The 57671-nt window shown below is 42.9% G+C and carries 62 protein-coding genes and 2 riboswitches (1 of these 64 running past the window's edge); of the genes, 13 read left to right on the plus strand and 49 right to left on the minus strand.

What is annotated here, in order from left to right; translation table 11 throughout:
• Positions 1-95 precede the first annotated feature (95 nt).
• From DNHGIG_RS20375 to DNHGIG_RS20470, 20 genes are all read right to left on the minus strand, one after another.
• On the minus strand, positions 96-497 hold the full coding sequence (locus DNHGIG_RS20375; RefSeq protein WP_282201495.1) for a hypothetical protein: 402 nt from the start codon (positions 495-497) through the stop codon (positions 96-98).
• Positions 498-507: 10 nt separating this feature from the next.
• On the minus strand, positions 508-747 hold the full coding sequence (locus tag DNHGIG_RS20380) for a hypothetical protein (RefSeq protein ID WP_282201496.1): 240 nt from the start codon (positions 745-747) through the stop codon (positions 508-510).
• Between the two features lie 23 nt (positions 748-770).
• Complete coding sequence (locus DNHGIG_RS20385; RefSeq protein ID WP_282201497.1) at positions 771-1643, minus strand: type II secretion system F family protein; 873 nt, start codon at positions 1641-1643, stop codon at positions 771-773.
• A gap of 4 nt (positions 1644-1647) precedes the next feature.
• Entirely contained in the window at positions 1648-2067 is a 420-nt protein-coding gene (locus DNHGIG_RS20390; protein WP_282201498.1) for a hypothetical protein, read from the minus strand.
• Positions 2060-2941: a type II secretion system F family protein gene (locus DNHGIG_RS20395; RefSeq protein ID WP_282201499.1), complete on the minus strand. Its 882-nt coding sequence runs from the start codon at positions 2939-2941 to the stop codon at positions 2060-2062. The genes DNHGIG_RS20390 and DNHGIG_RS20395 overlap by 8 nt, the downstream gene beginning before the upstream one ends.
• A complete protein-coding gene (locus DNHGIG_RS20400; protein ID WP_282201500.1) occupies positions 2938-4305 on the minus strand; it encodes a TadA family conjugal transfer-associated ATPase in 1368 nt (455 codons plus the stop codon). The genes DNHGIG_RS20395 and DNHGIG_RS20400 overlap by 4 nt, the downstream gene beginning before the upstream one ends.
• Entirely contained in the window at positions 4302-4928 is a 627-nt protein-coding gene (gene cpaB / locus DNHGIG_RS20405) for a Flp pilus assembly protein CpaB (RefSeq protein ID WP_282201501.1), read from the minus strand. The genes DNHGIG_RS20400 and cpaB overlap by 4 nt, the downstream gene beginning before the upstream one ends.
• Positions 4929-4940: 12 nt before the next feature.
• A complete protein-coding gene (locus DNHGIG_RS20410) occupies positions 4941-6563 on the minus strand; it encodes a nucleotide-binding protein (protein ID WP_282201502.1) in 1623 nt (540 codons plus the stop codon).
• Positions 6564-6576: 13 nt separating this feature from the next.
• Positions 6577-7827, minus strand: coding sequence for a P-loop NTPase family protein (locus DNHGIG_RS20415; RefSeq protein WP_282201503.1), 1251 nt, complete (start codon positions 7825-7827; stop codon positions 6577-6579).
• Between the two features lie 19 nt (positions 7828-7846).
• A complete protein-coding gene (locus DNHGIG_RS20420; protein ID WP_282201504.1) occupies positions 7847-8176 on the minus strand; it encodes a hypothetical protein in 330 nt (109 codons plus the stop codon).
• Between the two features lie 10 nt (positions 8177-8186).
• The gene (locus DNHGIG_RS20425; RefSeq protein WP_282201505.1) at positions 8187-9782 is read right to left on the minus strand and encodes a peptidoglycan DD-metalloendopeptidase family protein; all 1596 of its coding nucleotides are present in this window, start codon (positions 9780-9782) and stop codon (positions 8187-8189) included.
• 6 nt (positions 9783-9788) lie between these two features.
• Positions 9789-11885 (minus strand): hypothetical protein, encoded by a 2097-nt coding sequence (locus tag DNHGIG_RS20430; protein ID WP_282201506.1) that lies wholly within the window; start codon positions 11883-11885, stop codon positions 9789-9791.
• Positions 11866-13827: a VirB4 family type IV secretion system protein gene (locus DNHGIG_RS20435; protein WP_282201507.1), complete on the minus strand. Its 1962-nt coding sequence runs from the start codon at positions 13825-13827 to the stop codon at positions 11866-11868. Before DNHGIG_RS20435 ends, DNHGIG_RS20430 begins: the two co-directional genes overlap by 20 nt.
• Positions 13814-14545 carry a TraC-like domain-containing protein gene (locus tag DNHGIG_RS20440; protein WP_282201508.1) on the minus strand — a complete coding sequence of 244 codons (732 nt, stop codon included), beginning with the start codon at positions 14543-14545 and terminating at the stop codon, positions 13814-13816. Before DNHGIG_RS20440 ends, DNHGIG_RS20435 begins: the two co-directional genes overlap by 14 nt.
• A complete protein-coding gene (locus DNHGIG_RS20445) occupies positions 14542-14862 on the minus strand; it encodes a PrgI family mobile element protein (protein WP_282201509.1) in 321 nt (106 codons plus the stop codon). Before DNHGIG_RS20445 ends, DNHGIG_RS20440 begins: the two co-directional genes overlap by 4 nt.
• A gap of 6 nt (positions 14863-14868) precedes the next feature.
• Positions 14869-15294, minus strand: coding sequence for a hypothetical protein (locus tag DNHGIG_RS20450; protein ID WP_282201510.1), 426 nt, complete (start codon positions 15292-15294; stop codon positions 14869-14871).
• The gene (locus DNHGIG_RS20455; protein WP_282201511.1) at positions 15254-15457 is read right to left on the minus strand and encodes a hypothetical protein; all 204 of its coding nucleotides are present in this window, start codon (positions 15455-15457) and stop codon (positions 15254-15256) included. Before DNHGIG_RS20455 ends, DNHGIG_RS20450 begins: the two co-directional genes overlap by 41 nt.
• Before the next feature lie 339 nt (positions 15458-15796).
• On the minus strand, positions 15797-16357 hold the full coding sequence (locus DNHGIG_RS20460) for a hypothetical protein (protein ID WP_282201512.1): 561 nt from the start codon (positions 16355-16357) through the stop codon (positions 15797-15799).
• Positions 16358-16505: 148 nt separating this feature from the next.
• Complete coding sequence (locus DNHGIG_RS20465) at positions 16506-16877, minus strand: hypothetical protein (protein ID WP_282201513.1); 372 nt, start codon at positions 16875-16877, stop codon at positions 16506-16508.
• Positions 16878-16889: 12 nt separating this feature from the next.
• Positions 16890-17084, minus strand: a complete 195-nt coding sequence (locus DNHGIG_RS20470) for a helix-turn-helix transcriptional regulator (RefSeq protein ID WP_282201514.1) — start codon at positions 17082-17084, stop codon at positions 16890-16892.
• Positions 17085-17221: 137 nt separating this feature from the next.
• Here DNHGIG_RS20470 and DNHGIG_RS20475 point away from each other — a divergent pair, with 137 nt between their 5' ends.
• From DNHGIG_RS20475 to DNHGIG_RS20485, 3 genes are all read left to right on the plus strand, one after another.
• Positions 17222-17533, plus strand: a complete 312-nt coding sequence (locus tag DNHGIG_RS20475) for a helix-turn-helix domain-containing protein (protein WP_282201515.1) — start codon at positions 17222-17224, stop codon at positions 17531-17533.
• A gap of 175 nt (positions 17534-17708) precedes the next feature.
• The gene (locus DNHGIG_RS20480) at positions 17709-18938 is read left to right on the plus strand and encodes a DNA polymerase IV (protein ID WP_282201516.1); all 1230 of its coding nucleotides are present in this window, start codon (positions 17709-17711) and stop codon (positions 18936-18938) included.
• Between the two features lie 105 nt (positions 18939-19043).
• The gene (locus tag DNHGIG_RS20485) at positions 19044-19403 is read left to right on the plus strand and encodes a YolD-like family protein (protein ID WP_282201517.1); all 360 of its coding nucleotides are present in this window, start codon (positions 19044-19046) and stop codon (positions 19401-19403) included.
• Between the two features lie 23 nt (positions 19404-19426).
• Here DNHGIG_RS20485 and DNHGIG_RS20490 read toward each other — a convergent pair whose 3' ends face one another.
• Positions 19427-19579, minus strand: a complete 153-nt coding sequence (locus DNHGIG_RS20490; RefSeq protein ID WP_282201518.1) for a hypothetical protein — start codon at positions 19577-19579, stop codon at positions 19427-19429.
• 959 nt (positions 19580-20538) lie between these two features.
• Between DNHGIG_RS20490 and DNHGIG_RS20495 the strand changes: the two genes are divergently transcribed.
• The 5 genes from DNHGIG_RS20495 (at position 20539) to DNHGIG_RS20515 (ending at position 24983) form a co-directional block, all read left to right on the plus strand.
• Complete coding sequence (locus DNHGIG_RS20495; protein ID WP_282201519.1) at positions 20539-21003, plus strand: hypothetical protein; 465 nt, start codon at positions 20539-20541, stop codon at positions 21001-21003.
• A 726-nt stretch (positions 21004-21729) separates the two neighbouring features.
• Complete coding sequence (locus DNHGIG_RS20500) at positions 21730-22548, plus strand: tyrosine-type recombinase/integrase (protein WP_282201520.1); 819 nt, start codon at positions 21730-21732, stop codon at positions 22546-22548.
• Positions 22549-23196: 648 nt separating this feature from the next.
• On the plus strand, positions 23197-23988 hold the full coding sequence (locus DNHGIG_RS20505; RefSeq protein WP_282201521.1) for a DNA-3-methyladenine glycosylase family protein: 792 nt from the start codon (positions 23197-23199) through the stop codon (positions 23986-23988).
• 56 nt (positions 23989-24044) lie between these two features.
• Complete coding sequence (gene hfq / locus DNHGIG_RS20510) at positions 24045-24293, plus strand: RNA chaperone Hfq (RefSeq protein WP_282201522.1); 249 nt, start codon at positions 24045-24047, stop codon at positions 24291-24293.
• A gap of 420 nt (positions 24294-24713) precedes the next feature.
• On the plus strand, positions 24714-24983 hold the full coding sequence (locus tag DNHGIG_RS20515; RefSeq protein ID WP_282201523.1) for a DUF2538 family protein: 270 nt from the start codon (positions 24714-24716) through the stop codon (positions 24981-24983).
• 191 nt (positions 24984-25174) lie between these two features.
• Here the strand turns inward: DNHGIG_RS20515 and ku are convergent, their stop codons facing one another.
• Positions 25175-26071 (minus strand): non-homologous end joining protein Ku, encoded by an 897-nt coding sequence (ku, locus tag DNHGIG_RS20520; RefSeq protein WP_282201524.1) that lies wholly within the window; start codon positions 26069-26071, stop codon positions 25175-25177.
• A 150-nt stretch (positions 26072-26221) separates the two neighbouring features.
• Here ku and DNHGIG_RS20525 point away from each other — a divergent pair, with 150 nt between their 5' ends.
• From DNHGIG_RS20525 to DNHGIG_RS20535, 3 genes are all read left to right on the plus strand, one after another.
• Positions 26222-27139, plus strand: coding sequence for an ATP-dependent DNA ligase (locus DNHGIG_RS20525; protein ID WP_282201525.1), 918 nt, complete (start codon positions 26222-26224; stop codon positions 27137-27139).
• A gap of 1163 nt (positions 27140-28302) precedes the next feature.
• Entirely contained in the window at positions 28303-28926 is a 624-nt protein-coding gene (locus DNHGIG_RS20530; protein ID WP_282201526.1) for a hypothetical protein, read from the plus strand.
• A gap of 1545 nt (positions 28927-30471) precedes the next feature.
• Positions 30472-30559: riboswitch (cyclic di-GMP riboswitch) on the plus strand.
• A 222-nt stretch (positions 30560-30781) separates the two neighbouring features.
• Complete coding sequence (locus DNHGIG_RS20535) at positions 30782-32743, plus strand: methyl-accepting chemotaxis protein (RefSeq protein WP_282201527.1); 1962 nt, start codon at positions 30782-30784, stop codon at positions 32741-32743.
• 156 nt (positions 32744-32899) lie between these two features.
• Here DNHGIG_RS20535 and DNHGIG_RS20540 read toward each other — a convergent pair whose 3' ends face one another.
• The 7 genes from DNHGIG_RS20540 to DNHGIG_RS20570 all read right to left on the minus strand — a co-directional run bounded on the left by DNHGIG_RS20540 (position 32900) and on the right by DNHGIG_RS20570 (position 40782).
• Positions 32900-34000, minus strand: coding sequence for an AbrB family transcriptional regulator (locus DNHGIG_RS20540; protein WP_282201528.1), 1101 nt, complete (start codon positions 33998-34000; stop codon positions 32900-32902).
• An 85-nt stretch (positions 34001-34085) separates the two neighbouring features.
• Positions 34086-35255 carry a D-alanine--D-alanine ligase family protein gene (locus DNHGIG_RS20545; RefSeq protein ID WP_282201529.1) on the minus strand — a complete coding sequence of 390 codons (1170 nt, stop codon included), beginning with the start codon at positions 35253-35255 and terminating at the stop codon, positions 34086-34088.
• 476 nt (positions 35256-35731) lie between these two features.
• Positions 35732-36148, minus strand: a complete 417-nt coding sequence (locus tag DNHGIG_RS20550) for a hypothetical protein (protein ID WP_282201530.1) — start codon at positions 36146-36148, stop codon at positions 35732-35734.
• A 98-nt stretch (positions 36149-36246) separates the two neighbouring features.
• Positions 36247-36330, minus strand: a riboswitch (cyclic di-GMP riboswitch).
• A gap of 635 nt (positions 36331-36965) precedes the next feature.
• Positions 36966-37817 carry a hypothetical protein gene (locus DNHGIG_RS20555; RefSeq protein ID WP_282201531.1) on the minus strand — a complete coding sequence of 284 codons (852 nt, stop codon included), beginning with the start codon at positions 37815-37817 and terminating at the stop codon, positions 36966-36968.
• Positions 37774-38553, minus strand: coding sequence for a replication-relaxation family protein (locus DNHGIG_RS20560; protein WP_282201532.1), 780 nt, complete (start codon positions 38551-38553; stop codon positions 37774-37776). Before DNHGIG_RS20560 ends, DNHGIG_RS20555 begins: the two co-directional genes overlap by 44 nt.
• On the minus strand, positions 38474-40042 hold the full coding sequence (locus tag DNHGIG_RS20565; protein ID WP_282201533.1) for a type IV secretory system conjugative DNA transfer family protein: 1569 nt from the start codon (positions 40040-40042) through the stop codon (positions 38474-38476). The genes DNHGIG_RS20560 and DNHGIG_RS20565 overlap by 80 nt, the downstream gene beginning before the upstream one ends.
• A gap of 527 nt (positions 40043-40569) precedes the next feature.
• Positions 40570-40782 (minus strand): helix-turn-helix domain-containing protein, encoded by a 213-nt coding sequence (locus DNHGIG_RS20570; RefSeq protein WP_282201534.1) that lies wholly within the window; start codon positions 40780-40782, stop codon positions 40570-40572.
• A 99-nt stretch (positions 40783-40881) separates the two neighbouring features.
• Between DNHGIG_RS20570 and DNHGIG_RS20575 the strand changes: the two genes are divergently transcribed.
• The gene (locus DNHGIG_RS20575; protein WP_282201535.1) at positions 40882-41550 is read left to right on the plus strand and encodes an SOS response-associated peptidase; all 669 of its coding nucleotides are present in this window, start codon (positions 40882-40884) and stop codon (positions 41548-41550) included.
• Positions 41551-42015: 465 nt separating this feature from the next.
• On the opposite strand, the gene DNHGIG_RS20580 is transcribed toward DNHGIG_RS20575, so the two are convergent.
• The 8 genes from DNHGIG_RS20580 to hbs all read right to left on the minus strand — a co-directional run bounded on the left by DNHGIG_RS20580 (position 42016) and on the right by hbs (position 49557).
• On the minus strand, positions 42016-43869 hold the full coding sequence (locus DNHGIG_RS20580; protein ID WP_282201536.1) for a P-loop NTPase fold protein: 1854 nt from the start codon (positions 43867-43869) through the stop codon (positions 42016-42018).
• Between the two features lie 170 nt (positions 43870-44039).
• Positions 44040-44930, minus strand: a complete 891-nt coding sequence (locus DNHGIG_RS20585) for a barstar family protein (protein ID WP_282201537.1) — start codon at positions 44928-44930, stop codon at positions 44040-44042.
• Between the two features lie 848 nt (positions 44931-45778).
• Positions 45779-45940, minus strand: coding sequence for a hypothetical protein (locus DNHGIG_RS20590; RefSeq protein ID WP_282201538.1), 162 nt, complete (start codon positions 45938-45940; stop codon positions 45779-45781).
• A 37-nt stretch (positions 45941-45977) separates the two neighbouring features.
• Positions 45978-46178: a hypothetical protein gene (locus DNHGIG_RS20595; RefSeq protein ID WP_282201539.1), complete on the minus strand. Its 201-nt coding sequence runs from the start codon at positions 46176-46178 to the stop codon at positions 45978-45980.
• Positions 46179-46596: 418 nt separating this feature from the next.
• Positions 46597-47976 (minus strand): S-layer homology domain-containing protein, encoded by a 1380-nt coding sequence (locus DNHGIG_RS20600; protein ID WP_282201540.1) that lies wholly within the window; start codon positions 47974-47976, stop codon positions 46597-46599.
• A 215-nt stretch (positions 47977-48191) separates the two neighbouring features.
• On the minus strand, positions 48192-48416 hold the full coding sequence (locus tag DNHGIG_RS20605) for a hypothetical protein (protein ID WP_282201541.1): 225 nt from the start codon (positions 48414-48416) through the stop codon (positions 48192-48194).
• Between the two features lie 16 nt (positions 48417-48432).
• Positions 48433-49008 carry a hypothetical protein gene (locus DNHGIG_RS20610; protein WP_282201542.1) on the minus strand — a complete coding sequence of 192 codons (576 nt, stop codon included), beginning with the start codon at positions 49006-49008 and terminating at the stop codon, positions 48433-48435.
• A gap of 270 nt (positions 49009-49278) precedes the next feature.
• Positions 49279-49557, minus strand: a complete 279-nt coding sequence (gene hbs / locus DNHGIG_RS20615) for a non-specific DNA-binding protein Hbs (protein ID WP_282201543.1) — start codon at positions 49555-49557, stop codon at positions 49279-49281.
• A 224-nt stretch (positions 49558-49781) separates the two neighbouring features.
• Between hbs and DNHGIG_RS20620 the strand changes: the two genes are divergently transcribed.
• Positions 49782-50597: a hypothetical protein gene (locus tag DNHGIG_RS20620; RefSeq protein ID WP_282201544.1), complete on the plus strand. Its 816-nt coding sequence runs from the start codon at positions 49782-49784 to the stop codon at positions 50595-50597.
• A gap of 100 nt (positions 50598-50697) precedes the next feature.
• Here the strand turns inward: DNHGIG_RS20620 and DNHGIG_RS20625 are convergent, their stop codons facing one another.
• The 12 genes from DNHGIG_RS20625 to DNHGIG_RS20680 form a co-directional block, all read right to left on the minus strand.
• Positions 50698-50907 (minus strand): hypothetical protein, encoded by a 210-nt coding sequence (locus tag DNHGIG_RS20625; RefSeq protein ID WP_282201545.1) that lies wholly within the window; start codon positions 50905-50907, stop codon positions 50698-50700.
• Positions 50908-50989: 82 nt separating this feature from the next.
• The gene (locus DNHGIG_RS20630) at positions 50990-51493 is read right to left on the minus strand and encodes a hypothetical protein (protein ID WP_282201546.1); all 504 of its coding nucleotides are present in this window, start codon (positions 51491-51493) and stop codon (positions 50990-50992) included.
• A gap of 91 nt (positions 51494-51584) precedes the next feature.
• On the minus strand, positions 51585-51953 hold the full coding sequence (locus DNHGIG_RS20635) for a DUF6573 family protein (RefSeq protein WP_282201547.1): 369 nt from the start codon (positions 51951-51953) through the stop codon (positions 51585-51587).
• A gap of 323 nt (positions 51954-52276) precedes the next feature.
• Positions 52277-52516 carry a hypothetical protein gene (locus tag DNHGIG_RS20640; RefSeq protein ID WP_282201548.1) on the minus strand — a complete coding sequence of 80 codons (240 nt, stop codon included), beginning with the start codon at positions 52514-52516 and terminating at the stop codon, positions 52277-52279.
• A 75-nt stretch (positions 52517-52591) separates the two neighbouring features.
• Positions 52592-53338 carry a BRO family protein gene (locus DNHGIG_RS20645; RefSeq protein ID WP_282201549.1) on the minus strand — a complete coding sequence of 249 codons (747 nt, stop codon included), beginning with the start codon at positions 53336-53338 and terminating at the stop codon, positions 52592-52594.
• Positions 53339-53436: 98 nt separating this feature from the next.
• Positions 53437-54393, minus strand: coding sequence for a hypothetical protein (locus DNHGIG_RS20650; protein ID WP_282201550.1), 957 nt, complete (start codon positions 54391-54393; stop codon positions 53437-53439).
• A gap of 82 nt (positions 54394-54475) precedes the next feature.
• Entirely contained in the window at positions 54476-54859 is a 384-nt protein-coding gene (locus DNHGIG_RS20655) for a hypothetical protein (RefSeq protein WP_282201551.1), read from the minus strand.
• A gap of 51 nt (positions 54860-54910) precedes the next feature.
• Positions 54911-55312, minus strand: a complete 402-nt coding sequence (locus DNHGIG_RS20660; protein WP_282201552.1) for a DUF4258 domain-containing protein — start codon at positions 55310-55312, stop codon at positions 54911-54913.
• A 96-nt stretch (positions 55313-55408) separates the two neighbouring features.
• Positions 55409-56557 (minus strand): DNA polymerase III subunit beta, encoded by a 1149-nt coding sequence (gene dnaN, locus DNHGIG_RS20665; RefSeq protein WP_282201553.1) that lies wholly within the window; start codon positions 56555-56557, stop codon positions 55409-55411.
• Positions 56558-56640: 83 nt separating this feature from the next.
• The gene (locus tag DNHGIG_RS20670) at positions 56641-56805 is read right to left on the minus strand and encodes a hypothetical protein (RefSeq protein WP_282201554.1); all 165 of its coding nucleotides are present in this window, start codon (positions 56803-56805) and stop codon (positions 56641-56643) included.
• A gap of 91 nt (positions 56806-56896) precedes the next feature.
• The gene (locus DNHGIG_RS20675) at positions 56897-57178 is read right to left on the minus strand and encodes a hypothetical protein (RefSeq protein ID WP_282201555.1); all 282 of its coding nucleotides are present in this window, start codon (positions 57176-57178) and stop codon (positions 56897-56899) included.
• On the minus strand, positions 57132-57671 hold the final stretch of the coding sequence (locus tag DNHGIG_RS20680) for a PD-(D/E)XK nuclease family protein (protein ID WP_282201556.1). Its footprint extends 576 nt past the window's final position; 540 of the gene's 1116 nt are visible here — the last part of the coding sequence; the start codon falls outside the window, past its right edge; its stop codon occupies positions 57132-57134. Before DNHGIG_RS20680 ends, DNHGIG_RS20675 begins: the two co-directional genes overlap by 47 nt.

Below are 57671 nucleotides of genomic sequence, written 5' to 3' on the forward strand. Positions count from 1 at the left end.
GAAACAAAAGAAACGGGATTGAGAGAATGAGAAAGAAGACTCCGAGCGGAAGCGACCAAAACCCCCGCTCGTCTCTCCATAACCGTTTCAAACGCCTACCACTCTCTTTCAAAATACGCGGTCGATTGCAAGTCGATTGTCGGGCCAAGCGGCTTCCCTCCAATCAGCGTAAGCATGAGCGGGGAAAATAAATAGTGACGGTAATGAACCGTAACCGCCACTTCATCCCCTGCATAGAAATTGATCGTCACGTCCGTGCTGGGATCAAACAGAGTGACTCCAGCGTATTCGATGGGTTTCCCGCTCCCCTGAATCACGTTAAGTGCTCTTTGTTCGACTGCCTGATAATCATTGGTAACAGCTGCCTTCCTTGCTGCTTCTCGTGCTGCTAATTGAACCACATCTCGTGCATCGGTAGCCGATGAGATCACCGGGATGGCAAGGAAGAGCACTAAAAAGAATGGAATGAGAAATCGAAAAACAATTAAATCTTGCATGGCCGATCCCTTAACTCTCCAATTGTCCAACCTTATCCACGATGCTTTGGAAAAAGCCTACGAATGCTGAACGAAACGTTGGAGATATCGTTAACAGGATTCCTAAAATAATAAAGCATAAACCAACAACGAGGACTAGAGGGGACACGGCACCCTGTTCGTTTAGAACCACTGTATAGATCTTTTGTTGGACCTTTTCTATGACTTTTTGTTTCATCTCTTGACCTTTTTTCCATATTTTTTTGAACATAGTTTCCATCTCCTCTCATGTTTTTAAATAGCTTTGAATGAATTCATAAAGTTAATCCCAGAGATCACAAATTCAAAGAATATCGACGGGCCAAGAATGAGAAAAATAACCGTGAATAGGATTTTTAAATTCACTTTTTGGATCAACTTTTCAATCTTGTTTTGTAGTTCTTCGTCTAATTCTTCGAGCATGGCTTGCAAAGCAAATTCAATCTTAGATCCATTTTTTAAGGTTTGATGAACGACGACATACAGTTTTTCGATTTCCTTAATTCCCGTTTCATCCGCAAGCCACTCAAAGGATTCATCTAATGTCGAGCGAAAATCATAACGTCGTTCAAACTGCTCCAGGATTTTGCGAAACTCTCCCGTAGTAATCTTGATGGATTCGTGAATCGCTTGGTCAAATCGGATATCCGTTTTGACTAACAAACTTAGTGTCAATAACCAACTGCGAAATTGTCTTCGGATACCCGCTTGTCTTTGAGTTTTATATGTCCAAATCAATAGATAAGGGAACATGGTACCTATTCCCCCTAAAAGCAATCCAGCTAGAATGTGGCCTGCCAAAGACGTGTCCGAGAACAAGGACAAGGAAAATATCCCTACTCCCGCAATCATGCGGATTACTGTCACGTCGTGTGCATCCCATCCGAACGGACGTCCTGCTTGCCGAAGGTTTTTCTCCAGATTCTCTAACCCGAGTTGAGAGGGAAATACTTTTGCAAGCAGTTCCTCCAGTTTCTGTCCCCATACAGGACTCTTTGATGAATTAGCCATCTCAACCCCTTCCACCAGAGACAATAATGCTTGCTGCCTTTCTTCCCTCTTCATAGCGACCCCCAGGAAAGCGGAGAAAACAGCCACGGCAAACAGGAATCCAATCATGTATTCCATCGCCTCACCCCCTTCCGTAAATCTGAACAAAGGTTTTTCGGTCGACATCGATCTGCAAAACATCCTTGGCTCGTAAAACCTTCATCAGCTTCCGTAATCGATTCGGGCGCCAGTTATAGAGATTGAAGAACCACAGCATGACAAGACCGGGCTTGTCATACCACTTCAGCGGCACCCGTTTCACATGAACGGTTTCCAAGGAGTAGTCAATCGTGAGACTCCTCGCTCTCACTCGCGTCTCCTTTCGCCAAAAGTCCTGATCCTGTAATAAACTAACAAGTTTCTCATATGCCTCCTTTCGTTTTTGAAAGAACTTCTTTTTGTCAGCAAAATAAAACAGCCATCGTGGTTGATGGCTGATAAACATCTGCTTTTCTACTCTTGCCAGCACGTAGTAACCGTTGAGTCGTTTTCGCTTATACACGTACTTTCACTACTTTCATGAGGTAGTAAACACCAAAAATGATCACTGCACAGGTAAAGTAAAAGTAAATACGAATCCCTCCGTGTAAAACCGGCTCAATGCTCGGCCAGAAAAACCAGAAGATGGGAATGGGTAGAACGGATAGTCCGTACCCAATCCATCGAATACCTGCGGTTTTGGCTAAAATGGTTTTTTCTGTACCAAAATACCTTCGAATGATTGTGTTCATATCTTGATAAATCTGTACCAAACTCGAATTAGTTTCGATGGCAATGCGTGTATTTTCGGCAAGTGTTCTGTACTCAGGGATACCGGATTGCTCCGCACGGTTCCTCATGATCTCTAAGGAGGTTTTTCCTAGTGTCTCTGCTTGCATGATGATCTGCTCGCATTCGTTGGCGATGATCCGGTTTTTGCTGTTCATCCCCTGCCTAAACAGTAGTTCCACGTCCGATACGGATTGGAAGATAGAAGCTCCTAGCTCTGTCAAATCCAAGAGGCCATACCGAAACGCACTGTAGTAGCGTTGTTTTCTCCATTTTAGATAGAGAAAAGGAGTGAAAAAACCAATCAATGTGAGAAGAAGTCTCCCACCCCACCCCCATCCGTAAACAACCCCTACAAGGAATCCCAGAATCGGCGCTAGGGTCAGAACCATCATCATCTCGGTTCGGCTCGTTTTCATGCCAGCCTGATTGACCAGCTCCATAGCCACAGCCAGGGGAGACCGAATCCGAACTTCCCGTGTTTGAGAAACTTCCAATGTTTCGCCCGCTATTCGCTCCTGCAAGGCTTGCTGCTTTTCTTGCTTTTGCGTTCGGCGCGCGACCAATAACAAAAAGACGGACAGGAAGCATAGGAGAAAGAACGTCATGCCACATCCGCCTCTCGAAGTTCTTTCGGGATCACGATCCCCCATTTCGCGCACTCTTGTAGGAAGTTCTTTGTCAGCCCATGAAAGCGCAGGCGGCCATCCGGAAGCCCTTTCTCATCAACTCCTGTCCATTCGAATGTAAACACGGGTATGAGTCGTACCTCACCTTGATCTTTCTCGGGGTCAACTTCCGCGATCTCAGTAATCCTTCGTTTTCCTTTGAATCGTTGAATTTGAATCACCATATCGATGGTATTCCGAATGTTGGACCATATCGCATTTGATCCTAAGCGTTCTGGGGAACCACTTGCCAGATCATGAAGACGTTTTACGGCACCTAATGCTGATTTCGCGTGAAGCGTGGTTCCCACACGCCCCGATCCGGTATTCGCCGCTTGCAAGAATTGATACGACATGACTGCATCACGAACTTCTCCCACGTACAGGTCATCAATGAACATCCGAAGTACGTCCTTCAGGTTGATGTCTGTCCCGATTCGTCCCTTTCCTTCGGTATTCTCTTGCCGTTCCCAATACCGCATGACAAAGGGGTGAATCGGCTGAAGTTCCGGGGCTTCTTCCAGAATTCCAATCTGCTTGTCTTCCGGTGTTTTTGAGATAAGAGCGTTCATTAGAGTTGTTTTTCCCGAACCTGTACCACCCGACAAAACAAAACCGTATCGAATTAAAGAAGCTAGATAGAGATAAAGATACGCTCGTTCATCAAAGAGTTTCTTTTCTTGCCAGAGCTGCTCCAACGTAAAGAAGCCTAAGAATTTCCGGATGGTCACGATCGTACAAGGCTTGACCAATACCTTTCCCGTCTTTTCGTCCAAACGCTGGACACCGACCACCTCGCCTTTGACGTGTAAACGGGAACCATCAGCTAGGAATGCGTCCGTCCGAGCGTTGGAGCGGTCAAACCGGAACGGTGTCCCTTTGAGTTTCCGTTGCACCCATTGGTTTACGTCATCATCCGATTCAAAAGTGTAATCAAAGATCTTTCTTTCCCCGTCTTTTACATACCGGATATACTGGTTCCCGGCGATTTGGATGTCCGATACCTCGGGGTCATCCATTAACTTTTGAATAATGCCGTAGCCGTAGATATGATCCAGCACTCTTTGTACCACTTGAGAATGTTGGGACGGTGGGATCTCATTGATGTTCCGCAGTAAGTCATACAACCGCAAGGACATTTCCGTTCGCGCAAGTTTTTGGGCAAATAATTCAACGTTACGCTCTAATTCGAGTAAGAGACGGTTCGTATAGTTATTGATGTTGTCCGATTGGGCGTTTCGGGTTGATGTTTTAATGACATTATCCTGCTCCCGTTTGGCTAACTCCTGAAGCAGTTTGTTCATTTACTCCCATCTCCTTTCGAAAGCAGTTCCACACGAACCACGCCGTTCACAATGGCTTTTTGAAGGGAATTGGATTGTTCTTCGGGTACCAAAATCCAGAGATTCGGCCCTTGGTTACTGTTCTTATCACCTTCTTCCACTTTTACAACCGGACGGTCTTTCACTTCCGTGATCTCCACATCCTGCTGTTTCTTGATGAGCCCCACCAGGTTCACGTGATCCCCTGGCTGAATGCCGTTCCCCAGATCGTTTTTCTGAAGGGGTACGGCGATCATGACCAGACTCGGATCTTGACGGGATGCCAGGAGTCCGGCCGGGCGATCCACGCCGGTAACGATTTCTCCCTGTCTCATTTGCGTACCGGATTGCAGAGCCATCGATGTGTATTTCCCTACCACATCCTCCAATTTCGTAAAGGTATCCGATTGAACATCTTTCTTAGATATGGAAACCAGTTCTACATCATTTGCTGTGATCTTGGTGTATGCGGGAATATTGGTCTTGGTCATGACGACTTTCGTCTCTTGCTTAGCTGACGAGACAAAAGAAACACTCATAAAGGCCGCCGCTAACCCTGTACCGACCGCTGCGAGATAAAAGATCGTGGACTTTTTGATCTTCACTCAATTTCCCCCCTACGCTCGTTTGAACAGACGTTGGAAAAATCCCGTTTCCTTGCGGAAGAGGGAGAAATCCAGTTCAGTTTCCATGACGTTTCCCAACATCGCTTGCAGTTTCTTTGTAAACGACGATTTCTGGTTTAATGCAATGGGTTGCCCGCTTTTCAACCGTTTCTTAATCTCCGGTGTATACGGGAGTTTCGCGGATACCGGGTAACTCGTCTTTGCCACGAGGATATCCTCTTCTTCTTTTTTGAAGTCCTTGCCCACTTGGTTCATAACCAATTTGATTTTCCCAGGATGAATGCCGATTCCATCTTGATCTCTCAACTGATGAATGAGTTCGATGGTAGACGGAAACGTGGTGATGTCATCCGTTGTGACCACGACCACTTTGCTCGCATGCTGATAGGCTTCGACAGTTCCCGTTGAGAGGAACGGTTGGCAATCAATCAGGATGAGTTGGAAGTATCGTTTGAGAATCGATAGAATCTTTCGCATGGTTTCTCCAGAAATCCCGTGAATGCTCCGACCTGCCGGAACGATGTAGACCCCTTCTTTCGTTTGATTGAGCAAATTGAAAACGGTGGACTCCGCTACCTCCTCTTCATCGAGATCTTGCCAGTGATCGGCACTGTACTTGACCCGCGTGTTACTTACGGGCGAAAGATTCCCACGATGATCCGCATCGATCACGACGGTACGCAGCCCCAATTGTTGTTTCGCTAGGACAGCCAGATTGTATGTGATCGTAGTCTTTCCTACGCCCCCGCGCGCGCTGGTAATCGCCAGAATCTGTTGCATAGACGGCGCAAAATAGCTTTGTGTCATCCGGTTTTCGAACGCCGGATACGGAGTGTCCTCGTCCAAATAAGAAGGCACCGACGCTTTCTTTTTAAACGGCAAAAGCGATCGCTTTTTCTGCCGGTCCTCCTCAGCGCTTTCCTGACGCACAATCGGTTGCATCCTGGGGGCCGAATAGTCAGTTTTCCCCTCCGCATCCCACGGCATTTTGGTTTGCGGCCTGGATTGCGGTTGTGTGATTCTTGGATGGGAAGCTGATACTTGTGTTTCTACGACCTGTTGTAAAGGCTTTGTTTCTATCTGCGGCACCGGTTTTGTTTCCTTTTGTGGCTCCTGCTTTTGTATTGCCGATAAACTTCTGCGGATCTTCACTTTGCGTTCCGGTTGGGGTTCCGCAATTTCTTCCCTTTGGGGTTCTTCCAAGATCGGCTCCGTTAGTTGGGGTTCCTGTACCTGCGCTACGGCAGCCGGAGCGACTTCCTGTCTGAATGCGATGATCTCTGAAAGTCCGTATGCTTGAATGGCTCTTTCAAACGCATCCAAGGTCAGCGGAAATTTGAAACACTCCTTGACTCCTACCGCCATGAAATTTCGCACCAATTCGACTTTCTTTTTCATCATGACGATAAAAAAGAAAGTCGCGGGAAATCGACGAATTTTTTCCGCGACAAAATCGAGGTTGATTTCTTCTGGAAGGATCACGATTTGGTGATTCGGTATTTGTTCGAGCAGTTCTTGCTCGGTTTGAATGGCCGTAACCTCATATCGTTCCCCTAGCGCTTGATAGGTGGTCTGCAAGCGTGTGGTGTTAATGTCAAAGAGCAAAACCTTCACGTTTCATCCCCCTTTATACCCGCTGTAGGTCTTTCAACATGAAATAGGATTTTGTGGAAGGCAAAAGTGCCGCCAACGGAATCGCATAGGCAATAGAGCGATACACATCCGGAAGAAACGGCACATGATGAGAGGCCGGGATAGGGGCCAATTCCGATTCATCACACGGCAGATAATCAGGCATCCACTTATTCATGAATAGACGCATCGGAATTTGTCTCGTAGAGAGAAACGCCCACATCACGCGCGACTGAAGCATCCTCGCGTGATCCATATCGGCTACGATCAAGACCTCATCGCACCGTTCCAACATATTGGATAAAAGGTCTTTTCTCCAATTCGATGCAGTGGAAAAATCCAAGACAACCGCCTCGTAGGGCAGTTGTTCTACCGTATCCATCCATCCCACGTCCCCATACAGTCGAATTCGATCTTCTTCCGAATAAGGAGAGGTAAATGCTTCGAGACCTTGTACCGTTGTCTCGGAACCATTGATTTCTCCGTGCTCCATCAGGTCAAAAAACGATTGATTGCTCACTTCTCTTCCAAACCAAAGATGCAGGGCTCGGTTTTCACTCAGATCAATCAGTGCGGTATGATAATCCTCTAATGCAAGCGTTGCCGCTACATTTTGTGCAATGAACGTTGAACCGCAAGAGGTTGGCGATAAAACCGCCACGATATACGGCTTATGTGTGCGCGGCAATGAAGGTGTCCATATGGACGGTCCGTCTGGTTCATCGATTTCATCCTCTTCTGCCGCGGACTGGATAGGAGCAGGACTTTCAACCTCTTGGCTTTCTTGTGCCCGTTCCATGATCGTTTCGATCTTCGTGACAGGCACCTGTTTACGAGAATGAATACCGAGTTCCTCCAAAATTCGCTTCCGGTTCCGTGGATGTTCAATGCGATCCACGATTTCCCTAACCATATCCTCTAAAAGATCTTTTTCTTTCGGCGGGTTAAAGACAATATCAAAAATTTGACTGCTGATCGCTTCTTGAATGAGTGGATCGTTTTTGTCCAGATTACCCGCCAGAAGGATAATCTGGGGCGGTTCATCCAGGGTTGTGAGGTCAAAAATGACCTGCTCCGGTCCCAATTTGCCGGGCAAAAAAGGAGACAAAACCACAACTTGCGGCTTTGTCTCCAATACTACAGGCAGAATCCCGTCCGAATAAGGCACGACTTTGATCACGTTGCATACTTCTTGCAGCGCCTTATTCAGGGATTTTTCCTTATTGGCAACCAAAACAGTCTTCAAAGCATTCCCCCCTCATGATTTAGTGTGGCATTACGTGCCCTCGTATCCATTCCACGATAATGGGTACCATGACCGAAAATCCCGTCATGAGAAACGCACCGGCAATGTTTCCCCATCCCCATCGTTTGATTTTCGAATCGTTGGCAACGAGGCCAAACAATACGAGGATAATACCGAAAAAACACACAAAAACCGCGAGAACCACGATGATGGAGATCACTAATTCGTAACCGCTGATTCCCCCGTGAATCCAGTGATTCACGACGGTCGAAATCGAAGGGATGTTTCCGTGGTTTGCGGCTTTCAACACATCTTCCGGATTCACCGCAGGTAGATTTGTTGGATTCATGTCACCCTCCTCATTTTCCTAACAATACAGGCAACGGATCTCGTCGGTCATTGATGTTTCCGTTCGCCCAAAATTCCAAATGGAGATGCGGCCCTGTCGCATGTCCGGTTTGTCCGACAAGCCCGATGATCATCCCCTGCCCGACGATTTCGCCTACATGGACTTTGTGAGCACTTAGATGAGCAAAGTACCAGTCGTTCCCGTCCACCCCGTGCAGTACAATGGAGTTGCCTCCGTTTACGTCTTGCGCGGCCGTCCAGATCGTTTTAATCACACCCGAGACCGGAGCCAGTATAGGTGTTCCTTCCGGTGCCCCAATATCCAATCCCCGATGCCCGTTTTCTCCAAAATACTGCGTGATGTCATGCACCGATGTCCCTTGTACAGGCCAGAGATAACCGCTGGAACTTGCAGGAGCAGAAAGCAACTTTTTGAAGGTATCTGCCATCCCCAATACATTGTTCACGTAAGTTTCTGATCCACCGGAATACTGATACAGTACCTTATGAAGATCTCCGTGATATTCATCAATGAGATACCTTAAATAATGGGCTCCAGTAAAAGCGTTGTCGGCAGCATCAAAGATGTTTATTTGTCCATCTCCATCACCATCGACTTTGAATTTCGCCCATGTGTTTGGGTGAATTTGCATCAGCCCCAAGCAACGGATGATCTGGCCATTTTCTTGGAATGGAGGACCGACGGCTTCCGGGTTAAAGGTACTTTCTTGCTTGGCGATCGCCATAAGCAGTTCAAAAGGAACGTTGTATTTTTTCGCCGCCGATTGGAAGATCGGGATCAAGTAAGTCGGGACTTCTCCAATGTACCCGGTAAGATAAGGGGTAAATAGACGTTTTTCCAATAGCCAGTCCAGATTTTCTTGTTTTTCGTCTAATCCTTTGGCAAATTGCAGCACCCAGGAGCGGTCATCTTCCGTGACTTCTTTTCGGTTTGTATACTCCTTAATCGCTTTATCCAACCGTGTAAAGTCTTGCTTGTAATTCATTCCGGTCAACTTCGGTTGATCAATGGTCACGGTACATTCTCCAGACTTAAAGGTCACCTTTTCTCGTTCATCGTACCGAAACGTCGTAATTCCATCATAGGTATCTACTTTCATGAGCTTCTTAATCGGAATGACTTCCGTGCTCGTTCCATCGGGACATGAAATCGTAACGGTTTTTGTGTCATCCTCATAACTAAAGTGTGGTGCTAGATCCTCCGCAATGTTTTTTGCGTGGCTTTTACGGATTTTCAATTCAAGATTTCGGTTTACCCCCGTTGTATCTATTCCATAAACAAGCCCCCATTGAAGGAGATAGGAACGTTCCAACTCATTAAAGCTAATAATGGGGGGGTTTACCTTGTCCGTTTCCTCTTTATACGGTTTGGCGTAATTTTCATCCTGGGCGTTGTAGGAGCTGTCCGCATCATAATCTCCCGTGGAGATTCCCCCGAAGAAGGTTCCAAAGATGATGGAGACCATGATAAATAGAAGTAATATCGGACCAAAGGTAGCCAGTATCCATACGAGTATCTTACGGATCAGGCGTTGACCCGCTTTCTTGAGTGCTGATGCCTGATTGTACAACCATCTACCATCCATCGTTTATCATCTCATTTTCACGATACTCAACCGTTCCAGGCTTCTTCGCATCGTACGTTCCGCCATGTAGTTACCCAGTTTCGCGGAAACATTCGGGCTGAATGCGGAACCGGCCATCGTACCGATAAATTGATTTCTTGCGGCACGAGAACGAGCCATGTCCAATTGAACCGAACCGGAATGCGGTTGTTGGAAGCCCATCGCTTGGTGAAATGCCTGGCGATTCGTGAGTCGCATTCCTTGCTCTTGAGCCATTCGTTTTTGCTCACGAATACTTTGACGAATCCCGACTCCCGCTCCACCTATACCGCCAACGGTTGCTCCCACACGCTGACCCATGGCTGAACCGGCATTGGCAAGTGCCCCGCGAAAGTTCGTCGGACGTCCGGTGACTGCCGTTGCTGCCACATCCATCGCCAGTCCTGTCGCTCCGCCAAGCACTTTCCCGGTTGCGCCCAAAACTTTTGAGCCGATCCTGTGGCCTTGTGCGATCCGTTGATTCATCCGGTGAATACCAGGCGGTGTGTTTCTTGCCCCTTCTTGCCCGGTTGCTTGTCCGATAACGGTACCTTTCTCTTGTCCGTTCATGGCGCTAGGAGACGAATAATACGGGGTATTTCCTGCACCAGGACTACCATCCATCGAAGCACTTCCCACGACTCCTCCGCTCATGCCGGAAGAAGTGGGGTTGGTAGCGCTAAGCGTGGATAAAGCGGTTGGCGAAGGTTGCCCGAGTCCCGTATTTTGCGTGGCGGATGTCCCCATCGACGGCGCTCCTACGTTTGTCAAAACAGAAGAAGAACCTACTCCTCCACTTGTCTGCTTGGAAGTGGTTTGCGTTTTTGACCCCTGAGATTTCATAGCGAGACTCGTTCCTGCAAAGCTCCCCAAGGTCGATCCTACGAGATTCGCCATCCCTCTGATGCCTGTGATCCCCATCATGTCGGTTTTCGCGGCATACGATTCGTTTTGTCCCATCAGTCCGTAGATCAGCGCGGTGAAGAACTGCCGGAAATACGCGGATACGGGGATCAGGAAAAACATGACGACCGGGGCGACCCACCACTTGTTCATGAGGCCGGCATTGTGTTTATTCGACCAATCCAATAGCCGAAAGTACATGCTAAAGACCAAGGCATGCGAAAAAGGCAGAAAAGCATTCGTGATCGTTTCACTCAGCCAGATGCCAAACGGTCTTTTATTCCCGGACGCCCATCCGAGTCCCACAAAGGGACCAATCATGACAGAGCCGATCAACATAAATTTCCGACACACATAGAGGATGTTGATAAAGATCGACATCCCGATCAGCACCAATCGAACAAACGCACTGGTCGCGTAATTTCCCGTATAGACTTCAAGGGATGACAGTTCCGACTTCGACGAGAAATTGGGTGCCACAAAACGCATCAGAATCGAGTTCCAATCCGCCAAGTAATAGACGATGAACCATGAAAAACAGATGAGGAGAACGCCGACTCCAAGGTCGATCATATAATCCCCGATCCTTGCCCGAACACGAGGATTATTCTTTCCCCTAGCGATGTGAAGCCCGTTTTTGATCACCACGCCGATCAACAACACCCAGGAGAGGGCAAAAAAGCCGTAATAAATCGGGCTGATCGCATCGAATTCGTTGGCATTTCCTTGCTGAGCGAAAACAGCAATGGATGCCGGATCAAGGCCAAAAACGAGCTTATCAATCGTGGTAAATCCTGCTTTCGCCAGAGTTGTCCCCATCTCGTCAAAAAAATCACCGATCATGCGACCGGTGAAGCTCGAATCCTCACGCTCTTTGTTTTTTCGGTCGTCCGAACCCGTGTCTGATGATGAAGAAGTTGAAGAAGAATCGCTTGAATTTGAATTGCTCACAGCCGAGTTGTCTTGTTGCTCTTGCTGTTGCTTCACCATCTGACCGATTTCTGAGTTATCGACCGCATTTTTCAAAGCACTTCCCGCATCTTGCTGGGTGTAGGAATCATTTAATCCGCTGTTCGCCTTCGCGGAAAGAGCGGCCACACCATAATACAAAGACGTGGAGATCACAATGGATAGCGTCCATGCTCCAATCCGACGAAGCGTTTTAAACGGTCGTTTCTGCAAATTCATTCACCTCGTCGGCGGTAGCGGTTTGAGTTTTCGGCGCTACCCCCCATTCTCCGGCCGTGGTAAACACAAATTCTTCTTCATAGGGGGTCGGTTCTACGTGAATAGCAGTGGCTTGCTCGCCCATTCGCATCAATGCGTCCCCGACATTGAGGCGACGAATAAATTCCACCTGTCCGTCTGGCAGTTCCCACAGTTCTTGAATGGCCCGCAAATCGCTCCTTTGCTGTTGGAACAACAATGTTACCCCAGCCTGTGCTAAGACGACTTTTCCTTCGTCGCTTCGCGTAAATTCCCGAATGTTTTGGGTCGCCAGAGTCAACGTAGTGTTTCGCTTGGCGGCCCGCCGTGCCAGTTGTTCAAAGAAATTCAGGGACTGCGGAATTTTCGTAAACAGCCAGGCTTCATCAAAGACCACCCGTTTTTTGAGGTGCAAACGGCGTTTGACGAAGTTCTCCCAGGTGTAGTTTTGCAAAATGTGCATCGCCAACGGTCGGAGTTTTTGCAACGTATCGAGTGCCTTGAGGTTGAAACTGACCGCTGGAAATTGATCCAAGGAGACATCCGTTTGTCCATCGAAGATCCCCATGGCCGATCCACGAAGGTAAGGAATCAAGCGGGTGACCATCCGGTTTGCACCTTTCCCATACGATTGTAATCGCTGGTGAATGGATGAGATGGTCGGCATTTCTTTTTTCCGCAGCCCTACCGCGCCCACACGCGGGTCTTCTTCCCAAAGCGAATCGGGGTCATCCGTAATTTCCTTCTCTTCGTACTCCTCTTGAATGGCTTGATGCAATAGCGATTCTTCTTCCGGTGTCAGTGGAAAACGACCGTCCTGTTCCATCATATATAAGAGAACGCTTTTGACTTCTTCGATTTTGGACAGTAGATGATTGATTTGTTCGACCTCATCCGTTTCCACATCGCAGAAATTGAACCCGCAGAATTTTCCCGGCATGAGCTTGATCTCTTTGCCGCCGATCCGATCCATCACATCCCCGTATTCTCCATCCGGATCAAACACCCAGGTGATGATTCCCCGGCAGGCGTCGCGGGAAATCAAGAGTTTGACAAACGTGGATTTTCCGGAACGGGTGCGCCCGAATACGTTCATGTGAATCGCTGGAAGCTCATTTCCTCCAATAAAGTTATTGAAGAAAACAGGTGCGCCCGTATGCCAGTTACGCCCAAGGAATGTTCCGTTGGGATGGGTGAGTTCCGGACTATCGAATGGGAACAACGCGGTTCCCGCCGCCAGATTAAAGTTGGAATGATTCTCGACAATCGGATTGACTCCTGACGGGGAAGCGGCGATCAGTCCGAGGTCTTCTTCTAAGAAGGTCTCCCCGATCCTCATCATCTTTCGTCCGGCTAAGCGTTCCAATTCCTCAGATTTTCGATCCAATTCCTCCAAGGTTAGAGCGGAAACGGAAATAAAGGTGGAGACATAAAACATGCGGTCACGGTTCAGAGAGATGTTGTCCCGTAAATCCCGCGTATCCATCAGTGACTTTTCGATCAGCGCATCTTTGGAGGTTTGCCTTCCGTCCGCCGCGTACAACGTGGTTTCCAGCTTGATGAGCAAGTCCGTGAGCTCTTGCACATCCTCATCCGGATCGCCGGGAAACACATGGATGGAAACATCTACATCTCCAATCGAATACAGGTCGTTAAGGTATCCCATGTACACTTGCGACGGATGTTGCAGGATTTGATAGATCCGTGTGTATCGACGCCCGTTGGTTTGGATATACCCGCGTTTCTTCTCCAAGAGTTCTCTCCAATCGGGAAAGAACAATCCGTCCGGACTGATGACATCCACCGTATCCGAGATGCCTGACAAGAGGGACGGCCGATTGGTAACAGCAGGCTCATTTCCACGATCCGTTTTATTTCTCTTTCTCTTGAAAAGAGCATTTAAGTTAAGCCGTTTCAATGAGCAAATCACCCCCTACATGCGAGGTCGTATGTCCGGCTTCAACGATATTGCGAAACGGTTGTGTCAGTACGCGATCTTTATTTAAGAACGTGTACCATACCTGTGCAATTTCTTCCGTGTTCAAGCAACGGGCTTGAATCCCGCAGGCTTCAAGTTCTGAAAGAATGAGACGGGCTCGTCCATCCAAAACCTTGATAACTTCATCCATATTTGCGTCTGGGTCATCCAGTGTAATCACAATCAATTTGCGACGCACCCAGATCGGCTGGACTTCCGTGAGGTTTGCCAGATATTCTTTCAGGTACTCCGCATACTCACGAAGATTGTCTGGGGCATGGTCATACTGATCCGACAAGGACGCCATGACTTCTTCCATGTCTAGCGGACGGTTTTGGTTATAAATCTGAATCGGGAAATTGATTCGCGCTAGGAGAGAAGCAAAACGGCTCTCCAAAGCCATTTGCTCCTCTTCCGACATGAGCGGGATGTTCAAGGAATTTCCTTCGATAAATACCCGATACCTCCCGCCTTGAAGGATCATGATCCCCCGGTCAATTCCCTTGATGCCGAAGTAGGATTGTACCGTAGGCAGTTCATCGGATGGCTCAACCGCACCTTTCGTCGGATTTTGCTTTTTTAACCAACGGAAGAAATAAAAAATAGCTCCGAACGCAATACCAGCGATCAGGAGCATGATGAGAACAAACGCAATCAATCACTCACCCCCTTCATGGTCGGGCTACCCTTCCGAAAGATCCATTCACTTCTCCGCTTTTTACAACGGCGAAGTTTGATCCAGTAGATGTAATAATCCCAACCGAATTTCTTAAAGAAGGTGAACTTGAGCGTTTGATAGAGAAGTATGGAAATTACGGTGATGATAATCGTCCAGTGTATCCACTTTATTAAAAAGAGCAGGAAACAAGATACCAGGATTCCACTCGCCAAAAAACCAATTTGGCGTAAAGTCAGCCGCCCGCCGATAATCTTCTCATCTTCATTTAACTGTACCGGTACCGAATGGACTCTCATAGGACATCAAGATCCAGTCGAGAAGACATATACCATACCGGTAATTAAGGCGGCAGCAAAACAAACTCCTGCTCCTAGCGCCCACCACATGAGATCGTGGATCGCATCCGAACGATTTCTTGCATTCGAGCTTGAAAGTTTCATTCCTTTAATGACTCCAAGGATGATCACCACCACCGTAGCAAATCCAAAAATGATCGATAATAGGAGCATGGTTTTGTCTTTTAAATAATCACCGGCTTTCTTATCTTGCTGAAAACCTGCACTCCCGCTATTAAAGTCTGGAGAAGGCATTCCGGGAATATTCGCTGTTCCGCCTTCCGCCAGCTCCATAACCTGTGTGGCTGCTTGTACAGGAACCGGTTTAACAGCCACAGGGACAAAAGCGATGCTAGACACAGCCAATGCTGCTAACGCCTGTTTCCATTTCATCGTTTATTTGCCTCCCTTCTTTTGCTAGCTGCTCGTAAATGAGTACGCGCAAGTATTTCGAACGATTCATCCCTTTTTCTTTGGCAACAAAGTCTAAGATTTCTCGTAGATCCCTCGATACTACGAGACCGATACGAACTTTTTCTGGAATCGTAAATAACACGCAATCCCTCCTTTCATTTCAATTTTTTACTCTTATCCCCCCTTTCCGGCGATAAACAAAAAAGCGACCTGCATATGCAGATCGCTTTTATATCCTTATGTAACTCGCCTACTATTGCCACAATATCATATTAATAGATTTTCATCACCAAGTCAATCCCGATTTTTTCCCTATTAATTCCCCATAAAATTCCCTATTAATTCCCCATAAAATTCCCTTGTGTGAATCTATAATAAAAATAAGACATAAAAAAAGTTGTCTTTAACAGACAACTTTTTATACAAATTAAGGATATATGAGTAGTGTATTACGCTACATTGTTATATAATTTACTTGGGTTTAGTTTATTCCAAGCGCGATAGCTATGCTATCTAGCGCTTCTTTTTTTAGTCTTGTAACCTTGTTTTTCCCCATATTCTTGATCTTAGCTATTTCATCTAAAGTTTTTCTCTTGCCAGGTGGTTCTAGATAACGGTATTTTATGATGAAATATTTTTCTTCACTTAAATGTTCAAGAATCTTTTCTAAAGTACGAATCCACTCCACTCTCTCCTCAATTGTTCTCACGGTTTCCTCGTCTACATTTTGTAAGGCCGAGCTTTCAGTAGTGGATTGGTATTTTAAAATCTCCGGACGATAAATTTTCATCGCTTCATATATTTTATGGAGATATTCTTCACCTTTTCCTTCTTCAATTTTGCATTCTTCTAAGATGGCTGTAAGCTCACGCAAAATTGGCAAGTCTCTATTTCCCACTTCCCTGTCATAATACCGAGGAACAAGCGTTGGATATTTGTTGCCTAATACCTCTAGGCTTAGTTTAATATCACAGTAGCGATACAAAACTTTAACGGTTTTTCTCCGTGCCTCCTCGGATATTTCAACAAGATCTAAAATCATATAATTCGTAGTTCCTCCTCTCTTTTATAGGTAGTACAAAAGTCATTGTTAAAATTTATTATCTTGATTTTAGCATTTATCGGTAAATATGTGAACGTCCATGTCGAAATTCTTTATTTTTTACACAATTCTTCGGTTTTTCGATAGATTACGCCATTTTTCGACGTTCTTTTCTGATTTTCGACATTAAAAACTCCACATTTTTGGCTACTTCCTCCATTTTGAGACGATGAGTGCATGACCAACATTCTTCCGCTCGAACATCATTTTGTGTTTTACGGAAGGGGCAAAGGTCACACTGATTTAACATTTTAATTAAATTTTCACGTGCTTCTTGCAATAACTGTTTGTTGGTTTTAGGAACCGGATATATCACCACCCAGTCTAATTCATCGAACGTTAATTGATGATCCAGTCGTGCGGATTTTAGTTTCTTTCTACGGACTATTCGTCTGCTATCATTGCTTTTCAGGGTAAAAGGTGTTTGAACCATATCGTCAAGAATTGATAATTGAACCACGATTCATCACCCCTATTCCTCTCGTAATAGTTCCGCTAGGGGAACTTTTAAGACATTCGCAATTCTCTCCAAGAGATCCAACGAAGGTTGTAATGCTCTTTTCTCAATTCGATTGATCGTCGTACGATGAACTCCTACACGTTCTGCCAATTCACTTTGTGATAGATTCAATTTCTGCCTCAAGCGTCGAATGTTTTCCCAATACAAGGTATTTCCTCCATATTTCCATTTTAGTAGCGTATTACGCTACATGTCAACAAAAAATGTCTATATTAACACAATATATGATATTTTCAGTTGTTACAATGAGTGTAGTCCAGCAATTTTTAAATAGTGGGTGTCTTATGTTTGACATTGGAGCACGTTTAAAGGAACTACGTGAAAAAAAAGGATTGTCTCAATCCGAATTAGCGGATCTCAGTGGTGTCGAGCGTGGAACGATCTCTCGAATTGAGAATAATCATCTAACACCTTCTTTATCCACACTCATTACTTTATGTTCATCCCTTGAAGTCACCTTGAGTGGATTTTTTTGCTTCGATCTTGAGAATATTTCTGAAGAACTTGAGGACCTTTTGTTGGCCGTTAAAAAATTGTCACCGGAACAACTTTCTTTACTTGCACAATTCATTAAAAGTATGACTGATTCAAAATAAGGGGTTACCACCTTGGTAGCTCCTTTTGTTTTTTTAAGATAAAATACGAAAACCCCCGCGTGAAGCAAAATGTTTCCCTTTTGGAATTATAATAAGACAAATTTTACCCCTTGTACAGAACGTGTGTTCGCGTAATAATAAGAATACATGTTCGCTTTTTGAGAGGGGAATCATAATGAAGAACAGGCGCATTCTTCTTTGCGATATGAATTCCTTCTATGCCAGTGTCGAACAAGCCCGTGACCCAAGTCTGCGGGGAAAACCGGTGATCGTAGCCGGTAACCCTGAAACGAGAAATGGAATTGTGCTCGCGGTTTCAAAAGAAGCGAAGGCCTACGGGGTAAAGACAGCTATGGTTCTTGCAGAAGCGCTTGGACGATGCCCACAGGCTATTGTTGTGCGTCCGCATATGCAGCTCTACATCGATGTTTCGGTTCATATCATGTCTATCGCCCAACAGTTTACGGATCTCGTGGAGGTCTACTCAATCGACGAGCTCTTTATTGATCCCACGGGAACAGAACGACTTTGGGGTGACGCCTGGGAAGTGGCTCGGCAATTTCGTCAGGCGGTCATGGATACGGTAGGTATACGTTGTAGCATCGGGATCGGCCCGAATAAACTCGTCGCCAAAGTTTGCGCAGACGTAGAAGCGAAGAAAGCTCCGGAAGGGATTGCTGAATGGACGCCCGATGACATTCCGACGAAAATGTGGCCTTTGCCGATTCGCGATCTTTTTGGCGTCGGCAGCCGTATGGAACACAATTTTTCTCGTATGGGAATTTTGACGATTGGTGATCTCGCCAAGTATCCAAAGCGTCACCTGGTCAAGCGGTGGGGCCTCATGGGTGAAGTGTATCACTTGTCCGCAAACGGGATCGACTACTCTCCTGTGACGCCAACGACCTTTCAAAATGCGATGAAAGGCGTGGGACACTCCATTACCCTAGCGCGAGATTATGAGGATCAACGCGAAATCGAGATTGTACTCTTGGAGCTGACTGAGGAAGTCTGTAGACGAATGAGGGCGATGAAAAAAGCAGGAAAGACGGTGAACGTCTACGTGCGGGACGCGGATATGATCCACGGGTTCGCCCGTTCCTTTTCTTTGCCTACCCATACGAACATAACAATGGACATTTACAGAGGGGTTCTCCATGTGTTTCGGAAATTTTGGTATGGTTCGTCCGTTCGTGCCGTTGGAATGGGGGTAACCAACTTAGCGGATGATACTGAAATGCAGCTAGATCTCTTCAACGATAAGGTCAGAAAGCGGGCGCTAGGATACACAATGGATAGAATCCGTGCCAAGTACGGTTCTACTGCTCTGATGCGTTGCGCTTCTCTCACTAAAGCCGGCATTCTTCCTGAAAGAGCTTCGAAAATCGGTGGGCACTATGCGTAAAAAGACATGAGCGCAAACCCGCGTCATGTCTTTTCCAAAGGGGTTGTATATCAGCAGCAAAAACATGGTATCAATCTTCATTAACACAGACAAGAGGTGATCTTTGTGGCTCGTCGGGCGTCACTTGCGGAACGCGGAAATAAACTTTGGGAAGGTTCTCGCATGATTTTGCCGGAGCATCGGGCGGCGATCACAGAGTATGAGCGAAAGCAGCGTTTGTTGAAAAAGCCGACCCTCGATCCCGATAAATTAGAAGAGATGAGCCGAAAATTATCGGAAGCCCTGCAGGATGAGAAACTTATCACCATTCACGTATTTCATCCGGAAGGAATTGAACGGGTGCATGTCCTTCCTAAGAAAATCGACGTATCTACTCGGATGCTTGTAGGACTCAGTATGCTAGGGGAACGGACTATAAGGATCAAGCTTGACGTCATCATTGATATTGAAGATGCGTTTCAATGATGCCACGAGGAAAAGTGGCATCTTTATTTATGGTTATCGTCCAACTTTTCAAGTATTTGATCGAGTTTCTGATTCATGTTCAATTTGATCTCAACCAGCTCCCGATGGATACTCGCCATCATCCGGTTTAACTGGCTCATCTGATCTTCAATACGTTCGATTCGTTTCTCATCCATATTTCCACCTTCAATAGTTCATTTATGAAATTGGAGACAAGATTCTTCTCAACATCCAATCGATACTTTTCCCAAGCACAATAACAACTCCAAGAGATAACAAAACATTGATTATTTGTCCGGGCATTCATCAATCCTCCTATCGTGTTTACTATATATAATAAGGAAGAAACTCGACTTTTTCTTTCCGTATCGACATACACTAAGCAATTTTCACCAAAAAGTTCCTATTATAAATAATACCATCATATACCAAAATAATAAAGATATACACGAGAAAATTATAATAATTCAAAATAACTTTCGTAATTAGAGCAGAGTAGTTGGTCAATAGCGGGGTACACCGGATGTGGCCTGGGATGCCGATCCAAATACAGGTGTGGCCGTATTTGACAGAATAATTATTTCTACGTACTTTTTATAGTTCATATTTCAGTCAAAATAATAGCCCTATCGGGTCATGTTATTGATTACATATCTGACTACATTTAATGGTAGAAGAAAGGGGATGACGAAAGGCATATGGTTTCTCAATTTCAAACAAATCAAGAACAAAAGCAAGAAAATCATGAGAAGGTAAATGAACATCATACGCGCTGTAAATAATAGTAAAAAATTGAATAATTATGTTTTTGGGAGTTCGTTATGTACCATGTTATAAGAATAATCCATCGTATAGCGGGAATTATTGGTTCTGTCCTCGTTTTAATGATGGCGATAACAGGATTATTGTTGAACCATAGATCATTAATCGGTTATAGTTCAGATACCGAAATGAGGTTGCAGAAATTTATTTTTGGACTTCATTCTGGGACTGTGGGGAACATCTCTATTGTATGGCTTACTGATTTAGGATCGATTTGTATGATTGTTTTAAGTGTGACGGGGTTATGGATATGGTTCAAAGGAAAGAGCATCACACCCATAGTAATAAAACGAAAAACAAGGAGAAATGATCAATGATGAAAGCTAAGAATTTGATAACAATCTCATTAGTCCTATTATTTGGTTTGGGGCAAACAGGATGCAGTACGTCACAACAACCAACACAAGATCATTCCCATGAAGCAGGGGCAACACATGATCACTCAGATCAATCAAATGCACCGACGAATACTCAAAAAGAAAAAGCCATCCAAGATGAATTTAACGGTCTTGCAAAAATCGAAACCGATGTGAATAAAGGTGATTTCCAAAGTGCCGAAAAACTATTCGAACAGCTCCACGAAGAATTTCACTCAGCCATTCTTCCTGCGGTAAAAGAGAAAAATGCAACCGTATACGATGACATACATGATAAGTTTGACTCATTAGAAGAAGCCCTTCATAGCCAAGATAAAAACAAAACAATAAGTGCGATTAAAACGAGTCGTGACAGCCTTAATCAAGCTGTAAAAGTATTGGGGATTTCGGTTAAACAATAGTCTTAAAAAGGCATAAAATATAGGGTTACAATTTCGGTCATTTTATCTTCCGATTGTAACCCTATTTTTTGTTACTTAAGGGTCCCATTAACAAGAGTTTTTTAGCTGCACCTTTGTGTACTAAACTCTTTTTCCTAGATTATGACATAGCATGTACTACCTCAATTTACCAACTCGTCGCTTCATACCAACTAAAAGCCAGTTTTTCCTACTCTAGGGATTACCGGCTTCATTACTTTCTAAAATAACCTAATAGTAGTAAAAGTTATAATTATATGTCAATTGGATCATTTATACTGACGGATCGCAGACTAGTTGAGTCCGATATTATGTGTAAAAATGGACTCTCTTAAAAATAAGAGAGCCATAGTCAAAAACTCTCGGTTAGAATGAAGTTGGCGGAAATCATTCTAGGAGAGCATCATCTACCGAAAATTCCCTGAATATAGAAATGCATTATATACTAAAAACAATAATAATTAGGTAAACGAAAATTATAATGATTCCAAAAAACTTCTGGGTTGTATCGTCGTAGAATTATAACATAGAATGACAATTCTATGTTATGATGAAAATAGACCAAAACCGAAACCCCCCGACACTACGTTAACAGGATTTGGTAAACACCAAAATAACGGGCAAAAATTATGGCGTAGAATTATTTAAGGGGTTTTTATCGGAGAGAATGACCCGGGTATGTACATATGAAAGGAGATATGGGGAACTTTGATTCAGAAGTTTATCGAGGAAGCCTTACGCGGAAAATCCGAGACGACGATCCGTACCTACGCACACGCCCTGAAGCAATTTGAAGAGTGGCTGCAAGGAACCGGGGCCGATCTCACGTCATTCGCTAGGAGTGATGTCCAGCAATACATCGACTACCTGACGAGCAAACGAAAAAGCGCGGCCACGATCAACAAGATCTGGAACGCGATCAAGAAGTATTGCAAGTGGGCCGGTAAAAAGGAAGCGATTGAGGACATCTCTGTGGTGAAACCTGTTGACTACAAGCAATTGGCACCCAAGGCCCTCGACCGCCTGGAACGCAACCGCCTGCTGCGCGAGGTGGACCGTACCGGCAACAAGCGAGACATTGCGATTGTCACCACCCTTTTGATGACCGGGCTTCGTGTCTCCGAATTGGTAGCGCTCAACCGGGAGGATATTGAGATCAGCGAACGAAAAGGCGAAATGCGGGTCGTTGGGAAAGGCAATAAGGAGCGGATCATTCCTTTGAACGCCGAAGTACGCCGAGCACTCACCAAGTATCTGGAGGAACGTTCCGACAACCACCCTGCCCTGTTTCTCAGCAATCGCATGGAACGGATTAGCGTACGATCCGTGCAGCGAATTATCGAGCAATACGGGTTTCATGCGCACCAGTTACGCCATACCTTTATCACGGGGTTGGTACGGGACAATCAGGACATTGCGGTGATTCAGTCGTTAAGCGGACACAGTTCTGCGGATATGATTTTGAGGTACAGTCGCCCGAATGAAGAGGATAAGATTCAGGCGGTGGAGTCGATTTATAAAGACTGACAGCATCTTAAACAAATGAAAATCTCCCCTATGTGTTACCCCTTCCCCTTTCAAAAAAACGCTCAGAAGCGAAAATAGAAGGTCTTTTTCTCGCTGACTTAATGAAAAAATCCCATAAGAGGCAATTAGCTTCTTAAGGGATTTCGGGGGCTGACTTCTACCATTAGCGGTTTGGCCTGCTAACAAGAAAGCAGACGAACCGCCAATAACGGCCGACTACCTTCTTATGCCCATCGGAGACGCCGGAGCCACTTTCACTACTGCACAAATCAAAGCCACCTGCTTGACCGCAACTTCGGGATCTATCATTATATGTCATATGAACCATCAGGAGAAAGACACCGCCGAGGGAATCATGGCAGTTGTCCCTGAACTAAAAAAAGAGGATTCAGGTTTGTGAAATTAGATACCTATCCACTGCAATAATATCTGAGCCCCAAAATTCGCATGCCAAAGGAGCCCACGGACACGCTTTAGTGTCCTTTTTTTGATATGAGGAGGTATGAATAAATGATCTGGAAGGATGACGGTAAGAGAGTCTCTATCCTATCCGATGATTTCAATTATGAGGAGTGTCTTCTTTATCTGAATCGAAATCCCAATGAAATTTTACATGTTGTGAATAGGGATCATAAGACGATTACCAAAGTGATCAAGTTGATTCAAAAACCGGTCCTCTTCCAGATTCAAAGAGAAAGGAATCAACTTGTTGTGTCATTTCCTATGGGTACGCCTGATGAAGAAACTCGTAAAGCAACCGCTTTTTATATCATGAACTGGCTCGATCTCGGTAGAAATCTTGAGCCGTTTTATCAATTGGCTGATGAAGATCCGATTCTACAAAACGTTGTCCATTGTTATAAGGGGCTTCGCATTGTTGGTGTGCTGGATTTGTTTGAGGCCCTCTGTTGGGCTATTATGGGACAACAGGTCAGCCTTCATGTCGCCTATTTATTAAAAAAAAGATTTGTTGAAGCTTTTGGAGAGTATGTATTCTGGGAAGGACAAAATTATTGGGTGTTTCCCACTTTTCAAACTATTGTCAAAGTAAGCGTACAAGACTTACTCCCTCTCAAATTTACACAGAATAAAGCAGAGTATATTCTTGGTGTTGCTCAGCTTATGCAAGAAGGAAAATTGTCTAAAGATATCTTGCATCAATATACAGATTTAGCCGACATTGAAAAGCATTTAATGGCGATCCGGGGGATCGGGCGATGGACAGCCAACTACGTCATCATGAGGTGTTTACGACATCCAGATGCGTTTCCGATTACAGACGTTGGTTTACACAATGCCTTAAAGCATGTTCTTCAACTTGAACACAAACCAAGCCTTCAGGAGGTTGAGGAATGGTCTAAGAATTGGGGTCACTGGAAAGCTTATGCTACCTTTTATCTATGGAGGACGTTATGGAATGATAAATATCCTAGCGCATGATTTTCCTTCCCTTTCCCCTCCATTTCGCTTATATTGGAGATAATGGAGGGGAAATCATGGCGAACCAAACCGTTGAAAAAGAAACATCTAAAAAAGGAACAAAGCAGCAACAGATCAACGTGCAAGATAAAATTCTGAACGATCTTCGTACTTCAAAAAAGAAGGTCAAAATTTTCATGATAAACGGCTTTCAAATGATAGGTACGATAGAGATGTTCGATAATTTCACGATCTTATTGATAAACGAAATGGGAAAACAACAACTTCTTTATAAACATGCCATCTCGACAATACAGCTCGGATAAAAATAGAGGCAGTGGTACCTTTTAGCGCGTGAAAAAGTACCACAGATACTCTCATGGCCCTCACGCTGAACAGAGGGGGTTCTCCCCCTCTGTTTTCATTATGGCGAACTCTCAGAATCATAAAAAATAAATAAGAGGTGAATCAATGCAGGTTATACCATTTGGATTTCACTTTGATTTTCTTTTCAAATCTTTCCTATCTATTGTTTTGTGTATGCTTTTCATTTCATGTGTTTTGGGCCTCTTATATAGACTAACTTTCAAATGGCTACCTAATGATGTTTACGATTTCGGGTTGAAAATCGTATTAGGATCGGGAGTATTGTTCGGAATTTACTTAGGATTAAAAAGCATGAAAACAAGTGAGGATGAAACAATAAAAAATTGACCAGAATGATTACTATTAGAGGAGGCGATGGGATGTTTTTCGTGAACGAGGAACATGAACGAAATTTTGATAGGTGTCTAGCAAAGTGGCCTGGATCAGAAAGAAATCCGGAGTATCTTTCTGCATGTTATATAGCCGCACACCCAGAAATATTTAAATGTTTTGATCTCTCCAAACAAGAGCATGGGCCATTCGACTGGTATTTCGACTATCTTCATGATCCGGATGATTTTATCCAGCGAAGTAATAAAGGAGAGACGAGCGGTAAGGTCGCTCCATTAACGGAACTCATCGCCTGGTAGAAGCAGCATTGAATTTATGGAATGGAAACCAACAGTTTTCGTTAGCAGATGGTCTTGCTACCTGGGGCGAGGAACACTATAAAGTCTTTTTGCAGGCACTCGAATTGAGAAGGAATCGAAATGTAATTAATATACGCTAGGGCGGGAATTCCCGCCCTGCATCCTGGAATAATCCATTCAGGTGAAATAGTTTAAGATTCCTCATTGCTTTTCTTCCGTCTGCGTCTTGGTTTTTCTGATACAGTGTGAGACGGTTCAATAGCCGTTCCTAAATCAGTCCCCGTTGCTTCATTCACTGTTTCTGGCGTATCAGATTGTGATTTCATTCGTTCAATACTCATTTTTAACGATTCCATGAGGTCAACAACGTTATTCGCACGGGGAGCAGCCGGTTCCTCGATCTCGATGTTCTGTATTTTGGCTTGAATCAGCTGCTTAAGAGCTTCCTCATAGTTACTTTTGTAGTCATTACGAAAGGCCTCACTAATCTGCTCAATCAACGTTTTGGCCATCTCAAGTTCATCTTCATTGACCGCTATATGATCGATCTCCGTGATCCCCGGTACTCCTTCTTCCTTCCTTACTTCGTCCGGATAATGAATCATATTCAACACAAGGCCCCGGTTGTGGAGTCGAATCACTGCCAAATGTTCACTTGTACGGAATGCTACCTTCACGACTGCTATCTTTCCCGTGGCATCCATCGCATCATGAAGGAGTTTGTATGGCTTCGCCCCAAACTCGCCAGGCCCGATATAGTACGCTTTTTCGAAGTAGATCGGATCAATGTCATCTTTATTGGTGAAATGCAGGATCTCGATCGTCCGCAAGGTCGGTAAAGGCAATTTTTCCAAATCATCGTCCGTAAGAACGACGTAGTTTCCCGGTGCATATTCGTATCCACGGATGATTTCATTGTTTGAGATTTCGCGGTTACATACGGGACACCATTTCTTATATTGGATCGGACTTCGGCACTCTTCATGTAGACTGCGGAAACTTGTGAAGTGATCTTCCGTGGCTTTGTACAAACTCACAGGGATATTGACGAGCCCAAAACTAATACTTCCTTTCCACATCGATCGCATAACCATCCCCCATTTCTTATCCATAAAATTCCCAAAAAACGAAGCATAAAAACATGGGAATGGTTTAAAGTCCGTTGGTTTTCCTTCCATTCATCCCCTGTAGAATTCAATTTCTCCACATGGGAAAATACACAAGCGAGGTGTGTGCTTGTGCTTTTCCAACCAATCAAACCGATGTTAGCTTCCATGCAGAAGACGTTCGATCTCAGAAACCCAGATTACTTTTATGAACTAAAGGCAGATGGATGGAGATGCCTTCTACATAAGCAAGGTCGAAAGATCGAAGTCTTCACCCGGCATGGGAACCGGATTACAGAGAGGTTTCCGGAGTTCCAAGCAGCTGCAGATGCCATCAAGGTTAACGAAGCCATTATTGATTGTGAAGGCGTTTGTTATCGGGACGGACGAACCATCTTTGATGACTTTAATTATCGCGGTCGCTTAACAGATCCGGCTAAAATCGCTGTTGCAAGCGAGCAAATGCCGGCGACATTAATCGCCTTTGATGTCCTCTATTCGATTGGTACGGATCACATAAAAAATGATCTGATCTCACGAAAGCAAATTCTTCAGGAAATCATTGAGCCTAGCGATGTGATCACATCAACCCTTTTTGTCGATGAGATCGGTGATTGGCTCTTGGAATGGACGAAACAAAACCATTGGGAAGGTATTGTAGCGAAACATAAACGATCACAGTATTTTTTGGATACACGAAGCTCAGAGTGGGTTAAAATCAAGAATTTCCGTACGATCGATGCAGTCATATTGGGATACCGTCTAAAACCGAATTTCGGACTCATTGTCGGACTTCATTTTCCAACTATCTCGTATAAGCCGGTTGCCACAGTGGAGTTTGGCTTTAAACCAGAGGAAAAGGAAGCTTTTTTAGGAGTCGCGAAGCAAATACACACATTCAGAGATCGAAATGGTGTTCAATGGGTAGAACCTTTGCTTTGTTGCGAAATTCAGTATTTGGAGCGAACAGAAAATCACAATTTACGGATCACATCTTTTAAAAGATTTCTCCCTAACAAGAACCCGGAAGATTGTAAATGGGTATCTTAAACAGAATATCTCCCTTTCATGCTCAAAAGCCCATATCTTAGAAACAGATATGGGCTAGTACTATACGTTTATTTTTTGTAGTCGAGATCTACCTTTTTCGGTCAAACGAATATAACAATCCTTACTCCCCTCTTCTCCTTTCCAAACGTATTCAATGAGTCCCGCTTGATGAAGCTGCGCTTCCCATTTCCTGAATTGTGTATGATGGATTTCACCATTCGCTTCACGGATTATATGCAGAAAGGCTTCACTAATTCGCATTCAGATCACCCTTTCGACCAATCAAGAATATATTGTTATTATTATAATTCAAAATATTATGCTAATATGAGTTTTTTAACCCTATATTTCCCATCCTTATGATGAACTTTATGAATTTATGTTCTTTGAAGGCAATCCTTGATTTCCTGAAAGGAACATTTTGTCGAACTATGAAAATTCAACGTAGAGCGAGAAGGAATTGGCAAATTCATAGCGAATAGAAAGTATTAAAGCCACCGCTCGCCACGGTGACTTTAGATATAGCCGACACACACCGTCGGTTATTAAGTTGTATGTAGATATTTCTACATCAACTTCTGAATTCCTTCCTGACGATAAAAAAAATCAGGCAGGGCGACGGTGAACAGATCGGCGCTCTGCTTTTTATTTTTTAAGAGATAGAGAGAAAAAAGAAAAAACCAAAAAAGATCAAGATCACAATAAAACTACTAAAAAGCTAAGAGCAAAAAAAAAAGTCCCCCATGAAAGGAGGAAAGGCTTTAAGCCGAAAAAGTAATAAAGAAAAAGCGCTTTGGTTGGCAGACCAGTTGAGCGCTTGTTATCAACCTTGTGGTTTCAATTAGAAGAATACCACAGGGATTGGCTTTGTGCAATCTTTTTTCGGCAAATAAGCCACAAGAATGGCTATAAAAAAATACCATTTTGATGGCCCTAAATTTTTCACTTTCAATCGTCAAAAACTTCCTGCTCTTAAACTCCCCGCGAGTGCTATCGCGGTCTATGTCCTCTTACACTTCATCTGCGACGGAGATACCGGCGAATTCGCTAGGGACGATTCCGAACTGTCCCGTATGTCCAAGATCCCCAGGCAAACGATCTGGACAGGCTTTCGGTACCTAGTTGATGCCGGACTCGTCTACCACGTTGAAGGAGCTTTTTACATGATCGCGGACTATGCTCCTCTACGTGCGAAGGAAGGCTCTTATTTTCGCATCCCCAAAGAGTTTATTTCGATCTTGGCGAAGTGTGTGCGTCATCACGTAGCTGATGTCATTCTCTTCGGTTTGCAAGTGCTGGACCAACTACGCAATGAAGACGCAAAAGCACACTACAGTAAAGTTTCAATGAAGAGATACCTGGGCTCGTTCCTATGCCGTATCAAGCGTAAATTGGAACTGCTCAAGGATGTCATCACTTATGTGATTCAAGTAGGCCCCAATGGTGAGACGTTCATTTTTAAACCGATCGTGAAAGTCTTGGCCAGTGAAGAACAGGTGAAACATCGCAACACAAAAGGTAAGATCGCCAAATATCTAAAAGATTCGCTTGAAGCTACGAAGCGTACATACCGAGTCGTGCATCAAGAATCCAGGCGTTTTATCAATACCTGCATTCGCTTCATCTATGACTATTGCCAAGAAAACTGGATCGACGAGAATCAAATGATCCAGCTTTCGCGGCTGGTCGGAATTACACTGGCTCAAAAACGAGCCAACGGAGATCCGGTGCAATACCCGCGTGCTTACCTGCAAGCATCGATTGATGATCTGGTAGCACAACTCTAATTTTAAAAAACAAATAACAAAAATTGGGTTCGAACACCATTCCACGGATGGTGTGTTTTGGCGTGCCTAAAAATCCATAGAACACATCAGAAGGAGCTACTTCCATGTGGGAGTGCTCCCTTTTTTGTGTCTTTTTCGCTTCTGAGTACCCCTTTTGTCTTTTTCTTGCATACAGATTGTCATATAGCTGAATGATATTTGTCATTTTACTGAAGGCCAAAAATTAGAATGTAATTTTTGTGAAGCTCATTTGTCGTTTTTATGAAGGCAGATCGGTATGAAAAGCAAAATCTAGCAAGAGGTCTGTCGTTTTTTTGAATTTGATAGTTTCCGGAAATCCCTTGTAGGATATGGCTTCTGAGAGGATCTATTGAGGGTACTTAACTTTGAATTTTTACCTGTAATGATCTTTTATAGAGGAAAGACTTTAACGTAAGTCTTGCAGACTTATTCCTACTTACTCTCTACCTCATAGACATGATAAGAAATGAAACCCCCTATTTGAGAAATAGGGGCAAAATAAAGGTATTCGGGATGGCAACAATATTTTATAATTTTAAAAATAATTTTGCAACTATTCACGTCAGATTCTATTTTTAATCCACAAATGTAAGATATAATAATACCACTGACTCCTCATTAAGGCGTGGTCATTACGACTGCGTCTTTTTTTTCATTGGTTTGTCTTCCCCCGAAGTTTCGATAAAGCGTGTTCGGGCGCAGTTATGTTTAGGATTTCTCAAAAAAGTAGTAGACCCCTACGTCTAAAAACGTAAGAGTCTATAGTAGGTACGGGAGGTTGAATGATGATGGATCAATCTTTCGTATTCTTAACCATCACTAATCACGTTTGTGCGCTGTCCTTTTCATTCCGCAAGTTCCTTTTGCTTCATACCACGCTCCTCTAGTATATTTTTACTAGTGGTTTTTGATGTGAGAATATGGGAGATCTATTCAAACGCCAGTAATCATTGTAATAAGTGAATGTGTAGTCTACATTGATTATTTATTAATAAATTATTATATCTAGCACAATCCTTATTATCACTTCATTCCGACATGGAGAATGTTTCAAGTCATAAACCACACGGCTAAAGCCGTGGGCTTGCAGTTATAGCTTACGCTACACCGCGTATGGCTGTATGATGGCAGCTCGACTTACAATTACGCAAGCCGCATTGTGGTCGGCATGGTCAGAGGCCCGCACGACACCAATACATCGGTCAATCGGTGTTCCATCAGGAATCTCAACAACAATCACTCAATGTAGAAAGGAGTGGAAGAAATGGCGCATTCCTCCCACGCATTTAGGCGTGGGAGGAATGCGCTGTTTTCTGTGAACAGCCTGCTTCGTATTTCTTCAGTATAGTGTTATTATTCGTGTATATCACTAGAGGATCTCCTTCTTAAATCCCTAATGATCGAGAAACCATTTTATACAGTATATCAGGCTTAACTAAATATACATAAGATATTCAAATAACTTATACAAATAACATTATAATTTTAAATATGGTAATCTCTTCCCAACAATTTAAAATATAATAGTATTAAGGGCAAACCAGTAGAAATGCTGGGACGCAAAGCCACGGGTCTACGGGTAAGTAAAGCCTATGACCGCCGGGTTGCCGTTATATAATAGCGCGAGAAACTTTTGATCCTAAATCTGTGATTATCAATTTTTGAATCCGGTTTGGAAAAAAGTCTCTTTCTCATATATATGGCAACCTTGAAATTTTAAGAGGTTGCCATTTTAATTTCATTCACAAATCTTATTACGAAGGTTGGTGAAACACTATGTAGCTAATAATACCAACTTCAGATTAAATAAGGTAACTGAAAGGAAGGGTTTAGGGTGAAGAATAAAATTCATTTTAGTATCAAAAACAAATTAATATTAATTTTTTTGGTAATCTTACTCTTTCCTAGCCTTGTAATTGGTTCTTTGTCTTATAAAACAGCAGAATCGAAGGTGAGCGATGAGATATTACGAAGTGCGAACGAAAACGTAGCTCTTCTTAACCATAATGTTGACCTCATTATCGGTTCTAAAATGCAAGATATTGATTTACTATCTCGGCAAGTATCAGCAAACTCTATTCAAGATGATAAGATGAAAGGATTACTAGATCAATATAAGTCCCTTCATTCAGAAGTGGAAAGTATATTCATAGGAACTTCAGATGGATCTTTTATTGATTCTCCTAAATTAAAGTTACCAAATAATTTTGATCCCAGAAAAATGTTATGGTATCAGCAGGCTATGGATAATAAGGGGAAAGTTATAGTTACTAATCCCTTCCCAGATCCTTCTACAAATGAATTCGTCGTCACTATAGCGAGAAGTATTTATGATGGATCTGGCGTCATAGCAGTGAACCTCAAGTTGGAAACGTTGATGAATGCAGTGAAAACTGCGAATATCGGAGAAAAAGGATATGCATTTATTGTAGATCAAAATAAAAAAATTGTTGTTCATCCCACTCTGAAAACCGGATCTGCCTCATTTAAACAAATAGATCCGATGTTTCAACAGGAATCTGGAATATTCGAGTATATGGGTTCCGACGGTCTTACAAAAGAATTATTTTTCGCAACAAATAAACTAACCGGTTGGAAAATTGCGGGTACCATGTATACATATGAAGTCACTGATGCGGCAAAACCAATCTATCATACAACATTTATAGTAGTTGCCATATCTGTAGTTCTGGGCGCAATTTTAGCTTATTATTTCATTCGCTCAATCACCCTCCGGTTGAAAACATTAATCAACGCGTCAGAAAAAATAAGTCAGGGAGACCTAACTGAAACGATAGATATAAAATCCAACGATGAATTAGGCAAATTAAGCCATAGTTTCAATTCTATGGTCGAATCGCTTCGGTCTATTATATTAGGGGTGTCTGATACATCTAGTCAATTGGCGGCTTCATCAGAAGAATTATCCGCAAGTGCAGAACAAACAAGCCAAGCAACGGAGCATATTGTATATACCATACAGGAAATAGCAACAGGATCTGAGCAGCAAGCACAGCATACGGAAGAGACAGCTCAAACAGTGAATAACTTAGTAATAGATATCCAACAAATAGCTGCAAACGCGCAAAATGTTTCTGAATCCGTATCACAGGCTCATTCAGTGGTTCAAGAAGGGCATCGAGCGATCCAAACAACGGTCAATGAAATGAATGTTATCAGTACTATTGTCGATAAGACAAATCAAGCAGTAAAACGTCTCAGTTCTCATTCTGCTGAGATTGGGAAGATTGTAGATATTATTACCAATATAGCTGATCAGACAAATCTTCTTGCATTGAATGCAGCTATTGAAGCAGCAAGAGCCGGTGAACAAGGTCGAGGTTTTGCAGTTGTTGCGAATGAAGTAAGATTATTAGCGGAGCAGTCCGCTCAATCTGCTCAACAAATTTCAGAAGTCATTCTCACAATCCAAAAGGAAATCAACGATGTAATTCATGATAGTGAGGAAGGTGAAAAAGAGGTTATTAACGGGATTCAAAACGTACAGAAGATTGATGAATCGTTTAGTCAGATTCAACAATCTATATCTAATGTGTTCAATCAAATTCAAGAAATATCGGCTTCCGTACAGCAAATGGCAGCAGGTTCAGAAAAGGTTGTTCAAGTAATGGAAAATATAAAAGAAATAGCAATAACATTTGCTTCAGGAACCCAAAATGTATCTGCGGCTGCTGAAGAACAATTAGCCTCAATGGAAGAAATCAGTGCTTCTGCGTCTACATTATCCAAATTAGCAATCGAGTTATCGCAATCAGTCGAAAGGTTTAAAATGTGAAATACTGCTTTTCGCATTAACTTCGACATTTTCTATCTGGTTATAAATACATTGTAATATTTCCTTATTATGCGCCTTATGAAAGGCGCATAATTTTTCTTTTAAAAAAGAACGAGGCGTTGTTATGAAATCTTATAAGGCAATGACGATCTTGATTTAACCTTTATTAGCTTCATGAAGACTTCTCCTCTGAAACCACCACTTCAAAAAAGGGGTAATAATAAATAAAATGAAAAACAATCGAAATAGTTGATAAGCCGAGATTACGGATAAATTTGCATGAACCTCCATTGCTGTGACTCCCATTTCTGCAATACCGCCTGGTGCAGTACTCAAAAAAGCTGTTATAAGAGAAACGGGATAAATGAAAGATATAAATTTACCGGCCAAGAATGATAAAACAATTAATCCAATACTCGATAATCCGGTGAGTAACACTAATAACCCCAAATTTTTATTAAATTTCAGATTCATCGATAGTCCCATTGTTGTACCTATAAATAATTGAGCGAGATAAGTCATCCATTTGGGGAGTTGTGGTGCTTGAAAATTTACAAGTACAAGTAAAGCAGTGACAAGCATTGAACCCAAAAGAAACGGAATTGGCAGATTAAGTTTAACCGCTCCCCAACAACCAATCACTACAATTACGAAGTAAATTGCATAATGAATCCATGAAAGTTGTAGATTATGGATTGATATCATTGTCAAATCCATACTGTCATTCACATTTGAATGTACAAGAATTCTGTTGACTACGAGAAACGGAACGATAAAAATCACAGACATTAAACGTATGGTTTGCATAAGAGTTACAATTGCTTCATTTGTCTCTTTCAATTCATGGCTTAATGCAACCATTTGGATCAGTCCACCTGGTATCGATCCAAGGATTCCACTAAACATATGAGCTTCTGAGCATTTTGCGATCACATAACCCATGAGTATACTAAAAAGCACCATTGTCCCTGTAGTGAGTAACATCATTGGTAATTGTAAGACGATCTGTTGTAGGATTGGATAAGTAAAAGAAATACCAATTGAATAGCCGATAATGGCTAAGCCAATCTTATTCAAGTAAGACGGCCAATATAAGGTACGTTCTGTTAATTTACTCCATAAAATAGTTGATACTAATGGGCCGAGCATCCAGGACAAGGGTATATGTATGAAAGTAAATATCGCTCCTCCTATAAGTGCTAACAACGTTGTACGTAAAAGCAGGAATATTTTATTTCGGACAGATCGTTCTAACATGAATAAATTCCTTTCTATAGAAAATAAATGACATACACATCTTGTGCATGTCACTATCACCATCTATGTTTCGATAAGATTAACTTTAAGCAGATACACCTTTATAATGATGAAATTGAAACAGATTCACTTCTTCATTGGATAATAACTTATCTATACGATCCGCTAAGATACCAGTAATTAAGTCTTTATAATTGATCCCCATTTCCTTTAGTCCGAGACAAACGATACTGGTTATATTATCAGCGGGTCTTTTCAAATCCGGTTTCGGATTAACCTCAAGTATATTCAAGTTTCCATTTTCATCAGCTCTAATATCCAATCGAATCAGAGATGATAAATGGAATGCTTCATAAACTTTTTGTGTGATTTGAACAATATCAGATAGAAGTTTTTCTTCTTTCTTTCCATTTAACAACGTTACCCTTTTTTCACTAATTTGTTTTTGATCCATAGAAGTAAAAATCATTTCCCCTGGTTCAAACACACGTTCCGACACAGAAAAAACTTGAGGATCTGGATGTTTAAAGAATTGACCCTCTTTATACTGTACATGTCCATATACAGAGGCGCAAAATTCCCTACCCGATAAATATTTTTCAATCATGACAAGATTATGAGTTTGATTATATACTTCTTTTACTTTCACTGTTAAATCACTGAGTTTTTCAACGTAATGAACATGTAAAGAAGCTCTTCCTGATACCGGTTTAACAATAAATGGGCCGTCATATTTGGCAAAGGTATTTTGAAATTCCTCGTTGGCAGATGGTAGAAAGTCTCCTTTCGAACCATCCCAGGTGACAAATGGAGCGGTTGGGATCCCGTAACTATGTAATAAATGTTTGAATATATGTTTATTATCTAATAAAGTTGCGTTGATTGGATTATGTCCAACATACGGGATACCCAACATTTCTAATATTCCAGCCGTATGTGACATTGGGTTAATTCCTTGAACCCCACCAGTGTTGAGCCAAACGAATTGTATTTGTTCTTTTTTCAGGTTATCGATAAGGGACATATCATCTGGAAAAATAGTGACCCATTGAAATCCATTTTCACGAAGAGCATTTTGAATATCATATGCTACTGTCTTATAACTTTTCCATGATCTATAATTCCGTGTCTTATTAATGACTGCATTTTCCTCACTACTGTCCCCACCGTACACAACAGCAATTCGTAAATGTTTACGTATCTCTTCCATAAGGTCAGGAAGCTGAAAAAAACTATAACGTCCAAATCTTGACATAAAATATCACCCTCTTATCTAAATATATATTTTATTAATATTCTATTTAATAAATAGAATATCAATATCTTGTTAAATACTATGTGATTTTTTGTTAATTTTCGTTGAATATTTGTATCATTACCCAATTAATTATAATATTAACCATTTATATATAAATTTTCCTTATGCGATAGGAATCCCTGATCATTTCCTTCTTTGCTAAAACAGGTCGTCTAGCGAAGATGGTTATAATAGAAATGTTCTCGGTTATGATGCATTGACTAGTCACACCAATTTGGTGCAAAAGAGATCCTCTTTGAGGGTCTTTTTTGCATCGACATAATATGTCGAAGTTTGTCGATATATTGAAATTTTTGTCGAAGAAGCATAAAATATTGAAGTGTAAGCGAATCATCCATCTAGCATGACATCAGTGCGGTAAGCCATACCGCATCTTTTTTTATTCGATTTTATAATACGCACGAAAAAAAGCGCTAAAGAGCGGTTTCAAACGAACGATCCAATCGATTCATTTGTTTTTTGATTGTCTTTGCTATGGGGGTTGCTTCTAATTCCCCTTTTAAGTTTCGATATTCATCAAGAAATGAAGAGACATCCGGCTTTATACCTTTTTTCTTGCATTCTCGGGCCATAACACGAAGATAGTAAAGAAACACCACTTCCGAGAATATGGTATCAGTTTTCGGATTACGGCTGAGATGTTCACCTGTTTTTATAATTCCTTTTTTTATTTGATCAACCTTACGCCGAACACTTGAAAATGGAAGCCCTAGAGACATGGAAAGTTGCCGGATCGACATGTGATGAAGATTTTCTTTTATGAAGGCAACTTCCGAATGCGTCCAACAATGATGTACCATCGAACGATTCTTGTATCTCTTCTCCCCCATTGCTTTACATTTCCCTCTTTCTAATTTTGATCTACTAATTGCTTTCGAAAAAGTAAAGAAATCCACCTTACATAAGGTGGATTTCTTTATTCCACCTCTTCGGTAACTGGCTGGCATAGTCATTGACCGTAGCCCCTCTAGCTTTGCGTCCCTGGCTTTCGCCAGGTTTGCCATTATCGGAGGTTAGATTTTAGTAGTGTAAATTTCTTCCCTTATTTTTATACAAAATATGACAAAATACAAGTCTTAGTTTTTTATGTTACAGGACCAATCCCTCGTAAACAAACGTAAACACATAGTTTTTGTAAAGTGGTGTAACAAAAATTCTTGGCATTGGATTTTGTGTTGAGTCCCAATTGGGGACTGTGGAGTGATAGGTCGCTCATCGTTATTTCACACTCAAAAATTGAAGGAATTATAGGTTATGCTCGGAGTTTCTTCTTGTATCCATCGGTTGATTCGTTTATTGAGAACACAAAATTTGACCGTAAATGAACCATATTTTTTTATAACGTCTGATTTCTTCATGCCATGTTCAGCGAGGGTATGACGATTCAAAACCACTTCTGCCACGTAATTACATCCTGGAAACGAGCAACGTTCCATTCTATATCCACCCCTAGCCCCCATGAAAAATTGATTGTTCAAAAATGAAGAGATGGAGCTTTTTTCCCCCATTGCTTTAAATATCCCTCTCTCTAAATTTTCTATACTAAATTTATTATTTCATAATTAATTTAATGTAAAGGTAACGAAAAAGTTTATAAAACATATCACTGATCTTTTGTCGTTAGTATGACCTTTACTGTTGGTGGTGTTAAAGAGAGATAGGAATCTCTGTCATAAAAATTCTTGGCATTGGAACTTGTGGTAAGTCCCATATGGGGACTATCGAGTGATTAGGTATAATCAGAGTGTCTGATGACTCATTCGTTGAAGGAAGGCTAAAGTGTCTATAGCGGTGCAAGAAATCATCCATAATTTCATCCATGCGATGGATCTTTTTATTCAAGATGTCCTCCTGTATTTGGCTGATTTCCTCATACAGCTCCTTAAACTTCTGATTCAACGTAAACCCGTCCACCCCATCTCTCTGGATTCCCCATTCTTCAATATGATCCAGAATTCGTTGCAGATCGGCTGGAGTCCGGCATTTCCGCAGAATTTTAAGGTAGGAATCGTATTTCAAAAGGCCCGGATAATCGAGGGGATCGTCATGCGTGATCCGCTCCGAAATTTGTTTTCTCAGTTCCTCTTCCAGATTCTTTTCAAACTCGTATTCCTGCTGGTGTTTTTGACGGGCTTTTTCCCTAACGATATAGACGATCATCTTTCCGAGTCCTGAAAAAAAGCCCCCTGCCTGTAATTCCTTCGGAGAAGAAGAAAACCGTTGTGCCTCCTGCATGATCTGTTGGCCGGTCATTCCCTCCGTATTCATTCCTAGCGCATCCAATACGTCTCTTGTCGCTTGAACGACTTGTGGATCGTAAGGAGCCGCCGCATGGAGTGTCTCTGCATGGGCGATCGACGGACTTCGAAGCGCTAGGGACACGGAGATCGCCCCAAGGATGCCGAGCAGCTTGTGATGTTCGCAGGCTTTGATCTTGACGACCGTCCAGATGTGATTAGCTTTCGTTTCCCGCCGAACGTACCATACGATGAGCTTCATGTTGGCTTCCCCCAAACAGTAAGGTTTCAAGATCGTCATCATGGGCTCCAATGATAAAGCGAATGTCTTTGTTCGATTGACTGTCCTTTATGCGTCTTTCGAGATTGAAAGCTCGTTCTTTTCCGGATGTGAGAACTACAATCGGGAAAAAGGGAGCACCCGGAAATCGTTTTTGGATGGCTCCGGATCGTTCCAATGACTCGTATTTCTCTACTTTTTCGTGAATGATGCGGCGTATGGTTTCCTCACCGGTATCCACTTCCCAAAATGTACCCATCTTTTTATCCCCCACTTGTAGAATGGACAAGGCATCCGGATGAATGCGTTCGCGGCCATAGATCCGTTCCGTGACATTGGTCTGAAAAGAGAGGAGTTGGTAGCGTGGATTTCGCAAGGATAAGTGTCTGAGATTCAAATATACGTCCACGATTTTAAGATAGTGATCAATTTTTGGATTATCTTTCCTCATAACGCGAATACTACCTTCATCGAGTCCCTTGTGACGAATGACGAGATCTGCCCCATCCCTCGTTAGATAAAAGACCTTTTGGCGATATGCGGACGGACGATGCGAGAGAATCAACCCTTCATGCTCCAATTCACGAAGCCTGCGCCTGCATACGTAATAGGATTGCTTCCCTTTATAGTTTCCGAGTTCATGAATCTGTGAGGTCTCCATGTAGCGGAAATGGGCCAGTGATCCAAGTATCAGCAGGTCTCTCTCGTTCAGTCTCAATTTGGGACTCCCCCTTCCCTTCTTTTACATCCACATCGATGATCACACCATCGTAATTGGTTTTGAGATCCTTTTGAAAGACCGTTCGTAGATACTCTTTGACTTTCCACCGTTCTTCCCCGTACTGTGTGATCGACCATTCGACGAGTTGACGGGCCTCTTCATCTGTTCGGATCGGCTTTGGGTACTCAACGGTTTGCTCTTTCATATGGCGACCTTGAGGGGTTGACCATACATGCAAGGTTCGTAATTGCGGGAATCCGGTCATCCGTGCTGCCGTATATCCTTGCTTGTTTTTCTTTTGTTCGGGGGTCACCCCCAGGTATTTCTCGATGGTTCCGCCGTCCTTTGTATCGACGGTAAAGAGGAATTTCGTGGCCGTTTGATCGACAGCGGCGCGAAGAAAAGGTTTGCCTTCTAACTGGAATAGCCCCTGGTGAATCAAAAAGATCCCGACGCGGTACTTGCGGAGCTGGGCAAGACCTTCCTCTACCGAATCCCCTAGCGCTTTCATATAGGACTGAAACTCATCGAGAAACAGATAAAAAAACTTGTTATTCTCTCCCCCTTGTCTTTCAGGTTTACGGCTCAACCCTGCCTGAATAAAGCGGCTCGTTAGCATACCGGCTAAGAGGCGTTGATTGACGGAACCCAGTGGATTCCGGGTCAAACGGGCAATTACAATCTTCCCCTCCTCGATAGCTTTTTCGGGGATTAATCCTCCTTCGGGTTGGCAAAGAGTTTCTAGGACAAATGAAGATGCCAAGGGCTTTCTCAGCTTCCGTTTGGCGCGGTCTAATTCTTTTTGTGCTGCGTTTTCGGTGCGGTTTTTGAAGAAGTCCTCCCACATGTCACGGACGACAACATTGTCGATGTGATCCATAACGGTCCGATAGAACTGTGAATCAAGCATGAAGCGTGGAACGTCTAAGAGAGTGACGGGGGTCTGTGTTTGTTGGCTGTATTCCAAAAGCGCTAGGGTGGCGTTCATGATATATTCTTCGATATTCTCTCCCCATCCCTTGGCTCCGTAGAGGTCTGATAAGAGATCGACGAGATCACCAGTGATGAGGGATTGAACAGCTTCGGCATCAGCACCGCTTGGCATTTGGAGAGGATTAAATCCTACGACGCGATCCGCTTGGGGATCGAACCAGATCACGTCCTGCCACCGATTTTCCGGAACCAGTTTGACCAGGTCCCAGGAAGATTCGCCGTGTGTGTCTATCCAGAGGAGTCCTGGCCGGCGCACATCGCTCAAAATCGATCGGGCAATCTCAAGGGCTTTCGTGGTCTTTCCGGAACCATTGATGCCCATGATATGAACGTGCCTTACATACTGTTTCAAATGATCGTAGGGCGTTTGATTCTGAAACAGTCGATACAGTGTGTACCCGATGGCTCCTGAACCGATCAAAGGCTTGGCTGCGGATACAAGGGGGCTTAGTAAACTGATCGTAAGCGGGTCCATTCTGTTCTCCCCTTTCATTCCTCCTCTTCCCAAAGAAGGTGAATCCATTCCCAACAGTCATCCTCGGTAACCTCCGAACCACGAACATCAATAAAAACAAAGTCTTGTGAATCGTTCATTTTCACGCCTCCTTTACGGGTGAGTCGCACGTACAACCTCACTTCTCTACCTCTACTATGCTAAGACTAAAACTAAGTATTTATCGGTCTTGTGTCGGAAATATGGGATCGCCTCAAATTTAAAGAATGGAACGGTCTTTGGAGAGAATGTGGGAAATTTGTTAGTAGACATGGTATCGTGACAAGTACGTTGGTATCGTCTAATTGACATGTGGTAATACAGGTAACGGCTCTGTTATAGAAATATATTGAGAGGGCTTGTCCAATTTTCCTCGACCAACAAAAAAAGCCCCGAAGGGCAGTTCTAAAGAAAATATCAGACATTCACTATACATCAACCATGATAGAATGTCTGATGGTTTATGTATAACACATGCATAAAGAAAATCTTAAATTTTATCAGAAGTCTGATAAAGAGGCATAATATCAAAGATCGTGCCATATATGATTTACTTTTACCCCTAATACTTTAGCAATTCGACGTGCAGTTTCTATTTGTGGCTTACGACTTTTTCCCGTTCTAAGACGAGAAATTGTTTCAGGAGCCAATCCTGTTGCATCCGCTAATTCATTTACATTTAAATCCTTTTCAGACATCAGCATCCTAAGACGTTTACCAGGATCATTCCTAGAAAACATCCTTATCCCTCCTGCTTTCTTCTACTAGCAGGATGGACAATTCTTCTAAAGTTTAAACATAGAGAAGTAGGGTTATACTGTTCCTAGGAGTTGATTATCATGTGCGGACGATTCACGCTTACGGTTCCGGTTGAATCCTTGATCGAAAGATTTCAGGTGGACCAGGTGCCGTTTGATTACCAACCGAGATATAACATTGCGCCAGGACAACTCATTACAGCGGTGGTTGCCCATGAGAGGAAAAAACGCATCGGTCAACTGAAATGGGGCCTGATTCCTTCGTGGGCCAAGGATGAGAAGATCGGGTATAAAATGATCAATGCAAAAGCCGAAACAGTTCAAGAAAAGCCGGCGTTCCGGAATGCTTTTAAAAAACGGCGTTGCATCATACCGGCAGACGGTTTTTATGAGTGGAAACGGAATGAAGACGGAAGCAAACAGCCGATGAGGATTATGTTGAAGGACAAGAGTATTTTCGGTATGGCTGGCTTGTATGAAACGTGGATCGCTCCGGACGGGCAAAAGGTGCATTCCTGCACAATTATCACGACGAAGCCCAACGGCTTAATGGAACAAATACATGACCGTATGCCAGTGATTTTACGAAGAGAAGATGAAGGGATTTGGCTTGATCGGGAAAAGGCAGATCTTGAACTATTGCAATCGCTCCTGGAACCGTATCCCGAAGAAGAGATGTTTGCGTATCCGGTTCAACCTATGGTCGGGAACGTGAAGAATGATGTTCCGGAATGTATCAAGAGTTTGTAGAATTGAATTCAACGATACAGGATGATATGATATAGATGATGATATGATATAGATAAAGATACCCTCCGATGCAATTCTAAAGATTTACTGCATAAAATAATAATGAGTCTTAGTCGCGGCAACGACTAAGACTCATAGGACAGAAGCTGTGGTCACCCGCCACGGCGAGCGAATCTTCAAAACGGAGAAAACCCACCGAGACAGGGGCCGAACCTATCTAGCGGTGGGTTTTCTCTTGCTCCATTTTCTGCGAATCCATCGATATAGCTTCCTTCCACTGAACCACAGGCTCAATAGAGTTCTGTTAACTTTTCGGTGTACATACAGGCGTTTATTTCAGTATGTCGCTGATGATCCACTTCATCCTTATTAACGTTCATTTTTACTATGTCCACCCATGCGGTTACCTCTATCTTTGTAATTAACCTCATTAGGCAAATACTCTTACGTGGTTCGTTTGTTTTTTTAAGGGCTAAAAGACTTGTCTCTTGTCAGAACAATATCAATTTCGCTTGCAATTTGGTTGAGATAAAATGTGCTTAGTTTAATTTGAGATACACTGTTGGTTACGTTACGTATTTTTGAGCGTAATTTTTCAAGGGCTTCTTTTTCTTCCATGAGTTCCTTCATAGAATCTAAATGCTTATAGCGGGTAGCAATAGCTTGTTGGAACAGGTAAAGTTGATGATTTGTACAAACCATGAGTTGTTTGAAAATCGACTCCGTATCAATACGATTCAAAACAGGGTAGTTCATTATCTCGTCTTCATAGTCCGAGATCTTACGACAAAATGCTTCGAAATTATTGACCATCATTTGTTCCATTGATGTCGCTAGTTGCTTTAGAAATTTTTCCCGTAACTTCAGATTCAGTGTATTGACAAACTCTTTAAGTTCTAAATATGCCCTTTTTTCTTCTTGCGAGAGACCTTCGGCATTTAGAGTGTTACGAATCTCGACCAACTCTGATCTAAGGTACTTAGAGTGCTCGTATGCCCTACTTGCTCCGTCTAGAAACATATTCTTAAGATTGGACAAATCTGTGTTTATGAGCCCGAGACGTGTGAAATACGCCATTGTAGGAAATAGCTGTGAGTAAAAATGAACTGAATATTTCCCTTGAGTCACCTTATTTAATATTTGAGTGATAGCCGTTTCAAATTCTCTGTCAGATAGTTCCGATAATGGTGCGTACATTAATCTATCTTCAATGCTGGTATAAGCTTTTGTACCAAGTAGTGTTCGAATTTCATCATTAAGTAGTTCGGCATCTAAATATCCGTCACAAACATAACCTATAATAGCACGACTAAAAGAAAATCCTTCATAGCCGAAGTATTTATCAACGTACATTATTATCGGATGCGTATTTTCTTCATTTCGCTGATCCTTCAACATATTATATAGGAGCTTGAACTGTTGGTTATCGTACTCTTGAAATTTTGAAACGTCTAGTTTGCCGGACATGTGCTCATTCACTATGGAAATAGTAAAGAAAAACAAACGAAATTTGAGTTCTTCAGAGACAGAAGCTTTATCGTGTACATGGGCCCAGATTGAACCAAACATTTCGAGTGCATGCTTAATCATTCGCATGTTTAGAGCACCGACACTTCTACAATAACTACTTATACGATCTGAATTAATCAATAAAAAATTTTGAAGATCCTGATCGTTCTTGATCGTCTCATTGATCAATTCTGGCATTATTGTCTCCGTATGCGACTGGAATTTGAGTGTAAAACGTATTACCTTCTCCTTAATCTCCAAATATCGCACCTTGTTTTCATGTTTTGCTAGAATGTCCTTTTCATTGGCTATAAATATGACCTTTAAACCGTCCCGTTCTACAAAGCCATTGACGTAACCAAATAGTTCCTCAACATTGATTTTGCTTCGTTCTAAGTCATCAAAACAGATAACTGTCTTGTCGTCGAAAAGCAAGAGTTTACTAAGGTCTATATTCAATTTTGGAATCTTAACGATTTTCCACTCTGGAGGTAAATTTAACAGGGCTGTCGAAACCAATGCAGAGCCCAGTTCAGTCGAAAACTGCCCAGACTTTGTTTTGGCGAACTTGTTAAATAACGAGGGGACCCATCTCCCCGCCAGAATTTTCTTCGAAACCTGGTCCAGGGAAGAAAGACCGTATAACGATATATATATAGACGTGTAATCTTTCTTATCATCTAACCATTTAGCAATTTGGCTTAGATAATAAGTTGTCTTTCCAATTCCCCATTCTCCGTCTATCATAATGGCGTAGTCAGTACTTTCACGTTGAACGTATTCCTTAATTGCTGCTGTCACTTTATCCACAAATCCACCCCCATTGTCTTGCAATTTACTTTTCTGTATCTTGTATCCATCAGATGATGGATATCTTGCAAAGTTAACTTATGAGGTCAAGATACATCATAAAAACAACGTTACATTCGCATCAACATAGCATTGAATAGAGAGTGTATTTACAGACAATCATTTCCCCTCTAAAACGACGATTCATATTTCGACGTCACGGTGAGTAGAATTTCCCGCGTCATTTGTAATAGTTCTTTCCATACCCTAAACGCAAAATGGTCAGATTTTAATTCATTGACGTAAGGCATCGAGAACAGGGTGTCTTGAAACTTCATACCGGTATATCCAAGAAAGATCGCGTCGTGAGTAATTGCATTTCGAATCCCCTTCAGGTCGCGGATCCACGAATACTTCGTGTATATCTCGTACAAAGCTGAACTGACTGGTCGATTTTTATTTTTGTGCGTTGCGAGTAAGTAACTCCATAGATCCTTATCCTGATTAAATCCTTTCCCCATGAGAGTTCCAGCGATTTTTGCAAACACGTCTAGTGTGCTAATTAACCGCAATATCATTGACTCTAATTCCAAGCGAAGCGGAACGTCATCATATGTAATCTCAACCCCTTCGCCCGGCTGAACCATTGAGAAATCAACAGAGTATTCTATTATCAATTTTCGCAAACGAAAAAGAAAGTTCCTTTGGTGGTATCTCACCGCATGCAATACATCCCACAAGGCGTCTAAGTGTTTGAAATATTGTTCTTGGAAATCTTTAGGCTTATCCAATATTCCATGAAATTTTGCTGCGGGATATATTGCGTTTTCTATGGCCGGGTCAATCTGCTCATACTTTCCTAGACTAGCCTGCATCTTGATGCCAAGTTGGCTCAAGTCAATGAATCCTAAATGATTGCCAGAATCGTCCACAACTTGAGCCATGCGTTGTCTGTTTAATTTTATCCGGGTCTGAGTATTAAGTGTAATAGGTAGAACATCCGGTATACAGCATTGTTGGATTAGTAATCCACTGCCACATGGGCAGTCAATATTGTTTTTAATAATTGCCATGTTACTCATTCGAGTCCCTCCGATCTCGATGGATCGTTTATTTCAAAAACATATAAAGTTAGGTACTCATAATTTACATATTCCGGAATGTATAGAGAGTTTGTAGGGTTATCCGTCAAAAAAATTGAATTCGGTTATACTGAATGGTATGATAAATATAAAGAAACCTCCGATGCAATTCTAGAGATTTACTGCATAATAATAAATAATGAGTCTTAGTCGTTGCCGCGACTAAGACTCATAGGACAGAAGCTGTGGTCACCCGCCACGGCGAGCATAAATCCTATTAGTGAAAATCCACCGAAGCAGGCTGCCAACCTATCTCGCGGTGGATTTTCTCTTGCTTACTTTTCTGCGAATCCATCTATATAGCTTCCTTCCACTGAACCACAGGCTCAATAGAGTGGCTATTCCTTTGAGGATCGCGTAACTTAACGCAAGAGTAGCCAGGGCGATCACCCCCTTTGCCCAGGGCTACGCCGTGGCTACTACCACCGCACTTCTTGTCCTTGACAAGATTATACCATATTTTTTAGTAGATTTATCCTTTTTGTTAGAGGTTTTTACATGATTTATTCTGTTAGTTAATTGTTAGTTCGTATCTCTTCCAATATCCGAAGCTCTCTCTTCGTTAGGTTCAATACGTTTTCTGGCTTTGGTATGCGGTCTATATCAATCAAAGCCAATTGCATTTTACCTTCATTCGAACTTAATTATAAGATCGAGAAATTCTTCAACACATTTCGGATATGAATAACCCGAGCGCTCATATAAAAATCGAAGTCCGTCTTCTCTTTTTTTTAATTCCGGATCGTTGTCTTGTTCCATTAAGTCGAGATGTCTTTTTAAGTACGATATTATTTGATCGTGAGTTCGTTTTTTTGCGTTTCATCAACGACCAGTGGGAAGAGGATCGTTCCATCCAAGAGGAGATAAAGCACCCAATGAGCTTCGAAAAGAACGGAAGAAACGTAGTTCCAGTATGTTTTATGATTGGATTTCGTGGTCAAGGGAATCATGTATCCATTCTCCTTTCTAATATTGATTTAAGGTGTATCAATTAACGCTAGGGGATTGTTGTTCCCTAGCGCATGAGTCTTCTAACGGCAATAGCTCCACCAATTTGGCCCTTTTCCCTTGTGCTTGAAGCTGTTTACACAAGTGCTGCATCTGTTTTCGGGCAATGCATTCCGTCATGTCCAAGAGTTTCAGGGTATGGATACGTCCATTGATACGCACTTTGGCAATCCATTTCATGATGATCCCTCTTTCCAATTCCTTGCCAACATCGTATTACGTCCCAAAATCGGCGTGAACAAATAAAAAAACAGAGTTTTGAAACTCTGTTCAGGAACAATGGTCATGGTCAAATAATCTGAACATTACTATGTATGGGAAAAAGATCGATTGGTTACAGATCGTCTACCAATCGGTACGTAGCTATTCGACTATTAACTACGCACGCGACCTCACTCCCTTTTGCTTGGCTAGGAATTTAACCGCTTCATTATGGTAAACTAGAAAAAATTGTTAATTTGTATCGCTAGGTAAAGAATAAAACATGATGGAAACGGCGTGAAGAGAAACAAAAAAAAGGTACTAAAAAGTACCTTCAGATTGATGATAAACGCCGTTCGTAAGAATGGCACTTTTATTCTATGATATAGTTTCCTGTTTACTGCACATTGACGGTAATCGAGCCGGTAATTCCAAGTTGATCATTAGAGACCGTTACTGTTTGAGTTCCCGTTGTATTCAGTAATACGGGAATCTGCGCGACACCATTTGTAAATGTCACAGATGTTACGAAAGACGTATTGGTCGAATCGGTCGTAGATACTTTCATTGTATAGGTTCCATAGATATCTGTATCGACAGCCCCATTCTTGAGAACCGTGAGCGTATAAGCATAGGATTGACCATGTAATACGGAACTTGGAGCTGATAATTGCATGCTAATAGGGGTAGCCGTTAAATTATAGGAACCGGACTGACTGTTTATATAATCAATATAAACTCCGGAACTGCCTGCGGGGATCAGCACGTATGAAACCGTGTTCCCATCTTGTCTAAACGTTCCATTTCCACCGTTATCACTTAGATAATAAGTTGTTGTTGTATTGACAACAACAGGGTTTCCATTTGCATCAACCGGTTCTACAAGAAGGTGAACAGGTATGTTAGCAGATACACTTAACGAATTTGTACCTGAGATTTTAGTACCGTTCAGGTAAATCGCTGCCCCCGAAGCAGTCCCGGTTTGTGTTATTGTTGATGTTGTTGTTGTTATATTCGAGCCGGGTACTACTTCCGTTAGACCCGTTGTCCCGCTCGAAACTGGTGGAACTTCTAACTGATTTTCTATGTTGTAGAACAGTGCTGCTACTTGCGCGCGGTTTAAGTTGCTTAACGGATCAAAACGATCAGGGCTCACTCCGATCATCACACCTGATTGAATGGCAGTGGCTACATATGCGCGCAAATTTACAGGAATCGAACCAGCATCTTGATAACTGCTTAAAATCGTATTTGCTTGATCGTTGGATACGAGTTGAACACGGTTTTCATTTTGTAATATTCTTACCAGTGTGACGGCAGCTTCTGCCCGGTTTACTGGACGATCCGGTTGAAAATAATATTGGCCATTTGGATCAGTAAATGCTGTCATATAATCCTTTGCAGCTTCAACATACGGGAAAAACCAATCGCTGTTCGAGACATCCTGAAAATCTTGCTGAGTGCCATTTGCTGCTTGCAGATGGAAATACCGGCTTAAAAGGGTTGCAAACTGCGCACGTGTAATCGTCCCGCCCGGTTGAAAATGATGTTTATCAATACCGCTGATAATTCCTTGGCTCGCTAATTTTGCAATGGCTTGTCTCGCCCAACCATAGTTCCCGTCTACATCATCAAAATTAAAAGAATAAGCTTTCATATCATCATTTTCCTTGAAATGCCCTCGATGATGACCGTGATCATCGGCAAAAGCCGGTGAACTCAAACCTGCAATCAGTGCCAATGAAGAGAGTGTAGCCGCGATTTTTCTTCCTTTCATTGTCTCTACCTCCTTTATTAAATATCCTCTTTATCTAATACGTAAATTGGTAAAATTTTATGAGGGTTTCCAATTATAACTCAATAGTTTCATATGATATATAAGGAATGATCGGATTTTACCAGCTTGCTTATGAAGCGGCTTCCCGCTGGTAACGCTCAGAGGCTTCCAAAATCGGCGTGAACAAATAAAAAAACAGAGTTTTGAAACTCTGTTCAGGAACATTGGTCATGGTCAAATAAACTCAACTGTTCGTAGTTATCAAAGTATTTTTTAACCGCTGATTTCGATAGCACTTGGCCGAGAAGTTTCATACCGTTAACAGTAACTACGCGATCAAAATACACCTGAACATAACGCTTTGTGATCGCATCGATTCTTGCCTGTACACCTTCGTACACCGTACCTTGACGGCCGCTCAGCCGATTGCCGATTTCCATAAGTATCACTCAACCTTTAACTATGGAAAATCGAATTTATTGGATATTGAAGTGTTTGCCGTATATCTAATGAAGAGAAACGGGCACCCGGATTTCTCTTTTTTGTATATTCATGCACCTCGGTTTTTTTTGCCTTGTTCTTTTCTATCTCGTCTTCTTTTTCTTTAATTATGTCTTCAAGAATCATTATATGTAGATTATGATAATCTTCACGTAACTTTGTATAAACATAAACTATGAGAAAAACAATAACAAGTTTTGTGGCTAAATCAAATGAGCTAGTTGTAAAGTTAAATACACTTTTAAAAATGTTCGAAATAAAGGTGCCTGCTTGTGTTGCATTCTTTGTTATATTACCGGTTTGACCAATTATAATGGTAGAATATGATTGAACTAGTGTGATAACAAACGTTAAAACTGTAAATACGTATTTTAAAGTATTCCCAATGAGAGAATTGAGGGCTTTCGTACTTTCCAATGAACTCTTGCGGTATATAAGTTTAGTTTTTAATTCATCAAATGATATTGCTCTATAAGATTCTTTGTATTCTTTTATTCCTTTTTCTGAATTAAAGGAATAGATGATATACATTTTAAACTTGAAAAAATTCCAGAATAAGTATTTGAATAAGTTGAAGATAAACTTGAAAAAGTTCTTGAGTAAGTACTTGAGAAGATTGATGATAAACTTGAAAAAATTCTTGAATAAGTACTTGAGAAAGTTGATGATAAACTCGATCAAGATATATCATCCTTCCTTTCTTCTTTTTATAACAATTTTATACTTGAACAATGTTTTTTGGAAAATCTTATTTAAAAATTCCTCCGTCTAAATTTAGACGGAGGTTTTTAATTTCGTTCTTTATGCCTTATGTACAAGTTCTTTCAGATTTTTCCCCGCCTTAAAAGCCGGAATCGTCGTTGCTGGAATGGTAATCTCCTCGCCTGTTGCCGGATTTCTTCCGGTTCTTTCTGCCCGTTCACGCACTTCGAAAGTACCAAAGCCGGGCAATTGTACCTTCTCGCGTTCAGCCAAGGCTTCAGTGATCACTTCGAGCATACTATTGATTGCAGTTTCCGCATCTTTTTTAGTGAGTCCTGCCTTGGTCGCTGTTTTTTCAATGAGCTCCGCTTTATTCATGAGACTTTCCCCCTTTGCTGTTATCATGAACAGCTTAAAACAAGACTTGCGCGGCGTGAAGAGGAAAAACAAAAAGGCACAAAAAAGTGCCTCAGTTTGCTGTTTTACTATAGATAATTGCGATGATACTTATTTTATTGATTTATCAAAAAATACTTTACGTTATCATAATATAACAGGTATAATAAAATAGGAATATTTTACATAAGGTAGGGGTGACAAATATGAAAAGAAAGGTGTTAGCATTCTTATCAACTGTGACATTGACATCTTTGTTAAGTTACACAGTACCTGCTTACGCGAGAATAGATGCTGGAGGATCTAACCCATTACCAACTATGATGAACGAAGAAATTAACTTTTTATTGGACCATGCCCAAGGAGATCCTGACAAAATCACACGGGAACAAACGATTAATGCCATTGATTTCTTAAATCAGATCAATTCAAAGCATCACCATTACGAAGTAATTCGAATTAATGCTTTTATTCCTGTAAAAACAATACCAGACCCGAGACCTTTCCATAATGACTTGTTTCATGGAGATAACAGGGGATTTGATGTAAATGCTTTATCGAGTAGAACATCTCAAGAGTTTATTGTCGATCTCAACACTCATCAAGTAAAAGTAGTAGATTATGTTGGAGAAACAATTGAATACGATAAAAATGGTAAGGTATTAAAATCTGCTAGAGCAGATACTAGCGGAATGCATTTTACGGTAGATTCAAGCAATGATGTGATACATATTCATGCGTTTGAAGATGTAGGTAATCCTTTGGGAGATTTTTTTGCTTGGAAGGCACCGCCTATTGAATATGACATCGACTTTAATATTCTTACCAATGGTTCAGCGACTGCATATGCAGGAGATACAAAACGGTTTCCTGCATATGAGGTATACGCAAGAACAGACAATCATGAGTGGAAAGTGATGGATCGGTTCTATCCTAACTTAAACTTCTGGCCTAACCCAACTGATCAGTTATTCAAAGTATGGGGTGGAATGAATTATTTTGAGTCCGTTTTGCGTTTTTAAAGTTAATCAATAATCAAAAAGAAATACAGCGTGTAGACCATTTACCTGTCGGGTACTTGTCTACACGCTGAAAGGGCACTCAAAAAGTGCCTTTTATTCTTTAGATCGACGCAGCAGAAAGCTCATCAAGTCCTTTTTGGACTTCTTTCATTGCCTCTTGCCGTTGTCTTTCCTGTGCTTTTTCAAGTATCGAGCGGCATTTCTTCGCCCATGCTCTTACTTCGACAAGTGACTTTGCTGCTTGCAACTTCTCATAGCTTTCTTTGTATTCTTCGTATTCCTGTCTTGTTAGTTTGATACGTTCTGTCATTTTCTATCTTCCTTTCCCGGATAGGCGTATAAATCTTAGCCCCTCCGTACTAGGGGATGTATTTGGGGTTGTTAAAATTTTTCTATATTCCCTTTGAAGCCCATTGCAGGTACGTTGTCTTTTCTTCGATAGACTTAAATACCCACGGTTTTTTCGGATCTTCTACAAATTGAAGATGTCGATAGTCAAAGAAAAGCAGTTGACCTTCATTTTTTGTGCGATCCTCCTTGTACAGGGCAACCCCTAGTACAGTCGCATAGGGCAGCCTTCCTTCTACACGAATCTTAACCGTATAGTCCATCCTATCGCCCCAATCAAAGAAGGGCTGATACGCGATAATTTCGATGAACTCCAAAAAGGGTTCGTGGAAGATCCGTTTTCTTTTTACAATCGCTAAATGAAGGTCTCGAACCAACTCCGGATTCGGAAACCCGTCGTATTCCTCCATCGAAATTTGCCGATTGAACGACCTTTCTTTTGGATTCCAACGGGGTTTCCTCTTTTGAAGGGGTTCTTTTTCGGATTCTACGACTTCCATGTCCATGCCCAGTTCAAAGAGACTGACCTGCTGAAATATGGCTTCCATTTTCTTTAACACTCCCTCTGCTCCCTAAGTACCTAGGGAGCGTTTTTTTCAAGAAGCTCCCTGGTACTAGGGATAGAGGTTATTTGGTTGGTTAGTCTTCGTTAGGCATCATGAGTGTCAGAACTGGTTCACCGCGATCGCCAGGGCCGATATGTGCTTTGAGAGTCGCAAGTGTTAGCCCACCATCCCGGTCAACGAAAAACTCAAAGAGAATTTCGTTGGTGGATTGCTTGCTTTTACGAATCGTATAACGCAACTTTTGCAACGCATCCCACATACGACCATTTTCGCTTTCTCCGTGTTCGATAGCATTCTCGTCCGGTACGATGTAGGTGTTCCAAGCGGTAGCGGTAATGGCAACCGGTATGCGGAATCCCACATCCTTTGCCAGTTCTGAAACGTCGATGAGAACCCCATCTTGAATCGCTTGTTCGCGAGTGTATGCATAGATCAAATCCATTGTCTTCTCTCCCTCTAGTCCCCCCGCCTGCGTTCGGAGGGACTTGTTTTTTGTAAAAGTCCCCCCCAACACGCAGGAGAGGGTTAAGAGGTTATGAAGTTATGGACGACCTTTCAGTCTCCCGAGCACGACCGATGTCCGCAATTCGGGCAGGGGAAACATACGCCCTTTGCGTCTTTCGGATAATAGATCGGGAAACCGCACTCGTCACAAGGAATCGACTTCAACTCAATGGCACCTGTTTGTTTGCCATTGTTGTCTTTTCTTTCGCTCATGTTTTTCCCTAGCGCATTTCCGCTAGGTTTCCTCCTTTCAACTGGCTGTTATTCCGTGACTTCGATCACGTAGAACGTCTCCTTTTTGGTGTATTTTCGCTTCCAGAGAGCGATCAGTTCTTCTGGAGCCACACCTTCTTCCGTTACATCTACATCCAGTTCTTTCTTTCCATTGGCGAGAATCCGTAGCTTGGCATCCATACCGAAGATAAACTTAATCGCCTCTAACATGCGATAGCTTGGATTCTTGATGCGGATAATGATCCTTCTTTTTGTGCCTATTTTCATGCTTTTTGGTTCTGCAACATAGAGAGGTTGAGGCCCCTCTATGTTACAGGGACCTTTCCCCCTCTCTATATTGCGTTAAAACATTTGTGTCTGTTCGAACAAAGGTGTGCCGGCCGGCCTCCAGTTCCGGATGAAACGAATCGCTTCATCCAATCGGGCGCTAGGGATATCCATATAGGAGGAGACTTGCATGTGCCCGTTTAACGCGGTATAGAGCTTCTGGAACGTGGCGATATAGCCGTTTCGTGTCAGCCATTTGATGCGTTGAGACACCTCAGCCCGAATCACAGCTTTTTCTTTTGGGCTTAGGATTGAGGGTGCAAGCGCTCTTGTATTGTCTACGATCAATCGAAGGCGCTGGATTTCTTCTTGCTGTTGTTCCTGCTTTAGTCGAAGCTCTTTGATCTGCTGAATCGCAAGAATCAATGCGTCTTCGATGTGTTCGACAATCGGTGCGGGTTTTACCGGACTCGGTACCGGTTCCCGCGTCATATGCGCTTTTCTCCATTCAACGATGAGATTCCGAACAAAGATCCGGAACCGGGTGGCGACTTCTGTACGAGACAACATGCAAAAGCTGTAGAGTCCGAATTCGTTTAGGATCGTGACCTCCTGGACTCCGCCGGGGGTTACCACCTTGGTAACACCTTGGCAACCTTTAAACTCCTCTATATTCCTCGTCAGAATCTTGGATACCGCTACCGTAGGGTTACTATAGCCCAATACCGTTGCGATATCCTTTGCCACGAACCAAAGTTCACCTTCTCGTTCAATCGCACGAATGGATTGCCCCTGGAACTCAAATTTTAGGGTTTGTTCCATATCAAAAGCCCTGTCGCTAAGGATGAGGGTCGGCTCCTGCCGCCCTAGATACTTTCCCTAGAGCGACAGGGCCTTTCCCCCCTTTCGTTTATTTCCGGTTATGACGCTTCTTCAAAGTCGTCATCAACATGGTTTTCAAATTCAGGTTCATCCTCTTCCTCTTGTGGTGGTTCGGCCGGCTGAGAATCCAGCGGTATCATAACCTCTAACACCTCTCCGTCTTCTTCAAGCCAGAACAAACCGGGCGGGTTCTCTTCAAACCGATTCGTTTGATACTGCATGTAACGAACAAAAGTTTTCAGATTTCCCAAACTGGTTGTTTCAGCGATGAATTTTTGTAGTACGGGATGTGAGTATCCACCAAAATCAGGATAATAGCCGATAAACCATCCCTCGTTTTTGTATCCTCTCGGCGTACATTTCCAGTCACACCATCTCATTTGATATATTGCTTTCAAACGCTTTTCCCCTTTTAACGGGAAAATGTGTTTTGCAATATATTCCTGCACAAACTTTGGTGCAGGTCTCGTCCACGCATAGGTTTTTTTTGCGTCAAGAACGTCCTGTTCGGTTGTGACCGAAACGATCGCCTTCCTCCACGCTTCCGAAACATATGGGTGATACTCGTATGAGAGATACGGATACTCTTGTTTAAAAGCATGAAAGGCGTTGATACGCTCGGTATATGGAACGTTACGTAGCCTTTCAATTAGCTTTTCTACTAAATCATCTTTTCGCGGCGGTTGATAGGAGTCGTCGTGCCCGACGTAAATCCATTCGTTCAGATAGGGATTGAACTCAAAGAATTTGCCGTCCACATCAAAATAGTAATGTGTCGGACGTTCTAGATCCCTACCATCCCAAAACCCGCGAGTCACGTACCGACCCACTAAAATGTCACCGTTCCACGTCTTGACCTTGACGATATCGCCAACCACCAGCGATTCAGGAGACTGTTTTTCTCCTGCCTTTTTTTCGTCCTCCCATTGAATGTCTTCCAACACATCGAAGAGATCCAATTGGTTTGTGGTGGTTTGTTTTTTCTGTTTCGACACAATTCTTTCCCCCAATCGGACTCCCCCCGCAGAGGGAGTCCTAGTTTCGTAGAACCCCCTGCGGAGGGTATATCCCATTGGGTTAGAGTTTTAAAAGATCGTTAAATGAAATCACCGTATCGGGTTTCATGTTTAAGACTTGTTTTTCCACTTCTGCCCCGAGATGAAGGTTGGTTGTACAGTTTCCGCATGTACATGTCCATGCAGGAAAGTCCGTGACAGTGACCCCGTTATACAACCGTTTTGTGATAGTTGTATTTTCCATCCGTTCCCCGCATTGATAGCAAGAAGGCGTTGGAATTTCGGGATTGTACGCCTTTACCGCATCTCTGAGCAGTTGGGATACTCTATTTTTTCCACCAAAGTACATGGCCGCTTTTAAAGCCAACACTTGATATTCTCCTTTCGTTAACCGCGCGAAAACCGAGTAACGTTGAGGGTGTTCCGTACGACGATTGATTTTCATACCAATCATCCTCCTTTGTTCCCTCATTGTACCGGTTTTCGACGGTCGGCGTTAACTATGCTTTTTGTTTAAAAAGCAGACCTTTCTTCTGTAGTCTTGGCTCCACTTCCACGCTTGCGTGCGAGGGTCATAAGCCGTGATAACAATTAACGATAGGGCGTCCAATCGAATGACCACGTGCAAAGGACGATACGTTTTTGGAGCGGTTTTCACGTATCCGAACATCAGCATCTCTCCATTCCACACGTGGATCACGTCTCCGTGTAAGATGACCTCTAAAATATCGCTATCCGATATTGACCGTTCCCGTACCCTCAATTCAGCGTGTGCGGTATGCACCACTTGAAGAAAGGCTTGAGAAGCAATCAAGCGTTGCAATTGTTTTTGCCAGAAGGAAACGTTTCTCGTCCCTTTCAGCCACGCTTTGGCTTTATCTTTACATTGATCACACATATTTCTTGTCCCCCATCTCCGAAAAGAGATGGGGAACCCGGGAAGGGCCTCCATCTCTTCGATGGAGGTCTCCTCCCCCTTTCTGTGTGTTTTTTTTTAGTTAGGTCGAATCGGCAACACCAAATAGATGTCTTCAGACTCCACTTCATCCAGCAAAAACGGTTTCAGCTCTCCATAGAAGTACAAAACCACGTTTTCGCTTTGAAGCGGACGCAAGGCATCTAAGATGTATTTGCCGTTCGCCAGCAGTTTCACATGCCCTTTACCCTGTGAAACCGGAAGCATTTCCACCATGGAGCCGACTAGGGCACATTTGCATTCGATTTTAAGTTGCCCGTCGGTCGTTTCATCATAGAGCAGGTGAACGCTGGGTAGTTTGTTTTGATCTCCAACGATGAGTGCCCGCTCGATGGCCTCCATGAAATCTTTGCGGTTCATGGTCAGGGAACCAAGGGCTTTTGTTTTCTCTCCGGGAATGACCCGTGTCGTGTCCGGGTACGTCCCTTCGAGCATTCGGATTGTCACTTGAATGGTGTCGGTTTTGAGTATGATGGCACTGTCATTCGCGAGAATCCTGACCGGTTCGTCGTCCGGCAAGAGAGAGACGATCCCTACCAAATCGGAAGCTGGCGGTGTCAGCGTGATGATGTTTTCGGCATTCCCCTCGACCGCTCTCACCGATTTTTTCGCGAGACGATGAGAGTCGGTCGCCACAGCCACCAGTTTCCCGTCTCGAATGTCCATCCGTATGCTTTTCAGGATCGGACGGGAATCATCGACCGCTGCCGCGTATCCGACTGCTTTCAGCGCTGCTTTCAGTTCGTGTACCGGAATCGTCACTTCCACTTTGGGTGTAAACCGTGACATCTGCGGCAGAGGTTCACTGATCACGTTCAACTCCAATTCCGTCTTTCCGGAACGAATGGTCAGGACTTGCCCATTTTCCGATTGTCGGGTTTCCAACATCACCTTGCCGTTTGAGAGTTTTTTGGCGATGCTCAGAAGGTGCTTGGCTGAAACCAATGTGGCCCCTTCTCTATCGACTTGGGCATCACAGCTCATGATCGAAACCGGAACCCCGGCGATAATCTCCACTTCCTGATTGGTGGTCCGGAAGGTGACCCATTCGCCTTCCGCCCGGATCTCGACCGCTTCCAAAACGACAAGGGATGTGTTTTTGGGCACCGCTTTGTTGACAAGGCTCAAAACTTCGACCAATGTGTATTTTTCAAGTGTCAATTTCATATTTTTACGCTCCTCACCGCGCCCCCGATCCCGGAGGGGCGCAAGATTTTTGCATCCCCCCGGGTGGGGTGAGTGAGAAGGTTTTATAAGTAGAGATCCACTTCGCGTTCATTCAGGGTTCTTTCGATACCGTCTTGGCATATAAATTTCGCCCAACGGACGCCTTCGTACTGAACCCAGTCGGTTACGCGAAAGGCGAATTTTCCTTTCAGAACATCGAACGCTTGGATCGTATAGACTTTTCCCATGGTGAATGCCATACAACGGATGATTGCCGGAGGGCACCCTCCGCAACAATCATCCGTTGCAGAGGGCGTTCCCTCCTTTTCATCCGTTTTTTTAGATCACTTTTACGCCAGGGTGACGTTTGACATGAAAGCGAACGTTGCATTCCCATTCGTCCGCGAAGTATCCGGTCTTAATCAGCCATCCCCTCTGTACCACGATATGAACGGGACGACTTTTGTACTGTCCGCGGAATACTTGGGTTATCCAATTCCCGATCCGTTCTGTTCGAACCGGTTGCCCATACGTGGCAATCGTTTTGGCCACGTCTTTAGGAATGCCTCGTTTTTTAAGCTGATGTCCGGCGTGAGGAGAGAACTGCAGCTCTCTCTTCATGAGGATCACCTGCCTTCATGTGGACAAAGGAATAGGTGATATACTCCTTGCCCACCGTTTTCAACTTCTCCTTGGCGTTTTCGTCTTTTTGCATGAGCGATTGAAGCGACTTGTTATCAAACGCGAGGTACTCATTGGGATCTTGACCGAGTTCCTCCAGCGCTTGTTTCGTCTCTTCCATCGGCCATGTCCAACGGCTGGATGGACGCATCGTGAACGCTTCATCGCCGACTCGTACCGCTCCTTTGGTTTGGGCGTAGGCTTTCAATTGTTCTTTGGCCATCGCCAGGATTTGCTCCAGTACGAGAATTTTCCCCGCCACTTCCTCCACCGTTTGCGCGGTAATTTCGTCCGGAAGTTCCGCGACATCCGGGCGACAATGCTTGGCAAACGGGCAGTACGTACACGCATGACCGTGCCGAGGCGGGAACGCTTCGAGCGCATCCACGATCTCCATATCCACTTGAACGAGCTTTCCGTAAATCTCGTTCAC

It is taken from the genome of Collibacillus ludicampi, assembly GCF_023705585.1.
In the GTDB taxonomy this organism is placed as follows: domain Bacteria; phylum Bacillota; class Bacilli; order Tumebacillales; family BOQE01; genus Collibacillus; species Collibacillus ludicampi.

Excerpts from the sequence above, each read along its gene's own strand:
- DNHGIG_RS20395 (WP_282201499.1), bottom strand. The coding sequence starts at position 2,941 with ATGACGTTCTTTCTCCTATGCTTCCTGTCCGTCTTTTTGTTATTGGTC.
- DNHGIG_RS20625 (WP_282201545.1), bottom strand. The coding sequence starts at position 50,907 with ATGACAGAACGTATCAAACTAACAAGACAGGAATACGAAGAATACAAA.
- DNHGIG_RS20575 (WP_282201535.1), top strand. The coding sequence starts at position 40,882 with ATGTGCGGACGATTCACGCTTACGGTTCCGGTTGAATCCTTGATCGAA.
- DNHGIG_RS20400 (WP_282201500.1), bottom strand. The coding sequence starts at position 4,305 with ATGAACAAACTGCTTCAGGAGTTAGCCAAACGGGAGCAGGATAATGTC.
- DNHGIG_RS20660 (WP_282201552.1), bottom strand. The coding sequence starts at position 55,312 with ATGTGTGATCAATGTAAAGATAAAGCCAAAGCGTGGCTGAAAGGGACG.
- DNHGIG_RS20550 (WP_282201530.1), bottom strand. The coding sequence starts at position 36,148 with ATGGGGGAGAAGAGATACAAGAATCGTTCGATGGTACATCATTGTTGG.
- DNHGIG_RS20545 (WP_282201529.1), bottom strand. The coding sequence starts at position 35,255 with ATGTCAAGATTTGGACGTTATAGTTTTTTTCAGCTTCCTGACCTTATG.
- DNHGIG_RS20655 (WP_282201551.1), bottom strand. The coding sequence starts at position 54,859 with ATGAAAATCAATCGTCGTACGGAACACCCTCAACGTTACTCGGTTTTC.
- DNHGIG_RS20530 (WP_282201526.1), top strand. The coding sequence starts at position 28,303 with ATGATCGCGGACTATGCTCCTCTACGTGCGAAGGAAGGCTCTTATTTT.
- DNHGIG_RS20620 (WP_282201544.1), top strand. The coding sequence starts at position 49,782 with ATGAAAAGAAAGGTGTTAGCATTCTTATCAACTGTGACATTGACATCT.
- hfq (WP_282201522.1), top strand. The coding sequence starts at position 24,045 with ATGGCGAACCAAACCGTTGAAAAAGAAACATCTAAAAAAGGAACAAAG.
- DNHGIG_RS20610 (WP_282201542.1), bottom strand. The coding sequence starts at position 49,008 with ATGTATATCATCTATTCCTTTAATTCAGAAAAAGGAATAAAAGAATAC.
- DNHGIG_RS20605 (WP_282201541.1), bottom strand. The coding sequence starts at position 48,416 with ATGGAAATCGGCAATCGGCTGAGCGGCCGTCAAGGTACGGTGTACGAA.
- DNHGIG_RS20600 (WP_282201540.1), bottom strand. The coding sequence starts at position 47,976 with ATGAAAGGAAGAAAAATCGCGGCTACACTCTCTTCATTGGCACTGATT.
- DNHGIG_RS20515 (WP_282201523.1), top strand. The coding sequence starts at position 24,714 with ATGTTTTTCGTGAACGAGGAACATGAACGAAATTTTGATAGGTGTCTA.
- DNHGIG_RS20635 (WP_282201547.1), bottom strand. The coding sequence starts at position 51,953 with ATGGATTTGATCTATGCATACACTCGCGAACAAGCGATTCAAGATGGG.
- dnaN (WP_282201553.1), bottom strand. The coding sequence starts at position 56,557 with ATGAAATTGACACTTGAAAAATACACATTGGTCGAAGTTTTGAGCCTT.
- DNHGIG_RS20425 (WP_282201505.1), bottom strand. The coding sequence starts at position 9,782 with ATGGATGGTAGATGGTTGTACAATCAGGCATCAGCACTCAAGAAAGCG.
- DNHGIG_RS20670 (WP_282201554.1), bottom strand. The coding sequence starts at position 56,805 with ATGGGAAAAGTCTATACGATCCAAGCGTTCGATGTTCTGAAAGGAAAA.
- DNHGIG_RS20385 (WP_282201497.1), bottom strand. The coding sequence starts at position 1,643 with ATGGAATACATGATTGGATTCCTGTTTGCCGTGGCTGTTTTCTCCGCT.
- DNHGIG_RS20640 (WP_282201548.1), bottom strand. The coding sequence starts at position 52,516 with ATGAAAATAGGCACAAAAAGAAGGATCATTATCCGCATCAAGAATCCA.
- DNHGIG_RS20495 (WP_282201519.1), top strand. The coding sequence starts at position 20,539 with ATGATGAAAGCTAAGAATTTGATAACAATCTCATTAGTCCTATTATTT.
- DNHGIG_RS20540 (WP_282201528.1), bottom strand. The coding sequence starts at position 34,000 with ATGTTAGAACGATCTGTCCGAAATAAAATATTCCTGCTTTTACGTACA.
- DNHGIG_RS20630 (WP_282201546.1), bottom strand. The coding sequence starts at position 51,493 with ATGGAAGCCATATTTCAGCAGGTCAGTCTCTTTGAACTGGGCATGGAC.
- DNHGIG_RS20490 (WP_282201518.1), bottom strand. The coding sequence starts at position 19,579 with ATGGATGAGAAACGAATCGAACGTATTGAAGATCAGATGAGCCAGTTA.
- DNHGIG_RS20380 (WP_282201496.1), bottom strand. The coding sequence starts at position 747 with ATGTTCAAAAAAATATGGAAAAAAGGTCAAGAGATGAAACAAAAAGTC.
- DNHGIG_RS20585 (WP_282201537.1), bottom strand. The coding sequence starts at position 44,930 with ATGAGTAACATGGCAATTATTAAAAACAATATTGACTGCCCATGTGGC.
- DNHGIG_RS20595 (WP_282201539.1), bottom strand. The coding sequence starts at position 46,178 with ATGAAATGGATTGCCAAAGTGCGTATCAATGGACGTATCCATACCCTG.
- DNHGIG_RS20565 (WP_282201533.1), bottom strand. The coding sequence starts at position 40,042 with ATGAAAGGGGAGAACAGAATGGACCCGCTTACGATCAGTTTACTAAGC.
- DNHGIG_RS20480 (WP_282201516.1), top strand. The coding sequence starts at position 17,709 with ATGAAGAACAGGCGCATTCTTCTTTGCGATATGAATTCCTTCTATGCC.
- DNHGIG_RS20450 (WP_282201510.1), bottom strand. The coding sequence starts at position 15,294 with ATGAAATGGAAACAGGCGTTAGCAGCATTGGCTGTGTCTAGCATCGCT.
- DNHGIG_RS20590 (WP_282201538.1), bottom strand. The coding sequence starts at position 45,940 with ATGATTCCCTTGACCACGAAATCCAATCATAAAACATACTGGAACTAC.
- DNHGIG_RS20475 (WP_282201515.1), top strand. The coding sequence starts at position 17,222 with ATGTTTGACATTGGAGCACGTTTAAAGGAACTACGTGAAAAAAAAGGA.
- DNHGIG_RS20420 (WP_282201504.1), bottom strand. The coding sequence starts at position 8,176 with ATGAATCCAACAAATCTACCTGCGGTGAATCCGGAAGATGTGTTGAAA.
- hbs (WP_282201543.1), bottom strand. The coding sequence starts at position 49,557 with ATGAATAAAGCGGAGCTCATTGAAAAAACAGCGACCAAGGCAGGACTC.
- DNHGIG_RS20445 (WP_282201509.1), bottom strand. The coding sequence starts at position 14,862 with ATGAGAGTCCATTCGGTACCGGTACAGTTAAATGAAGATGAGAAGATT.
- DNHGIG_RS20555 (WP_282201531.1), bottom strand. The coding sequence starts at position 37,817 with ATGAAGCTCATCGTATGGTACGTTCGGCGGGAAACGAAAGCTAATCAC.
- ku (WP_282201524.1), bottom strand. The coding sequence starts at position 26,071 with ATGCGATCGATGTGGAAAGGAAGTATTAGTTTTGGGCTCGTCAATATC.
- DNHGIG_RS20675 (WP_282201555.1), bottom strand. The coding sequence starts at position 57,178 with ATGAAGAGAGAGCTGCAGTTCTCTCCTCACGCCGGACATCAGCTTAAA.
- DNHGIG_RS20375 (WP_282201495.1), bottom strand. The coding sequence starts at position 497 with ATGCAAGATTTAATTGTTTTTCGATTTCTCATTCCATTCTTTTTAGTG.
- DNHGIG_RS20460 (WP_282201512.1), bottom strand. The coding sequence starts at position 16,357 with ATGATTTTAGATCTTGTTGAAATATCCGAGGAGGCACGGAGAAAAACC.
- DNHGIG_RS20570 (WP_282201534.1), bottom strand. The coding sequence starts at position 40,782 with ATGTTTTCTAGGAATGATCCTGGTAAACGTCTTAGGATGCTGATGTCT.
- DNHGIG_RS20645 (WP_282201549.1), bottom strand. The coding sequence starts at position 53,338 with ATGGAACAAACCCTAAAATTTGAGTTCCAGGGGCAATCCATTCGTGCG.